This window comes from Hydrogenophaga sp. (genome assembly GCF_051858985.1).
In the GTDB taxonomy this organism is placed as follows: Bacteria; Pseudomonadota; Gammaproteobacteria; order Burkholderiales; family Burkholderiaceae_C; genus Hydrogenophaga.
Genome location: NZ_JBHYGM010000004.1, coordinates 274,955 through 332,625, shown reverse-complemented (window position 1 = coordinate 332,625; position 57,671 = coordinate 274,955). Strand labels below are relative to the sequence as shown.

Genomic DNA, 57,671 nt, shown 5'->3' with positions numbered 1-57,671 from the left:
AAACATCGCGCCGAACTATCAGCGTATACGTTGCACCTTGTCAGTTTACCTCTAGAGGGGCTCATGTTGCCTAAGGGAAATCCATTCCACTAACGCGCCTGCGCTTTGCGGCCCACATTCCTGGGTGAGCCCCGGCACCCAGCGAGTCGCCCGTTGTGCTGAAGCAGCTTGGAGAATTGGCTGGCTAGCCGGGTCTTGAATCCATTGTTCTTCGCTGTAAAGCGGAAAACGGCAGTCATGACGTCCTTGCATGCAATCTGATATTTGGCTGCAACACCTGACCGGCTGCAGTCAGTCTGAAGCAGTCTTTCTCGTCCGTTAGATGCTTCGGTCGTTGATCAGATCACCACCAGTGCTCATGGTCAAAGTCAGTCCTGACACCGTGTCCCTCCCCTATACTCCCCGCGTCGTACAACAAAAGTACGACCGGGATTGGCATCCTGAAACGTCAAATCACTGAGATGGCTGAAACGTTCGCGCGTTGCGGCTATCTCCGTCTGTGCCCCCATGCTTTTTTGGTGGCCCGGACGGGGAGCCGCAAGGCTCGCCGGTGTTGATTTGACGTCCGGTATGCCAACCCGTTCGGGCCACCGCCACCCTCACAAAGGGCGGCGGTGGTATCACCCACCTGATAGGGAAGGCACATGCAGCAAAAAAAACATCCACGCGTTCTTTCGTCTCAACGCCGCCTCCTCCAGCACCAGCAAAGCCGCCCGCGCCTGGGCGTGTTAATCGATGCGGAAAACGTCAGCGGCCAGCACGCCGCGCAGCTCATGCAGTTGGTGAACGAACGCGGCCGGCCCACGGTGTGCCGCGCGTATGGCGACTGGACCACCGACTACTTGCTGTCGTGGAAGAAGTGGTTGCATCCGCTGGGCATTCGGCCGGTGCAGCAGTTCCACTACGCGCACGGCAAGAACGCGAGCGACGGCGCGCTGATCATGGACGTGATGGAGGCCTTGCACCGGGGCCAGGTGGAAGGCATCTGCATCGTCTCTTCCGACAGCGATTTCGTGGGCCTGGCGGGCCGCGTGCAGGAGGCGGGGCTCATGGTCCATGGCTTCGGGCAGCAGGGGGCTTCGCCGGCTTTCATGGCGGCTTGTGATGAGTTCGTATTCCTTCTGGGCGCGGGGCAGGGTTTGGAGTCGGTTTGATTCGCGGAAGGTGACGATTCCCTCACGGACGGGTGAGCGGGGCGGGGGCAGAATTCTGGAAGTAACAAAATCTTTCCAGCGATGTCCGTCATTCCCTTTCCGTCGTCACCCCGTTCACGCTCGGCCGACAGCGCTTCTTCTTCTTCCCGCATCCACGCACAGCAGTTCACCCCCGCCCTGGACGCCGAGGCGGTGGACGAGTTGACGCACCAGGACTTCTTTTTGTCCATCCGCGTGGAAACCGAAGGCGGCGCGGCGGTGATTGCGCCGGACGACGAATTCAAGCTGGTGCAGTACCTCGAATTCCACGGCCTTCGCCTGCCCAGCGCGGTGGACGCGGAACAACTGCGCGAGCTGTGCAACACCCTGCGCTGGACCTATGGCCACGCCGTGCGGCTGGCGGTGCGCGACAGCAGCGACCTGGCGCGCAAGTGCCCGGGCCTGAGCGCTGACAAGATCGCCTACGCCTGCGCAGTGGCCAGCCAGCAACCCAGCCAGGCGCGCGAACTCGCACGGCAGGTGTTCAAGGACCGGGCGAGCCTCGTCTTTTTCTACTAGCGAACGCGCCACGAAAACCGTGGCGATCCGGCTCGTGGCGATGCCGGGGGTAGCATAGGCGGCGCACCCGCAACCCGCCACCAGCAGCCAGCCCGCATTGACCTCCACTTCCGCCTCGTTCCGCGATGTCACTTTGGCCCATGCCCTGCGACTGATGGAGGAGGCTGGTGCGCTCGACGATGCGGGCGAAATGACGCTGGCCCATGTGCGGCAGCACAACGATCAGGATCGAATTCTGGAGCGTGCCCGGCTGCTCGCGGGCCGCCTGGGGTTGCTGGATGACTGGGTGCGTCTGAAGACCGGGCTGTGGATCGCCGCCGGTTTGCTGACCCTGCTCGCGTACCTTCTGGCCGGTGGGCTGCTCGGCCGCGTGCTGGGCAGTGGGCAGACGCTGAACGCGGCGTTTGCATTCGTCGCCCTGCTGGGCGTTCCCTCGCTCGCCCTGCTGGTGTGGCTGCTGTGGGTGCTGGGGTCTGCGTTGTCTGGGCAAGCCGCGGCGCCCTGGTCGCTGGGTCAGCTCATGTTGACACTGGCCGCGCGCCTGCCCTGGGTGCGTGGCCCGCACTCGCTCAACCTCGTGCGCGGTGTCCATGCGGTGTTGCGCGAGCACCGGCTGACGGTGTGGGTCTTCGGGGCCATCAGTCACGCGCTGTGGGCGCTGGCCTTTGCGGTCGCGCTGGTCACGTTGCTGGCGCTGTTTGCGTTTCAGGCCTACCAGCTCACCTGGGAAACCACCATCCTGAATCCCGCTTTCTTCGATGGATTTGTGCAAGTCACCGGGTGGCTGCCGCGTGCGCTGGGCTTTGTGGTGCCTGGGCAAGCGGTGTTGCACGCTGCCCCCAACGCGGTGGATTCCGAGGCCATTGCGTGGTGGCTGCTCGCCAGCGCCTTGCTCTATGGCTTGCTGCCCCGGCTGGTGGCGCTGGTGGTCTGCGCCGCCGTGTGGGGAAAGCGCGCCAGCCAACTCGGGCTCGACTTGCGCGACCCGTACTTTCGTCAGATCGCCACCCGCTTTTCTTCCATGGCGGCCGCCCTGGTGGTGGACGCCGAGCACGAAGCCCCGCGCGAGGAGACGCCGATCTTTCGAACCCCCATGGCCGGCATGGCGGCGCCGGTGGTGCTGATCGGGTTCGAGCTGCCCGATGGCCTGGGCTGGCCACCACAGGCCTTGTCCGGGCGAGCTGATCAGGTCCACACCATTCTGGGCAGCATGCCCGAACGGCTGAGCTTGTTGAGCACATTGGCCGCATCCCCCGGCGTGCGCGCCCTGGTGGTCTGCTCCGCTGCCGCCAGCCCCGACCGGGGTACCGAGCGTTTCCTGCGGCAGATCTGCGCCGAGGCGGTCGACTGCGCGCTGCTGCCGCTGGGTGGGGGCTCCGGCTTCGCCGCAGACAAGCCGGAACGCTGGTCCGGCTGGCTGGCCGCGAGCGACCTGAAGGCGCTGACCTTCTGCGCCACCGTGGCCGACGCGCAGCAATGGATGGGGCCGCGCCGTGGTTGAACGCACCGGCGTCGCTGGTCCGATCAACATGGCCGTGGTCGGCCACACCAACGCGGGCAAGACCTCGCTGTTGCGCACCCTCACGCGTCAGGTGCGCTTTGGCCAGGTGTCCGATCAGCCAGGCACCACCCGGCATGTCGAGGGGATCGATCTGGACGTTGGCGGGCAGACGCTGCTGCGCTATTTCGACACCCCGGGTCTGGAGGACTCGGTGGCGCTGCAGTACCACCTCAAACAGATGCCCGAGACGCTTTCGCCGCCCGAGCGCGTGCGCGCCCTGCTCAACGGGCCCGAAGCCCACGCGGCATTCGAGCAGGAGGCCAAGGTCCTGCGGCAGATGCTGGCATCGGATGCCGCCATCTACGTGATCGACTGCCGCGAGCCCTTGCTGCCCAAATACCGCAGCGAGATCGAGGTGCTCAACAGCTGTGCCCGACCGATCATGCCGGTGCTCAACTTCGTGCGCAGCGAGCACAGCCGCGAACCCGAATGGCGCGAAGCGCTGGCTGCCTACGGACTGCACGCCGCGGTGCGGTTCGACGCGGTGGCACCCTTTGTCGGGGCTGAGCGCCAGCTCTACGAAGACCTGAGCGTGCTCATGCGCCAGCACAAGAGCACGCTGCAGGCGGTGCAGGTGGATCTGGACCGGCAGGCCGACGAACGACAGGCTGCCTGCGCGAAGCGGGTCGCCGACACCCTGATTTCTGCCGCCGCCATGCGGCGTGAGATCACACCCGAAGCGCTGTCCGACGCGCGCGCCAGGCAGTCGTTCGTGGATGCCTTCCGCGCGGAACTGGTGGAGGGCGTGCGCGGTGGCGTGCACGACCTTTTGCAGATGCACGGCTTTGAGCGCGACGACGCCAGGCTCGAGGTATTGCCCTGGACCAACGACCGGTGGGCTTCGGACCTGTTCAACCCCGAGACGCTGGCCACGGTCGGGCGGCTGCTGGGAAAAGGGGCTGCGGCGGGTGCGGCCGTGGGATTCACGCTCGACCTCGCGCTGGCCGGCCTGTCGCTGGGGGCCGGCACCGCGCTGGGCGCGGCCATTGGCGGTGCGCTGGGTCAGGGCTTGGGCCACGCGCCGCGAAAGCTGCGCAACCGATTTCTGGGGATCGAGGAACTGACGCTCGACAACGATGTGCTGGTCGTGCTGGCCGACCGCCTGATCCACCTGTGCCAGGTGCTGCAGGCCAGGGGTCATGCGGCACAGGACACCATTGAACTGCGGCTGGCGCCTTCAAGCGCTCACCGCAAGGCATTGATGGAGTTGCTGGACGCCCTGCAACGGGCCCGCGCACACCCGGAGTGGGAGCATCGATCGGGCCACCCCCGGGATCACAGCGCCAGACGGGAAGCGTTGAGCCGGGCACTGGCGCTGAACATCACTTCGCTTCTGGCGAGCGCCGGCAAATAGGTCACGGCTTTTCATCCGCGTGACGGGCTGGTGCGACGGCGTTCGCCAGTGCCGGGCCAATCGCGCGGGTCAGAACCTGGATCCGCGCGGCATCCCTGAGCTCGGGGTGCGTGACCAGCCACATGGGTGTCACCAACTCGGGGATCGCGCTGGTCAAGGGTTGCAGGTCTGGAATGCTCAACTCCACGAAAGACGGCAGCAGCGCAATGCCGATGCCTGCACGCACCATGTTGGCCGCGTGGCTGAAGTTGTCGACGCGCAGCACGACCTGCTCGGCGGCCACGCGGTCGCTCAGCCAGCGATCGAACTTCAGATCATGGGTATCGCGCTCGAAACTGATCCAGCGCCGTTGCCCGAGCAGGGCCTCGACGTCTTGAAGTGGCAGCTTTCCCCGCCCGGTTCGACGCGCGTAGATCTTGAAGTCCAGGTCCGCCAGCCTGCGCCCCACCAGCCAGTCCGGCACCGTATCGGCGATGCGAATCGCGATGTCGGCCTCGCGCCGGCGCAGGTTGACATGCTCGCGCGTGCTGACCAGCTCGATCTGCACATCCGGGAACGACGACCTGAACTGCGCAAGCACCGCAGGCAAGAGGTGATCGATGACGATGGACGACACGCTCACGCGCACTTCGCCACTGGGTCGCAGGTCTGCCCCGCTGGCGCGCATCTCCGCGCCAACGGCCAGTGGCTCGAACTCGCGTGCCGCTCTTTCGATCTCGTGTCCCGCAGCGGTGAGCGTGTAGCGCGGTCGCCCGCGGTTGAACACCTTGGTGCTGAGCCGCGACTCGATCAGGTCGAGTTTGCGCAGCAAGGTCGAATGCGTCATGCCCAGCGGCCCGAACGCTTTCGCCACGCTGCCGTGGCGGGAGACGGCCAGCACGGTCTGAAAGTCGGACCAGTTCAGCCGAAGCCGCAGTTCATCAGCTGGCGTGGTGGCTCGTCGCATGGGTCGATGGTGGCCGGTCTGGATGCCAAATGATCATTTTTGACAATTTCAGTTTTCAAGAATGAGTTTCAGTTTGCATGAATCATAAGTTACGGTGCTGTGATGGAAAAGACTTACGCTGCGACTCGCCGCAAGGGTTCTGCTGCGGTGCAGCGAAACCTGCTGTCGCTGGAATCGGGCACGGTGCCCGAACCGGTTCGCTCTGAATTGAAGCGGCGCCTGCTTGAGATAGAAGCCGGCTACCGCGACGTTGCCCAGAAGATGGGGCAGCTCTATATGTACGCCGACCAGCAAGGACTCGCTTTGCTGAACCGTTACCTTGATCGGCCCATGCGCAACGCTTCCGACAACGAACGCGCGGTGGTGTCTATCCTTGACGAACTCCAGCTGAACGCAGGCCGTCATCCAACTGGAAGCAATTGACATGAAAAAACCGCATCCGAAGACCGTTGCCCGGCCGGGCACAGAGCTCGGGGAGCAGGACATCCACCTGTTTCGCGAGGGTACGCACTCGCGGCTGCATCAGAAACTGGGATGCCACCTCAACCCCAACGGAGCCAGCTTCGCGCTCTGGGCACCGAACGCCCGCGCCGTGTCCGTGATCGGCGACTTCAACGACTGGAATGCCGAAGCCGACCCAGCCCGCGTGCGGGAGGACGGCTCCGGCATCTGGGAACTGGAGGTTCGCGGTGTGGAGGCGGGACACCGGTACAAGTTCGCGGTCTTCACGCACGATGGGGCGCGCCTGGAGAAGGCGGATCCCTTCGCGTTCCGCGCCGAGCCGGCACCGGCCACCGCCTCCATCGCCTGGAATCTCGAGGGTCATGCGTGGGCCGACGGTGCCTGGATGAAGAGCCGGGCCACCGAGCACGGGCTGAATGCGCCGATGTCGGTCTACGAGGTGCACCTCGGATCCTGGCGGCGCTCGGCGCAAGGGGAGATGCTCGACTACCGCGCCATGGCGCAGTTGTTGACCGAGCACGTGACGAAACTGGGGTTTACCCACGTCGAGCTGATGCCGATCACCGAGCACCCGTTCTACGGCTCCTGGGGCTATCAGACCACCGGCTATTTCGCACCGACTTCCCGCTACGGAACGCCGCAGGATTTCAAGTTCCTGGTCGACACACTGCACCAGGCGGGCGTCGGCGTGATCCTGGACTGGGTGCCGTCGCACTTTCCCGCCGATGCCCATGGACTTTCGCAGTTCGACGGCACGCACCTCTTCGAACACGCCGATCCTCGCCAGGGATTCCACCCGGAATGGAACTCGTCGATCTTCAATTACGGGCGCAACGAGGTGCGTTCGTTCCTGCTGTCGAGCGCGATGTTCTGGCTGGACGAGTACCACATCGACGCCCTGCGCGTGGATGCCGTGGCCTCCATGCTCTACCTCGACTACTCGCGCAAGGAAGGCGAATGGATCCCGAACGTGCACGGCGGGCGTGAGAACCTGGAAGCGATCGCCTTCCTGCGCCAGCTCAACGAATCGGCCTACCGCGACCACCCCGGTGTGCAGGTGATTGCCGAGGAGTCCACCGCCTGGCCGATGGTGTCGCGGCCCACCTACATCGGCGGTCTGGGCTTCGGCATGAAATGGAACATGGGCTGGATGCACGACACCCTCAGCTACATGCACGAGGACCCCATCCACCGACGGTGGCACCACGGGGAGTTGACGTTCTCGCTGGCCTACGCCTTCAACGAGAACTTCATGCTGCCGCTCTCGCACGACGAGGTCGTGCATGGCAAGGGCTCGCTGATCGACAAGATGCCGGGCGACGAATGGAAACAGTTCGCCAACCTGCGCCTGCTGTACGGCCACATGTGGGCGCACCCGGGCAAGAAGCTGCTGTTCATGGGCTGCGAGTTTGGCCAGCGGCGGGAATGGAACCACGATAGCGAGCTCGACTGGTGGTTGCTGGATGGCAACGAGGTGCACGGTGGCCTGCAGCGTTGGGTCGGGGATCTCAACCGCCTCTACCGCAACGAGCCCGCACTGCACGCGCTGGACTTCGATGCCGCCGGATTCGAGTGGGTCGATGGTGCCGACGCCGAAGGCAGCGTGTTGAGCTACCTGCGCAAATCGCCCAACGGTGAAGCGGTGCTGGTGGTGGCGAACTTCACGCCGGTGCCGCGCGAGAACTACCTGGTGGGTGTGCCGACGTCTGGACGCTGGCGCGAGATGCTCAACAGCGACGCGTTGCTGTACGGTGGCAGTGGCGTGGGCAATCAGGGCGGCGTTGACAGCGTACCGGTCGCGGCACATGGGCGTTTCCATTCGCTGAATCTGCGACTGCCGCCGCTGGGCGTGTTGATCCTGAAGCACGAAGGAGCCGCATCGTGAGCCTGAACGACGAAGTCCTCCCGATCGCCCTGACGGACGGCCGCGTCCGCGTGGTGATCGAGAACGTCCAGCCTGCGGTGGACGGTGGCCGCTTTCCGATCAAGCGCGTTGCCGGTGATGAGGTGGTGGTCGAGGCCGACTGTTTTGCGGATGGCCACGATGTGGTGGCCTGCATGTTGAAGTGGCGAGCCGCCGGTGCTGTGTGGAAGAGCACCCCGATGCTGCCACTCGTGAACGACCGCTGGCGCGCCAGCTTCGTGGTGGATGCGATCGGCACCTGGGAATACACGGTCTGCGCCTGGGTCGATCCGTTCCAGTCGTGGCGCCACGATTTCGCACGCCGCGTCGACCTGGACGACGTGCGCATTGCAGCCGCGACCGGTGCCAGTCTGATCGACGAGTGCGCCGCACGCTGCGACCGCAAAGCCGATGCGAAATTGCTCCGCGCCTGGGCGCTCGAACTGGCGCAACTCGCTGCCGACAGCACCGCCGACGTCGAGGCCTTGAAGCGCGTGGGTGACGACGATGCGCGTGCTGCCGTGGCCTGCCGCTACCCCGATCTGCGCCATGCGTTCACCCATCCCCAGACCTTCCCGGTGACCGTCGAGCGCGAGCGCGCACGCTTCTCCGCGTGGTACGAGTTTTTTCCGCGATCGGCCTCGGACGACGCCAGCCGCCACGGCAACTTCGCCGATTGCGAGGCGTGGCTGCCTTACGTCAAGCGCATGGGCTTCGACGTGCTGTACTTTCCGCCCATCCATCCGATCGGACGATCGCGCCGCAAGGGGCGAAACAACACGCTCGAAGCCAGGGACAACGATGTCGGCAGCCCATGGGCGATCGGCGCTGCCGAAGGCGGCCACACGGCCATCCTGCCTGAACTCGGCACGGCCGCAGACTTCAGGCGACTGGTGAAGCGGGCAACCGAACTCGACATCGACATCGCGCTGGATATCGCATTTCAGTGCGCGCCGGATCACCCCTGGGTGACCGAGCATCCCGACTGGTTCAAGAAGCGGGCGGACGGCAGCATCCAGTACGCCGAAAACCCGCCCAAGAAGTACCAGGACATCTACCCCTTCGACTTCGAGAGCGCCGACTGGCAGGCGATGTGGCTCGCGCTGGCCGGCGTCTTCGAACACTGGGTCGGCGAAGGGGTGCGGGTGTTCCGCGTCGACAACCCGCACACCAAGGCCTACCCCTTCTGGGAATGGGTGATCGCCCGTGTGCGTGCCCTGCAGCCCGAGGTGGTGTTCCTGTCGGAAGCGTTCACACGCCCGCGCGTGATGCACCGCCTGGCCAAGGTGGGGTTCAGCCAGTCCTACACCTACTACACCTGGCGCAACACCAAGCAGGAGCTCACCGCGTACTTCACCGAACTGAGCCGCGGGCCGGGTCGTGAATACTTCCGCCCCAATGTCTGGCCCAACACGCCGGACATCCTGCCCGCCGCGCTGCAGTATGGCGGCCGCCCGGTCTTCATGGCGCGGGTGGCCATGGCCGCCACGCTGGCCGCCAGCTATGGCATCTACGGGCCTGCCTACGAACTGCTTGAAGGGCAGGCGCTGCGCGCCGGGGGCGAGGAGTATCTCGATTCAGAGAAGTTCGAGCGTCGGGTGTGGGACCGCACGCGTGCCGATTCCCTGTCCGAGTTCATTGCGGTGCTGAACCGTGCACGGCGCACCAACCCGGCGCTTCAGAGCGATGCGGGTCTGCGTTTCCTGAAGATCGACAACGAGCAGATGATCGCCTACGCCAAGACGTCGGCCGACGGGGCGAACACGGTCGTGTGCGTGGTCAACCTCGATCCGCACCACACGCAGAGCGGCTGGGTGGAGCTCGAACAGGACAGCCTCGGCATTCAGCCCGGCCAGGCCTACCAATTGCATGACCTCGTCACAGGATCCCATTTCCTCTGGCACGGCGAGCGCAATTTCGTCAGCCTGGATCCGCAGCGCACGCCTGTGCATGTGATGGAACTTCGATCGCGGCTCAAGCGCGAGAATGATTTCGACTACTTTCTTTGAGAGACGACTTTGATCGACGAACCCACGCGCGCAGACATCAGCGCCATCATCCCTGCCGCGCCCGCGGGCGAACCCGTGCCCGATCCGCTCTGGTACAAGGACGCGGTCGTCTATGAGCTGCACATCAAGGCCTACGCCGACGCCAATGGAGACGGCATCGGCGACTTCCGGGGCCTGACCGAACGCCTGGACCACGTGCAGTCGCTCGGCGTCAACACGATCTGGCTGCTGCCGTTTTACCCATCGCCACAACGGGACGACGGCTACGACGTCGCCGACTACGAGGACGTGCACCCGAGCTACGGCACGCTCGACGACTTCCGGGCCTTCGTGATCGAGGCGCACCGTCGCGGCCTTCGTGTGATCACGGAGCTGGTGGTCAACCACACCTCCGACCAGCACCCCTGGTTCCAGGCCGCGCGCCGCGCCCCCAAAGGTTCTCCCGAGCGCGACTTCTACGTCTGGAGCGACGACAACAAGCTCTATTCGGGCACCCGCATCATCTTCACCGACACCGAGAAGTCGAACTGGACCTGGGACGAGGTCGCGCAGCAGTATTTCTGGCACCGCTTCTTCAGCCACCAGCCCGATCTGAACTTCGACAATCCGCTGGTGCTCGAGGCGGTGCTGAAGACGATGGAGTTCTGGCTTGAGATGGGGGTCGACGGCTTCCGGCTCGATGCGATTCCCTACCTGATCGAACGGGACGGCACCAGCAACGAGAACCTGCGCGAGACCCACACGGTGATCAAGGCGATCCGCGCGCGCATCGAGGCGCACTACCCCGGCCGGCTGCTGCTGGCCGAAGCCAACATGTGGCCCGAGGACGTGCGCGAGTATTTCGGCGACGCCGACGAATGCCAGATGGCCTACCACTTCCCGCTGATGCCGCGCATGTACATGGCCATCGCCCAGGAAGACCGTCACCCGATCGTCGAGATCCTGGCGCAGACGCCCGAGATTCCCGACAGCTGCCAGTGGGCGGTGTTCCTGCGCAACCACGACGAGCTGACGCTGGAGATGGTCACCAGCAAGGAGCGCGACTACATGTACCGCATGTACGCCTCGGACGCGCGAGCGCGCATCAACCTGGGTATCCGCCGCCGGCTCGCGCCGCTGCTGGAGAACGACCGGGCGCGCATCGAGTTGATGAACGGCCTGCTGCTCTCCATGCCTGGCACGCCGGTGCTGTACTACGGCGACGAGATCGGGATGGGCGACAACATCTTTCTGGGTGACCGCGATGGCGTGCGCACGCCGATGCAGTGGACCAGCGACCGCAACGGCGGGTTCTCGCGCGCCGATCCGCAGCGCCTGTACCTCCCCCCTATCCAGGACCCGATCTATGGCTTCGAGGCGCTCAACGTCGAAGCGCAGGCGCGCGAACCGTCTTCGCTGATGAACTGGACCAGGCGCATGCTCGCCATGCGCAGCGGCACCCAGGCCTTCGGCCGCGGTCGTTTCACCATGCTGCATCCGGGCAACCGCAAGGTTCTGGCCTACATCCGCGAGTACGGCGAAGACGTCATCCTGTGCGTGTTCAACGTCAGCCGCGTCGCGCAGCCGGTCGAGCTCTCGCTCGAAGCGCACAAGGGCCGCGTCCCGGTGGAGATGATGGGCCGCAGCCCGTTCCCCCCCATCGGGGACCTCCCCTACATGCTGACGCTGCCGGCCTATGGCTTCTTCTGGTTCCGCCTCGCCACCGATGCGGCGCCGCCGCCGTGGCACGCAGAACGGCTGGCACTCGAGGACCTACCCGTCCTCGTGCTGTTCGACGGCTGGAACAGTTTCTTCCGTGGCAACGTCGTGCCGTGGCGCATGGGCATGGCGGAGAAAACGCGCAACCAGTTCGAACGCGAACTCATGCCCCACTTCATGCAGCGCCAGCGCTGGTACGCGGCCAAGAGCGAACCCCTGGAGCGCGCCACGTTGGTCTCCCACGGCTTGCTCGAAGACGGCAAATCGCAGTGGCTGCTGGCGATGTTCGACACCCATGGGCCCGCCACATCGGAGCGCTATTTCGCCCCCATGGTGATCGCCTTCGACGATGACGACGAAGAGCGCACACGCGCGCTGATGCCGGTGGCGGTGACGAAGGTGCGCCAGCAGGCCACCATGGGGGTATTGGGCGACGCGATGGGCGACGAGCTTTTCTGCCGGGCGGTGGTGAAGGCCATCGGGGCGCGGCGCGAAACCGCGGCCGACGGCGGCGTGGTGCGATTCGTGCCAACCAAGGCCTACCGCGCCATCATCGGCGATGCGCTGGAAGAGGCGACGCCGCTCCAGCGGCTGACCACCAGCAGCAACTCGATCAGTCTGCTGGGCGAGCGGATCTTCCTGAAGGCCTATCGGCGACTGCACGCGGGTGTGAACCCCGAGCTCGAGATGGGCAGCTTCCTGACCGACGTGGCGCGCTTCGAGCATTGCGTGCCCGTGGCCGGCAGCGTCGAGTTCCACGCGAAGGACGGCACCGTCTGGGCGCTGGCGCTGCTGCAGGCGCAAGTCAAGAACCAGGGCGACGCCTGGAACTTCATGGTCGACCAGCTGGCCCGCCTGCTCGAATCGCTGCGCAACGTCGACACCGATCTGCAGGCCGGCCTGGATGCCATGGCGCAACGGGTGGAAGTCCTGGCGCGACGCGTAGGGGAGCTGCACGTCGCACTGGCACAGGCGCACGGTCTGGCGGCCTTCGATCCCGAACCGATCCGTGCCACCGACCTCACCAACTGGTCGACCTCGGTGCGCGGCGAACTCGATCGCACGCTCAGGATGTTGAGCACGCGCCAGGGCGCGCTGAGCGAACCGCTGGCCATGTTGTCCACGCGGGTCAGGTCCGCCCGCGCCGCGCTCGAACACCGGATCGCCCTGGCCGCGTCGGTGTCGCCAGCCGGCGTCAAGACCCGCCTGCACGGCGATCTGCACCTGCAACAGGTGCTGATCGCGGAGGACGACTTCCTGATCATCGATTTCGAGGGTGAGCCCCAACGCTCGCTGGAGGAACGGCGCGCCCGACACAGCGCCTTGCGCGATGTGGCCGGCATGCTCCGCTCGTTCGACTACGCCCGACACACGGCGCTGCACCAGACGGCGCAGGGCAGCGTCGAACTGGAGCGCCTGACGCCGGGTGCGAGACGCTGGGAGCGCGCGATGCGGGAGGCGTTCCTGCGCGCCTACCGCCAGGTCGCGGTGGCCGGTGGGCTCTATGCGAACGAGGCGGCGTTCGACGACGCCACCGCGCTGCTCGATCTGTTCGAGCTCGAGAAGGCGCTGTATGAACTGCGCTACGAGCTTGACAACCGGCCCGACTGGGTGGGCGTCCCGCTGGCCGGGATTGCCGCACTCGCCGGCGTTGAGAACTAGACACAGGAGTAGAGATGGAAAACATCGACGTGATGCTGGTCCCGCTGCGCGGGCTCCTGCTTGAGATTGGAAACTTCCTGCCGCGCCTTGGCGTGGCGCTGGCTGTGATCGTGGTCGGCTGGCTGCTGGCCAAGGGCCTGCGCATCGGCATCGTGAAGGCCCTGAGGGCGCTCAACTTTCACATCCTCACCGAGCGCGCCGGCATCGACGGCTTCCTGAAACAGGGCGGCTCGGAGAAGGACACGGCGGAGTGGTTCGGAGCGATCGGGTATGTGCTGGTCCTGATCGCCTCGCTGATCGTGGCCTTCAACACGCTGGGCCTCACCCAGGTGACCGATTTGCTGGGCAGGATCCTGCTGTTCGTCCCGCGCCTGCTCGTAGCCCTGCTGGTGGTGGTCTTCGGCAGCTACTTCTCACGCTTCGTCGCCAACGCGGTGCAGCGCTACTTCAAGGCGGCAGGCATCAGCGACGCGGAGATCCTGAGCCGGATCGTGCGGTACGCGGTCATGGCCTTCGTGCTCCTGCTTGCCATCGACCACCTGGACATCGGCGGCGGGCTGATCCAGCACACCTTCCTGATCCTGCTGAGCGGCGTGGTCTTCGCGCTGGCACTGGCGTTCGGCCTTGGCGCGCGCGAGCGTGCCGCCCAGATGATCGAGCGCTGGTTTCCGCGCGACACCCACGGACCCCTCTGATGGCATCCAGCAACGTGATCGATGCGCTCTGGCCCGGCAAGCCGTACCCCAGAGGCGCCACCTGGGACGGCATGGGCGTCAATTTCGCTCTCTTTTCCGAGTCGGCCGAGCGGGTTGAACTGTGCCTGTTCGATGCCAGCGGGCGCAACGAGATCGCTCGTCTGGCCCTGCGCGAGCAGACCGATCAGGTGTTCCACGGATACTTGCCGCAAGCCCGTCCCGGCGTGCTGTATGGCTACCGCGTCTATGGGCCTTACCGGCCGCAGGACGGTCACCGCTTCAACGGACACAAGCTGCTGCTGGATCCCTACGCGCGCAATATCGTCGGCTCCATCCGCTGGCACGACGCATTGTTTGGCTACAAGGTGGGCAGCGCCCAGGCCGATCTGTCGTTCGACCGCCGCGACAGTGCGCCCTACCTGCCGCGCTGCAAGGTCATCGAGTCGGCCTTCACCTGGGGCGATGACCGCCCGCCTAATGTGCCCTGGCACGAGACGGTGATCTACGAGCTTCACGTGGGGGGTTTCACCCGCCTGCACCCTGACGTTCCGCCTGAGTTGAGAGGCACTTACGCCGGCCTGGCGTGCGCGCCGGTGATCGACCATCTCAAGCGCCTGGGTGTGACGACGGTGGAACTGATGCCGGTGCACTCGTTCCTGGACGACCGCCACCTGGTCGAGAAGGGCCTGCGCAACTACTGGGGCTACAACACGATCGGCTACTTCGCGCCGGAACACCGGTACAGCGCGAGCGGGAAGATCGGCGAGTTCAAGACCATGGTGCGCACACTGCACGAGGCCGGCATCGAGGTGATTCTCGACGTGGTCTACAACCACACGGCCGAAGGCAACGAACTCGGCCCGACGCTGGCGTTTCGCGGTGTCGACAACGCCGCCTACTACCGCCTCGCGCACGACAACCCGCGCCACTACCAGGATTTCACGGGCTGCGGCAACACGCTGAACATGCAGCATCCTCGCGTGCTGCAGTTGCTGATGGACTCGTTGCGCTACTGGGTCACGGAAATGCATGTCGACGGCTTCCGCTTCGATCTCGCGTCGGCGCTCGCGCGCGAACTGCACGCCGTCGACCGGCTGAGCGCGTTCTTCGACATCCTGCGCCAGGACCCGGTGCTGTCGCGCGTCAAGCTGATCGCCGAGCCCTGGGACCTGGGCTCGGGCGGTTATCAGGTCGGCAACTTCCCGGTCGGCTGGGCCGAATGGAACGACAAATACCGCGACACCATGCGCGCCTACTGGAAGGGTGAGGGCGGCCTGATCGGGGAATTCGCCCAGCGCCTCACCGGATCCAGCGACCTGTACAACCGCAGCAGCCGCAAACCCTACGCGAGCATCAACTTCATTGCCGCGCACGACGGTTTCACCATTGCCGATGTGGTGTCCTACAACGACAAGCACAACGAGGCCAACGGCGAAGACAACCGGGATGGCCACGGCCACAACCTGTCGTGGAACTCGGGTGCCGAAGGGCCGACGGACGACGCTGGCGTGCTGGCCCTGCGCGCACGCCAGCAGCGCAACTTCATCACCACGCTGCTGCTGTCGCAGGGCGTGCCCATGCTGCTGGCAGGCGACGAGATGGGGCGCACGCAGCGCGGCAACAACAACGCCTACTGCCAGGACAACGAGATCAGCTGGCTCGACTGGACCCTCGACGAAGACCAGCGCTCGCTGCTGGCCTTCACGCAGCGCGTGATGGCTTTGCGCGCGGACCATCCGGTGTTCCGGCGTCGCGACTTCTTCCAGGGCCGGCCGTTGCGCGGCAGCGCCGTGCGCGACATCGTCTGGCTGCAACCCCACGGGGGCGAGATGGGCGAGCAGGAGTGGGGGCAGGACCATGCCCGCGCGCTGGCCGTCTTTCTTTCGGGAGAAGGCCTCAACGAGGTCGACGGGCGTGGACGCGCCGTGCGGGACGACAGCTTTCTGCTGATGTTCAACGCCGATTCGAACGAGGTGCAGTTCGTGGTGCCGCCCGGCCTGGTGCCGGCCGCAGGCGAATTGCTGATCGACACCTCGAACAGCGCCGACCGGCCCGAAGCCCCCTTCGATCCGGCGCAGCCCTACGTGCTGGCGGCACGTTCGCTCGCGCTGGTGCGCTTCAAGCGAAACCCCGCGCCATGAAGCGCCACCACGACATGCCGTTCGGGGCCCAGCCCACCGAACAGGGCGACACGCGCTTTCGTCTGTGGGCACCCGCGGCAACCCACGTCGAACTGGTGCTCAGCGGCGACGCACCCGACGCGGGCAGCCTGCCGATGCGCGCCCTGGCGGACGGCTGGTTCGAGCTCGAGCTGCCATCGGCTCCCGGCCGGCCCGACTACGCGTTCCGCATCGACGCGGGCGCGACGATCCCCGATCCGGCCTCGCGCAGCAACCGCGACGGCGTGCATGGGCCGAGCACCGTGGTCGATGCGCGCAGCTTCGACTGGCCCGACGAGCCGTGGCGCGGCCGGCCCTGGCACGAAGCGGTGATCTACGAGCTCCACGTCGGCTGCTTCACCGCCGAAGGCACGTTTGCGTCGGCCATCGCGCGGCTGGACGCCCTGGTAGCGCTCGGCGTCACCGCCATCGAGCTGATGCCGGTGGCGGAGTTCGCGGGCGGGCGGGGCTGGGGTTATGACGGCGTGCTGCTGTACGCCCCCAAGGCCGCCTACGGTTCGCCCGACGACCTGCGCAGGCTGGTCTGCGCGGCCCACGAGCGCGGGCTGATGGTGCTGCTGGACGTGGTCTACAACCACTTCGGCCCGGACGGCAACTATCTCAACGCCTACGCGCCCGGTTTCTTCAATCCCGCGGTGGCCACACCCTGGGGTGCGGCGATCAACCTCGACGGCGAGGGCAGCCGGACCGTGCGCGACTTCTTCATCCACAACGCGCTCTACTGGATCGAGGAGTTCCATCTCGACGGCCTGCGCATCGACGCGGTGCACGCCATGCACGACACCGGCTCGCCGCACTTCATCGACGAACTCCTCGCCGCCGTGCGCGCTGGTCCCGGAAGCCAGCGGCACGTGCATCTGGTGCTGGAGAACGACCTCAACGACGCGACGCGTCTGAGCCGCGACCTGGCCGGTGGCCCGCTGCTGGCGGACGCGCAGTGGAACGACGACGTGCACCACGCCGTCCACGTCCTGGCCACTGGCGAGACGGACGGTTATTACATCGACTACGCCGCCGAAACGGTGCGGCTCCTCGGCCGCGCACTGGCCGAAGGTTTTGCCTTCCAGGGCGATCCGTCTCCCTATCGCGACGGCGAGGTGCGGGGAACCCCCTCGACCCATCTGCCGCCGCTGGCTTTCGTGAACTCTCTGCAGACGCACGACCAGGTGGGCAACCGCGCGTTCGGCGAGCGCATCGCCACGCTTGCTGCGGCGGCAGACCGCACCGATGCGCTGCGCGCGTTGTTGGCGTGTGTGCTGCTGGCGCCGTCGCCGCCGATGCTGTTCATGGGCGAAGAGTGGATGGCCAGCGCACCCTTCCTGTATTTCTGCGACTACGAGGGTGAGCTCGCCCAGGCCGTGACCAACGGTCGACGTGCCGAGTTCGGGCGCTTCGCCCGCTTCAACGATCCTGGCGTGCGTGAGACCATTCCCGATCCCAATGCCGAAAGCACGTTCGCCCGCAGCCTGCTCGACTGGACAGAGCGCGAACGGGCGCCCCACGCCGAATGGCTCAGGCTGTACACCGAGCTGTTGCAGCTTCGTCATGAGCACCTCATCCCCTGGCTGCAGGGCTCGCGCAGCGGCGCCATGTCGCTCGCAGCGCCTGAGACGCTTCGCATCACGTGGCCGCTGGGGTCGGGCCGCCGTTGGCACCTGCAGGCGCAACTGGCTGCACACGAGGGCCCCGCAGGCCTGACCGAACTGCCGGGCACCGCGGTGTACCGCAGCCATCCGGAAGCTGCGCGGCTGGCGCCCTGGTCGGTGCAGTTCAACCTGGAAACGCCATGACGGCCCACGCCCCGCCGCGGCAGGCGATCGTGCCGCGCGCCACCTACCGCGTTCAGCTGCACAACGCGTTTCGCTTCAACGACGCGCTCGCCCTCGTGCCGTATCTGGCCGATCTGGGCATCAGTCACCTCTACATTTCTCCGCCGCTTCGAGCGCGGGCTGGCAGCCAGCATGGTTACGACCTGGTCGACCACGGCATGCTCAATCCGGAGCTGGGCACGCGGGCCGAATTCGATCAACTGGTCGCCGGCCTGCACGCTGCGGGAATGGGATTGCTGGTGGACATCGTGCCCAACCACATGGGCGTGCTCAGTGGCGACAACGCCTGGTGGCTGGATGTGCTGGAGAACGGGGCTGCATCGGCGCACGCCGACCACTTCGACATCGAATGGCGCAACGCCGATCCGGTGCTGGCCAACCAGGTGCTGTTGCCGATCCTGGGCGACCAGTATGGGGCCGTCCTCGAGCGAGGTGAAATCCGCCTGGTCTTCGATGCGGCGGGCGGCGGCTTCGCATTGACGTATTTCGAACACCGGCTTCCGCTCGATCCAAAAGCGTACGGCGCGTTGCTCCGGCTGGCGCAGCGCCATCTGCCCACCAGAGAAATGTCGAGTGCCCGGTTCAATGCGCTGTCGAGCCTGGCCGCACAGTTCGACCGGCTCCCGCCACACGACGAGGCCGACGCTTCGGCCCGGCAACGCCGCCAGCGCGACAAGACTTTGCTGAAACTGGCGCTGGCGAAGCAGGTGCGCGAACTCCCGGCGCTGGAGGCGGCGATCGCTCAGGTGCTTGCCGGGATGAACGGCCGCCCCGGCGAGCGCAGCAGCTTCGACGCGCTCGACATCCTCATCGGCGCGCAGGCTTACCGCCTCGCCCATTGGCGCATCGCGGCCGACGAGATCAACTACCGCCGTTTTTTCGACATCAACGAGCTGGCCGCACTGCGCATGGAGCGCGCGGACGTGTTCGAGGCGACGCACCGTCTGTTGCTCGAACTGGCGGCCAGTGGCGCCATCGATGGGTTGCGCGTTGACCACCCCGACGGCATGGCCGATCCTGCCGGGTATTTCGAACGCCTGCAATTGCGTTACGCCGACATGGCGGGTCTGCCTGCACCTGCGGTGCAGCCTGACGGCAGACTGGCCAATCTACCGCTGTACGTCGTCATCGAGAAGATCGTGGCGCCGCACGAAGCGGTGCCACCCGACTGGGCAGTGCACGGCACCACCGGCTACCGGTTCGCCAACGTGATCAATGGTTTGCTGATCGACAGCGCTGCAAAGGCCCGGCTGGATCGGGCATGGCGATCGTTCGTTGGGGAAGAAGCCGAGGATTTCGACACGCTGGCCTGGCAGTGCCGCCATGTCGTCATGGATGGGACGCTGGCCGCCGAACTCACGGTGCTCAGCGCATCGCTCCTGCGGCTGGCCCGCGAGGACCGTCGCACGCGCGATTTCACGCTGAACTCGCTGCGGCAGGCGCTGGCCGAGGTCGTGGCTTCGTTCCCGGTCTACCGCACCTACATGCTTGAAAAACCCAGCGCTCAGGACCGCAAGTTCATCGACTGGGCCATCGGTCGCGCCCGCCGTCGCAGCCTGGCTGCGGATGTCGGGGTGTTCGACTTCCTGCGTCGCGTGCTCATCGGGCGACCCCTGAGCGGCTCACCAGCGGGCCTGGGCGAACGCTACCGGGTGTTCGCTCGCCGACTGCAGCAGTACACGGCGCCGGTGGCAGCCAAGGGCATCGAGGACACCGCGCTGTACCGCCACCACCGGCTGGTGTCGGTGAACGACGTGGGTGGAGAACCCGATGCGTTCGGTATGTCGGTGGAGGCGTTCCACCAGGCCAGCCTCGACCGCTCCATCCACTGGCCGGACACGATGCTGGCGACATCCACCCACGATGCCAAACGATCGGAAGACGTGCGGCTGCGCATCGACGTCATCAGCGAGATGCCGGCTCTCTGGCGCCTGACCTCGCGGCGCTGGAGCCGACTGAACCGCAGTCACAAGCGCACCGTGGATGGCAAGCGCGCACCCACCCGCAACGACGAGTACCTGCTCTATCAACTGCTGGTGGGCAGCTTGCCCCGGGAGATGCACGACGAAGCAGAGCTGGGCGCCTATGCATTGCGGATCGAGCAGGCGATGCTCAAATCGGCGCGCGAGTCCAAGTCGGTGACCAGCTGGATGAACCCCAACGCGGCGTACGAGGGCGCACTCTCCTCGTTCGTGCATGCGTTGCTCGGTCACCGTGATCGCAACCTGTTTCTCGAGGACTTGCAGAGCACGGCGGCAGTGGCCGCCTGGCACGGTGCGCTCAATGGCCTGACGATGGCCGTGGTCAAGACCTTGTCGCCGGGCGTGCCGGATTTCTACCAGGGGCACGAGGCGATCCAGCTGTCACTGGTCGACCCCGACAACCGGCGCGCCATCGATTTTGACGAGCGCCGCGCCATGCTGGCCGAGGCTCGGGTCGTGGCGGCCTTGCCCGACCGGTCTGCCGCACTGAAGGCGGTGCTGGCGCAAGCGCCCGATGGTCGGGCCAAATTCTGGGTCACATGGCAGGCCCTGCAACTTCGGCAGCGCCATGCAGACATGCTGCGTGAAGCGGCGTATGTGCCGCTGGAGGTTCGCGGCGAACGTCGCGCCCATGTGATTGCTTTCGCCCGCCGTCACGGCCAGGCATGGGTGGTGGTGGTCGGCACGCGCCTCAGCGCCGCATTCGGGCTCCCGGTGGGCGTTGCACCGGTGGGCGACGTCTGGGGCGACACCGAGATCCTCTGGCCCCAAGGCGCGGCGCCGGATACGGCAGATCGGTGGCTCGTCGATGCCGTGAGCGGTCGGCGCCACGGGCCGCTGGGGGCGACGCTGCCACTGGCCGAAGTGCTGCGAGAATTTCCAGTCGCGGCGCTCTTCAGTGCCGACACCGGAACCCATGACCCACGAGCCTGAAGCGTCCACTCCTGCGCTGATTGAAGCCTGCACCCAGGCCGCGCTGAAACTGCTGCAAGACAACCTGACGCCCCACGGCATTCTGGCCGCCAGCCGCACGGAAGCCGCCGAGGCACGCCGCTACACCCGCATCTTCGGGCGCGATGCGGCGATCTGCGTCATGGCCATGTGTGGCAGCGGCATCGAGGCCCTGGAGGACGGGGCGGTGGCCAGCATCGAGGCGCTGGTGGCGCAACAGGCGCCGACCGGGCAGATTCCCAAGTACGTTGACCCGGACGGTCAGGATGCCGACTTCTGGTACCTCGGCTGCATCGATGCCACGCTGTGGTGGCTGATCGCGGTGGACCACGTGCGCCGTGCGGGGCGCGTCGCGCCCGATCGCTGGCAGGCTGGGGTGGACCGAGCGATCGCCTGGCTGCTGGCGCAGGAGCACCAGCGTTTCAGACTGCTCCAGCAGAACGAGGCCAGCGATTGGGCCGACATCATGCCGAGATCGGGCTATGTGCTGTACACCAACGCGCTGTGGTACGACGTGAAGCGGCGTTTCGAACTGGCCGACGCCAGCGCGACGCACCACCACTTCAACCACCTGTTCGATCCCTTCCAGCGCGACCTGCCCGAGTACCACAGGGCACGCCTGCTGCGCCACTACGCACGGCGCGGCCGCTCCGATCCGGGTCTCTACCTGAGTTTTGTCAATCTCGCAGTTTCAGGCCACGAGGGTGACGTGTTCGGCAACCTGATGGCCGTACTGAACGGACTGGCCGACACCTCGAAGAGCCTCCAGATCGTTCGTACCATCGACAAGGCACATGCTGCAGAGCCTTTCCCCGTGCGGGTCGTGCTGCACCCTTTGTCGCGCCAGCATGAGCTGTGGCGGCCGTACATGGCGCGGCATCAGCAGAACAGCGTCCATCAGTACCACAACGGGGGCATCTGGCCCTTCGTGGGGGGCTACTGGGTGATGGCCCTCGCGCAGGTCGGTATGCGGGAGCAGGCAGCGGGTGCGCTGGCGCGACTTGCCCATGTCAATGCGCTCGACAACTGGCGCTTCACCGAATGGTTTCATGGGCGCACGTTGAAACCCATGGGCATGGCAGGGCAAAGCTGGAATGCGGCCACCTTCCTGCTCGCCCGTCGTGCCATTGACCACGAGGTGTGATCTGCGGCGTTCTCCTTCGCCATTGGCAGTTGCGCTCCATGTAGCGCCTTGCCATTGCAGCCTCAGACGTCGATGTTCCCCGCTCGCAGCGCGTTCGTCTCGATGAAGTCACGGCGCGGTTCCACTTCGTCGCCCATCAGCATGGTGAACACGCGGTCGGCTTCGATGGCGTCGTCGATCTGCACGCGCAGCAGGCGGCGCACGTTCGGGTCCATGGTGGTTTCCCACAGCTGCTCGGGGTTCATCTCGCCCAGGCCTTTGTAGCGCTGGCGGCTGGTGGTGCGCTCGGCTTCGCTGATGAGCCAGCGCATGGCGATGCGGAAGTCGGCCACCTTTTCCTCGCGCTGCTTGTCGCCTTCGCCCCGCATGACCTTGGCGCCTTCGCCGAGCAGTCCGCGGAAGGTGTCGGCGGCGGTGGCCAGCGCCGCGTAGTCGGCGCCGTGCACGAAGTCCTGCGTGAGCACGCTGCTCTTGATGTTGCCGTGGTGGCGACGGCTGATGCGCAGGATGGGCTTGTCGGTGCGCACGTCGAACTCGGAGGCCACTTCGGCCGGCACGCCGGTGGTGGTGAGTTCGCGCAGCTTGGCCTGCAGCGCCACCGCGCTGGCTTCGGCCTGTTCCACGCTGTCGAGGTTGAGCGACACGCCATCGGCGATCGCGCGCAGCGCTTCGGCGTCCATGAAGCTGGAGAGCCGTGCGATCACGCTTTCGGCGATCTGGTGCTTGCGCGCGAGCTCACCCAGGGTGTCGCCGTTCAGCGTGGTCTGCGTGGCGCCGCCGGTGAACACGGATGCGTCCTTCAAGGCAATGCGCAGCAGGAAACCGTCGAGCGCCGAAGCGTCCTTCAGGTACAGCTCTTCCTTGCCGGCCTTCACCTTGTACAGCGGCGGCTGCGCAATGTAGATGTGGCCGCGCTCCACGAGCTCGGGCATCTGGCGGTAGAAGAAGGTCAGCAGCAGGGTGCGGATGTGGGCGCCGTCGACGTCGGCGTCGGTCATGATGATGATGCGGTGGTAGCGCAGCTTGGCGACGTTGAAGTCGTCCACGCCGGCCGTGCCGCCCGCGCCCGTGGCCTTGCCGATGCCGGTGCCCAGGGCGGTGATGAGCGTGAGGATCTCGTTGCTGGTCAGCAGCTTTTCATAGCGGGCTTTTTCCACGTTCAGGATCTTGCCGCGCAGCGGCAGGATCGCCTGGAACTTGCGGTCGCGGCCCTGCTTGGCGGAGCCACCGGCGGAGTCGCCCTCCACGATGTAGATCTCGCACAAGGCGGGGTCTTTCTCCTGGCAATCGGCCAGCTTGCCGGGCAGGCCCATGCCGTCGAGCACGCCCTTGCGGCGGGTCATTTCGCGCGCCTTGCGCGCGGCTTCGCGGGCACGCGCGGCCTCCACGATCTTGCCGCAGATGATCTTGGCGTCGTTCGGGCGCTCCTGCAGGTAGTCGGTGAGCAGGCGGCTCACGATGTCTTCGACCGGGCCGCGCACTTCGCTGGAGACCAGCTTGTCCTTGGTCTGGCTGCTGAACTTGGGTTCGGGCACCTTCACGCTGAGCACGCAGCACAGGCCTTCGCGCATGTCATCGCCGGTGACTTCCACCTTGGCCTTCTTGGCCAGCTCGGTCTCTTCGATGTATTTGTTGATGACGCGCGTCATGGCCGCGCGCAGGCCCGTGAGGTGGGTGCCGCCGTCGCGCTGCGGGATGTTGTTGGTGAAGCACAGCACCTGCTCGTTGTAGCCGCTGTTCCACTGCATCGCCACTTCCACACCGATGTTGGTGCCCTGGTCGCTCTGGCGGTCGCCGAGCGCGTGGAACACGTTGGGGTGCAGGACGGTCTTGCCCTTGTTGATGAAATCCACGAAGCCCTTGACGCCGCCGGCGCCGGAGAAGTCGTCTTCCTTGCCGCTGCGCTCGTCCTTCAGGCGGATGCGCACGCCGTTGTTCAGGAAGCTCAGCTCGCGCAGGCGCTTGGACAGGATCTCGTAGTGGAAGTCCGCGTTCTCGCGGAAGATCTCGTAGTCGGGCAGGAAGTGCACTTCGGTGCCGCGCTTCTCGGTGGCGCCGGTCACGCGCATGGGCGAGAGTTCCACGCCGGTGGGCGTGCTTTCGACGATGCGGTTCTGCACGAAGCCGCGCGCGAACTCGAGCTGGTGCACATGGCCTTCGCGGCGCACCGTCAGGCGCAGCCACTGGCTGAGCGCGTTCACGCAGCTCACACCCACGCCGTGCAGGCCGCCCGAGACCTTGTAGCTGTTCTGGTTGAACTTGCCGCCAGCGTGCAATTCAGTGAGCGCGATCTCGGCCGCCGAGCGCTTGGGCTCGTGCTTGTCGTCCATCTTCACGCCGGTCGGAATGCCACGCCCGTTGTCCACCACGCTGATGGAGTTGTCGGTGTGGATGGTGACCACGATGTCGTCGCAGTGGCCGGCCAGGGCTTCGTCGATGGAGTTGTCGACCACCTCGAAAACCAGGTGGTGCAGGCCCGTGCCATCCGACGTGTCGCCGATGTACATGCCCGGGCGTTTGCGCACCGCCTCCAGGCCTTCCAGGATCTGGATCGAGCCCTCGCCATAACCTTCGCTGGCGCCGGCCTGGTGGGCATCGATGATCGGCTGGAAATTGGAACTATCGGCTTGGGCCGCGCCGGTGTTGACGGAATCGGCGGGCTTGTTGGCGTCGGACATGGTGCAGTTTCTCGATCTCAGTAAACGCCAAACCCGCGGTGTTCGCGGGTTTGGAAGGCGGTATCAACCAGGGGGCTGGCTTCAGATCCGCATGGGCATGACAACGTATTTGAAGGCGTTGTCATCGGGGTTGGTGACCAGCGCGGAGCTGTTGCCATCGGAGAGTTCGACGCGCACCATCTCCTGCGACATGTTCTGCAACGCGTCGATCAGGTAGGTGACGTTGAAGCCGATCTCGATGGTGTCGCCGCTGTAGTCGATGTCGAGTTCGTCCACGGCTTCTTCCTGCTCGGCGTTGCTCGATGCGACGCGAAGCGAACCGGGCTCCACATTCAGGCGCACGCCCTTGAACTTCTCGCTCGTCATGATGGCCGTGCGCTGGAGAGAAGCCAGCAGCGGCGCGCGGCCCAGCGTGACGATGTTCTTGTGGTTCTTGGGGATCACGCGGTTGTAGTCGGGGAACTTGCCCTCGACCAGCTTGGTGACGAACTCCATGCCGTCGAAACTGAACTTGGCCTGGTTGGCGGCGAACTGCATCTCGATCGCGCCTTCCTTGTCCGACAGCAGGCGCTGCAGTTCCAGCACGGTCTTGCGCGGCAGGATCACCTCCTGCTTGGGCACTTCCACGTCCAGCGTGCTGGAGGCAAACGCCAGGCGGTGGCCGTCGGTGGCCACCAGGCTGAGCTGCTTTCCTTCGGCCACGAACAGGATGCCGTTGAGGTAGTAGCGGATGTCGTGCACCGCCATCGCAAACGAGACCTGGCCCAGCAGGCTCTTCAGGGTCTTCTGCGGCACCGAGAACACCGGCCCGAAGCTGGCCGACTCCTGCACCAGGGGAAAGTCTTCGGCTGGCATGCTCTGCAGCGTGAAGCGGCTCTTGCCGCCTTTGAGGGTCAGCTTGCCCCCGGTGGATTCGAGGCTCACGGTCTGGTCACCCGGCATGGTGCGCAGGATGTCGATGAGCTTGCGCGCGCCCAGGGTGGTGGCGAAGTTGCCGTCGTCGCCATCGAGCGCGGCGGTGGTGCGGATCTGGATCTCGAGGTCGCTGGTGGTCAGTTGCACCTGCGAGCCGGTCTTGCGCAGCAACACGTTGGCCAGGATCGGCAGGGTGTGGCGCCGCTCCACAATGCCGGCCACCGATTGCAGCGCGGCCAAAACCTTGTCCTGGGTCGATTTCAAAACGATCATGTCAGACTCTTTCGTCTCTGGTTGCTTGTGGGCCGGAGCATCCCTCCCCGGTGGGCCCTGGATCTGGCGGGGCCAAATCCCCGCTATTTTCGCCTTTTTGCGGCCTCATCCCTTGAGGGTCTGTTCCAGCACATGAAGCTGCTGGTTCAGCTCGGTGTTCTGCAGCCGCTCGGCGCCAATCTTGCGCACCGCATGGAGCACCGTGGTGTGGTCGCGCCCCCCGAACAACTCGCCGATTTCGGGCAGGCTTTTCTGGGTCAGCTCCTTGGCGATGAACATGGCGATCTGGCGCGGGCGTGCAATGCTGGCCGGGCGCTTCTTGCTGTACATGTCCGCCACCTTGATCTTGTAGAAGTCGGCCACGGTCTTCTGGATGTTCTCCACGCTGATCTGCCGGTTCTGGATCGACAGCAGGTCTTTCAGCGCCTCGCGCGCCAGCGCAATCGAAATCTCTTTCTGGTTGAAACGCGAATAGGCCAGGATCTTGCGCAGCGCGCCTTCGAGCTCGCGCACGTTGGAACGCACGTTCTTCGCCACGAAGAACGCCACTTCCTCGGGCATCACGGCGTTCTCGACCGCCGCCTTGTTGATCAGGATGGCCACCCGCATCTCCAGTTCGGGCGGCTCGATGGCCACGGTGAGTCCGGAATCGAAGCGCGAGACCAGCCGTTCGTGGATGTCCGCCAGGCCTTTGGGGTACGTGTCGCTGGTCAGCACGATGTGGCTCTTCTTGGCCAGCAGGGCCTCGAACGCATTGAAGAACTCTTCCTGCGTGCGCTCCTTGTTGGCAAAGAACTGCACATCGTCGATCAGCAGCAGGTCCAGCGAGTGGTAGCGCTCCTTGAACTCGTCGAAGGTCTTTCGCTGGTAGGCCTTGACCACATCGGAGACGAACTGCTCGGCGTGGATGTAGAGAACCTTGGCCTGTGGACGATCGGCCAGCAGGTGATTGCCGATGGCATGCACCAGGTGCGTCTTGCCCAGGCCGACGCCGCCATAGATGAAGAGCGGGTTGTAGAGCTGACCCAGGCTGCCGGCCACGTGCATCGCCGCGGCGCGTGCCATGCGGTTGGCCGAGCCTTCCACCAGGGTGGAAAAAGCGAGTGCGGGGTTCAGTCGGGTCTTGGGGCCGCTCGGTGCCACCAGCTCGGCCGGCGCCAGATCGGGCAGCTCGGACAGCACCTGATCCTGCACTGTGCGCGGGGCGGGTGACGTGCGGCTGGGGCCTTCGCGCGGAGCAAGCACCAACTCCAGCACCACCGGCGCGCCTTGCACGGACTCCAGCAAGGCCGAAATGCGGCTCGCGTACTGGGCGCGGATCCAGTCGAGCTTGAAGCGGTTGGCCACCGAGACGACCACGCGAGAACCGTCCGGCACCACGGTCGCGGAAAGGGGCCGGATCCAGGTGTTGAACTGTTGTTCGGGGATGTCCTGGGACAGGAGGTCCATGCAGGTGGACCAGAGCGACCGGGTGTCGGCCACGGAAGCGTCGGGTTGGGTGCCCTCGATCATGCTGGGAAAGTCTCGTTGATTCTGGTTGTGGACAATTGACCCGGGGCCGGCTGGGCATTGTAGGTGGACCGGGTACTTATCCACAAGGCGGTCGATCAAATTCTTCTGTCGCAGGATGGCAAGGCCCTAGTTCAGGTGGTGCGCGGGCTCGCAGGGCCAAGTGCTTGCCGTACTTTGGTTTTCTTTGCGATAATTGCGGGTTTCCCCGATTTGAGCAGACCACCATGAAACGCACCTACCAGCCCTCCAAGATTCGCCGCGCACGCACCCACGGCTTCCTCGTCCGCATGAAGACGCGCGGCGGCCGCGCCGTGATCAACGCCCGCCGCGCCAAGGGCCGCAAGCGCCTGGCCGTCTGAGGCTGCGCATGCTGTGCCGGCGCCGTTTCACCCGGCCGCAACCTTCTGCGGCTCTGGTGGTTCAGCGGTGATCCAGCGGCTGCGGTCCCGGCAACAGTTCCAGGCCGTCATGGCGGGAGCCCCCGTGGCCAAGACCCCCCACTTCGCCCTGCACCGTGCTGCGCTCTCCAGCGCACATGAAGGCCGGGCCCTCTTTCCCGTGGCCGATGCGTGGCTGGGCGTTCTCCTGCCCAAGCGCTGGGCGCGCCGCGCCGTCACGCGCAACGCCATCCGCCGCCAGATCTATGAGGCCGCCCGCCAGCGCACCGATGCCCTGCCGCACGCGGCGCTCGTGGTGCGCCTGCGCAGCGAGTTCAGCCGCCAGCAGTTCTTGAGTGCCACGTCTGAACCCCTCAAGCGCGCGGTGCGGGCGGAACTCGATCAATTGTTGTCGCGCGTGCTGCTTCCGCAGGAGGCGCGCGATGCTGTCTGACTGGCCGCGCCAGGCCCTGGTGGGCCTGGTGAAGGGGTACCGCCTGCTGCTGAGCCCCTGGCTGGGCAACGGCTGCCGCTTCGAGCCTTCCTGTTCCGTTTATGCGATTGGCGCCCTGGAGCGACACGGTGCCTTGAACGGCAGTGCGCTCACGCTCAGGCGCCTCGTTCGTTGCCATCCCTGGTGCGAGGGCGGCCACGACCCGGTCCCTGAATCGACAGGCTTCCTGTTCACCCGCCTGATTTCACCTTCCTGCGAAAAGAAGAACCCGTCATGAATGACATCCGTCGGTCCATCCTGTGGGTGGTTTTTGGTCTCTCCATGGTGTTGATCTGGGACAAGTGGCAAATCCACAATGGCCAGAAACCCACGTTCTTCCCCGGATCGGCACCCGTGAGCGCACCCGCGGCCAACACCGGCGCACCGGCTGCAGCCGACGCCAGCCTGCCGATGGCCACGACACAGGGCACGCCTTCGACCGCCGTTGCCGGTGGCGAGGCGCCAGGCGGCGCGCCCGGTGCGGTGGCTCAGCGCCACGAGGTGAGCACCGATGTGTTCAAGCTCGTGTTCAACAGCGAAGGTGGCTCGCTGATCGGTGCGCAACTGCTCAAGCACGCCGAGGCCACACGCCAGAGCAAGGACCAGACGGAGCAGCCTTTCACGCTGCTCACCCAGGCGGGCGAGCGCATCTACGTCGCACAGACCGGCCTGATCGGCGGCAGTTTCCCGACCCACAAGACGCCGATGACGCTGGTCAGCGGTGACACCACGCTGGCCGAGGGACGCGACGAACTTCAGGTGCGCTTCGAATCGGCCGAGGTCGGCGGCGTCAAGCTGGTCAAGACCTACACGGTGCGCCGCGGCCGTTACGACATCGGCGTGAAGCACGAAGTGCAGAACGTCGGCGGTCAGCCGGTGAGCCCGCAGCTGTACCTGCAGCTCGTGCGCGATGGCAGCAAGCTCAGCAGCGAGACGCCCTTCTATTCCACCTTCACCGGCCCGGCGGTCTACACCACCGAGAAGAAGTACCAGAAGGTCGAGTTCACCGACATCGAGAAGAACAAGACCGAGTTCGTGAAGAACACCAGCGATGGCTACGTGGCCATGGTGCAGCACTACTTCGCTTCCGCATGGGTGCTGGCCGACGGTCTGGCGCGTGAGAACTTCGTGCGCCAGGTCGACAAGAACCTGTTCGCGGTGGGCAGCATCAGCGGCCTGCCCGCCATTGCACCGGGGCAGAGCCAGACCGTGGAATCGCGCCTCTTCGTCGGCCCCCAGGAAGAGAAGGTGCTGGAGACCATTGCGCCGGGCCTCGAGCTGGTGAAGGACTACGGCTGGCTGACCATCCTGGCCAAGCCGCTGTACTGGCTGCTGGAGAAGATCCACGGCTACGTGGGCAACTGGGGCTGGGCCATCGTGTTGCTGGTGGTGCTGATCAAGGCGGCGTTCTACTGGCTCAACGCCAGCGCCTACCGCAGCATGGCCAAGATGAAGAAGATCAATCCCCGCATCATGGAAATGCGCGAGCGCCTCAAGGGCAACCCGCAGGCCATGCAGCAGGAGATGATGAAGATGTACCGCGAGGAAAAGGTCAACCCGCTGGGTGGCTGCTTCCCCATCCTGATCCAGATCCCGGTGTTCATCGCGCTCTACTGGGTGCTGCTCTCCAGCGTGGAGATGCGCAACGCGCCCTGGCAGCTGTGGATCACCGACCTGTCCTCGCCCGATCCGTACTACATCCTGCCGCTGGTCATGGCCGTGACGACCATGATCCAGACCGCGTTGAACCCGCTGCCGCCCGATCCGCTGCAGGCGAAGCTGATGTGGCTGATGCCGCTGATGTTCTCGGTCATGTTCTTCTTCTTCCCGTCCGGCCTGGTGCTGTACTGGATCACGAACAACGTGCTCACCATTGCGCAGCAGGCGGTGATCAACAAGAGCATGGGTGTGCCTCTCAAATTCAGCATGCCCAAATTCACGTGACCCCCCTGCGCCGCTGACGCGGCTTCCCTCCTGGAGGGGGGACGACACCTGGGGCCGGCGGAGCCGGACCCTCGGTGTCTCCGGAAGGGGTGCGCTTCTTCTTTTCTCGGGCCTGCTTTGCGGGCCCTTCTCTTTTATGCTCGCTCGTTATGCTCGCTGCCTCGCGTGATGCCATCGTTGCCATTGCCACGGCGCCCGGTCGGGGTGGAGTGGGGATCGTGCGGGTTTCCGGGCGGGGGCTGGGGCCTTTTGTCGAGGCCTTGCTGGGTCGCGCCTTGCGCTCGCGGGAGGCCACCTACCTGCCGTTTCAGGACGCGTCCGGGCAGGCGATCGACCAGGGTCTGGCCCTGTGGTTCCCGGGCCCGCATTCCTATACCGGGGAAGACGTCCTCGAACTGCAGGGGCACGGCGGGCCGGTGGTGTTGCAGTTGTTGCTGGCGCGATGCCTGGAGCTGGGGCGTGAGGTGCTGCCGGGCTTGCGGGTGGCGCGGGCGGGGGAATTCACCGAGCGTGCGTTCCTGAACGACAAGCTCGACCTGGCGCAAGCCGAGGCGGTGGCCGACCTGATCGATGCCAGCACAGAGGCGGCAGCGCGCAGTGCCTCGCGTTCGCTGGCGGGCTTGTTCTCCAGCCGCGTGCATGCGCTGCGCGACGCCTTGGTGAACCTGCGCATGCTGGTGGAGGCCACGCTGGATTTTCCCGAGGAGGAGATCGATTTCCTGCAGAAGGCCGACGCCAGCGGGCAGCTCGATCGCCTGCAAGCGGCTCTGGCGGGCGTGCAGGCGCAGGCGCGCCAGGGCGCGCTGTTGCGCGATGGCCTGCAGGTGGTGATCGCTGGCCAGCCCAATGCGGGCAAGAGTTCACTGCTGAACGCGCTGGCAGGCGCCGAGCTGGCCATCGTCACACCGGTGGCGGGCACCACGCGCGATGTCGTGCAGCAGACCATCCAGATCGAGGGCGTGCCATTGCACGTCATCGACACCGCCGGCCTGCGCGACAGCCCGGATGTGGACGAGGTCGAGAAGATCGGCATCGAGCGCGCCTGGGACCGCATCCAGCGTGCCGATGCGGTGCTGTTCGTGCACGACCTGGGCCGCCAGGCGGATGCCGCCTACCGCACGGCCGATGCCGCCATCGAAGCGCAACTGCCCGCGGGCGTGCCGGTGCTGCAGGTGTGGAACAAGCAGGACCAGTGCGATGCCCTGGCGCTCAAGGCCGTGCTGGCGCAGACGGTCGACGCGCTGGTCATCTCGGCCAAACACGGCGCGGGGCTCGAGGCTCTGCGAGGCCGCCTGCTGGAGATCGCAGGCTGGGAGCAATCCGGCGATGGCCTCTTCATGGCGCGCGAGCGGCACCTGCAGGCCCTTCGCCGCGTGGACGAACACCTTCAGGCCGCCGCCACGCTGCTGGCGGCGCGCGGCGAGCATCTGGACTTGCTGGCCGAGGAACTTCGCCTGGCGCAGCAGGCGCTGGGCGAGATCACCGGCGAGTTCACCGCTGACGACCTGCTGGGCGAGATTTTTTCGCGTTTTTGCATCGGCAAGTGAGCCCGGCGCACCGTTCACGGTGGCTCTCGCACCGCCCGGAGTGCAACTGTAAGCAGGGGTAAGGACGTGCTTGCGCGCGGGTGCACAGCGCGGTTAACGTGACCCCATGAACGCCCAGCTTCCCGCCTCCGTGCGCTTTGACATTCAAGGCCTGGCCAACTCCATGCGGCTGTCCAGCGCGCTGGATGCCGTGCCCCTGAATCTCAACGACAGCCAGTGGCCGATGCTCGCCAACTACCTGCAGCCCGTGGCCTTGCAACAGGGCCAGGTGCTCATTGAGCAGGGCGTGAAGGACCGCACCGTGTACTTCGTGGAGAGCGGCACGCTCACCGTGCACTACGAGGATTCGCGCGAGAGGGTGCGCATCGCCGTGGTCGGCTCGGGCTCGCTGTTGGGCGAGGGCGCGTTCTACAGCCACCTGCCCCGCAGCGCCACGGTGCATGCCGGCAGCGATTGCCGGCTCTGGTGCCTGACACCGCTGCGTTTTCGCGAACTGTCCTCGCGCCACCCCGAAATCGCCCTGGAACTCGCGGTGGCCATGTCGGCGGTGCTGGCGCGGCGCATGTACAACCGGCCCAAGCGGGTCGCGGTGACCTGATTCCTGCATGCCCTCCGATCAACCTTTTCTGCGCTTCTCCCCTGCGCAAACGCTGTCCATGTCCTTGACGAGTTGGTGGCAAGCCCGGAAATCTTCATTGACCGGCAAGGGGGGCTTCACACGCGCCCGCAACAAGTTCAGCCAGACGACATTGCCGCTGATCTCGCCGCGCCGGGGTCGCCGCATCCTTCGCCGCGAGCAGTTGTTTTCGGTGGTGCGCGAATCGCTCATCCGCGCGGGTGTGCTCTCCACCAGCTACGAGTTCAAGGTGCTCACGCTCGACGCCACGGGTGACACCTTCCTGGTGCTGATCGACCTCGCCCTGCCGGCACAGGCCATGCCCGACGAGTACCTGCTGGAGATCGAGCGCTGGATCCAGCAGAGCGCGAAGACGCGGCACGAAATGGACATCCGCTCGGTGTACTGGCGCCGCAAGGCCTCGCACGACCAGGTGGGCATGGCGCTGAAGGCCGCCGTGTCCGCACAGACGCGCCGCGAAACGGTGTTGATGACGCCGGGCGCGGTGCCGCCTTCTCCGTCACGTCCCATGCCGATTCCCAGCCCGACGGCGATTCCGAGACCGGAGATCACGCCGCCTTCGCGCGAGCCCGCGCAGGTGGTGGGCGACGACGAAGTGGCGGCGTTTCGCCGTGCGTTGCAAAGCGTCACCACGCCGCCCTACCGGACAGCGCCCGATGCGCCGCTGCCGGTGCCCGAGTCGCACAGCGACTTTGCGGCGCTGAGCGAAACGCAGCACGGCAAGCTCTGACGGGTGCCACCGGAGAAGCGCATCCAGGCAAAGCGCGGCGGGGGTGCGTCCTAGTGCCCGGCGAAATCCACCAGGGTGAACAGCTGCAGGCCTGAGGCGCGCAGCTTCTCCGAACCACCGAGTTCGGGCAGGTCCACGATGGCCGCGCCTTCGATGACCTCGGCGCCCAGTTTTTCCAGCAGTCGGCGCCCCGCCATCATGGTGCCACCGGTGGCAATCAGGTCATCGATCAGCACGACCCGATCGCCAGACCGCACGGCGTCGGTGTGCAGTTCCACCGTGGCACTGCCGTACTCCAGCTCATAGGTTTCTTCCACCGTGGTGAAGGGCAGCTTGCCCTTTTTGCGGATGGGCACGAAGCCCACACCCAGCTGGTAGGCCACGACCGAACCGATGATGAAGCCCCGCGCATCGAGCCCCGCCACCACGGTGGGCCGCAGCGCTGCGGCCTGGTAGCGGTGGACAAAGGTGTCGATGAGCTTGCGGAACACCGCGGGATCCTGCAGCAGGGGTGTGATGTCGCGAAACTGCACGCCCGGCGCTGGCCAGTCGGGCACGGTGCGGATGTGTTCCTTGAAATACGTGGCATGGTCCATGGGAGGTGTTTCCGTGAAGCAGGGGCCATTATGGGCGCCGCCTTCGCACCAAAAAAAACCCCGGCGCGAAGGCCGGGGCGGGAGACCATGGCGACCCTGTTCAGGCCATGGGTTTGAACTGGTAGCCGTTGCCGGTCGCTTCCATCGTGCCGAACGCGGGGAACGGGAAGTGGAAGCCACCGGCCACCGTTTTCTCCTTCACCAGCATGTCGAACACCCGCCGCCGCGTCTGCCGTGCCATTTCGGCGTCCATGTCGAACGCCACTGCCCAGTCAGGGCTGCGGGCAAACAGCGACGGCACGTTGGTCACGTCGGCCACATACATGAAAGATTGTCCTTCCGAGCGGATCGTGAACACGCTCATTCCCGGCGTGTGGCCGAATGCAGCCGACGAAGTGATGCCCGGCGCCAGCTCGGCGCCCGGTTCGAAGCGCACCAGCTGGTCCGCCGGCAGGCCACCCAGCACCCGGCGCACCGCCTGGAAGCCTCCCTGCATCGCAGGGGGTGCGGCGTTCATGCGCGCGTCGTCCATCCAGAACGCATGTTCCGGCGCGGGCACGTGCACTTTCGCGCGCGGAAACACCAGCGAACCGTCCTTGGCGCGCAGGCCGTTGATGTGGTCGCCGTGGTAGTGGCTCAGGATGACGTGGTTGATGTCCTCGGGCTTGTAGCCGGCCGCCGCAAGGTTGGCGCGCAGCCGTCCCGTGGTGGGCGGGCCGTTGTCGGCAAAACCGGTGTCGATCAGGAAGCGGTTCTCTCCGCTGACCACCAGGAAAGCCGTGAAGGGGATGTCCACGTAGTCGGTGGGCAGGCTCTGCGAGGCCAGCATGGCCTTGACCTGCTCCAGCGGCGCGTTCCGCACGAACTCCTCGCCGAGAGGACGGCGCAGTGCGCCGTCGTTCAGGGCAATGATCTCCATGGCGCCCAGCTTCATCTTCCTGAAACCGGGCGTGGGCAGGACCGGCGCACCCAGATTGGGCGTGGTCTGCGAAAAGACCGAAGAGAAGGTGAGCGCGGAAGCGCCGGCGAAACCGGCCCCGAGAAACAGTCGGCGATCCATCATGTCTGGGCTCCTGAGCGGTTGAAAACCGCCGAGCATACAGACTGATCGGTATTCAAACGAACTTAAAGTTCTGAATATCCCCTGCTGCGTGCAGGACTTGGGGCGAGCGCGTCAGCGCGACAGCAGCTTTTCTTCTGCCAGGGCAAGGGCCGGCGCCTTGCCGCTGATGACGATGGTGTCGCCGCCTTCGAGGGACACGTCATCCGTGACGGCCTGCGCCCGCCCGCTCGCGCGGCGCAGGCTCACCACCCGCACGCCCATGGCATGGAGCGCCAGCGAATCCAGCGTCTTGCCCACGTTGCGGCCCCCGGCCGGGATGGCCACCGTGTTGAGGCGCTCATGGTCGATCTCGTCCGCGCCGTCGTCGTCGGCACCGTGGAAGTAGCCGCGCAGCAGGTTGTAGCGCGCATCGCGCTGGTCCTGCACCACGCGGATCACGCGCCGCATCGGCACGCCCACCAGCGCCAGGGCATGGCTGGCCAGCATCAGGCTGGCTTCTATTGCCTCGGGCACCACTTCGGTGGCGCCTGCTGCGCGCAGTTTTTCCAGGTCGACGTCGTCCACGGTGCGCACCACCACGGGCACGTGGGCGGCCTGTTCGTGGGTGTGGCGCAGCACCTTCATGGCGCTGGCGGTGTCCAGGTAGCTCACCACCAGGGCGCTGGCGCGGTGCAGTCCGGCGGCCATCAGGGCCTGCAGGCGTGCGGCGTCGCCAAACACCACGGAATGCCCGGCGGCTGCGGCCTGGCGCACGCGGTCGGGGTCGAGGTCGAGTGCCATGTAGGGGATGCCTTCGGCCTCCAGCAGCCGGGCCAGGTTCTGTCCGCAACGGCCGTAGCCGCAGATGATCACGTGCTTGTCGGCGTTGATGGCCTTGCGCGCGATGCTGGTCATCTGCACCGACTGCATCAGCCAGTCGCTGCCCACCAGCCGGATCACGATGGCGTTGGCGTACAGGATGGCGAAGGGCGTGAGCAGCATGGAGATGACCATGCTCGCCAGGATGGGGTTGAAGAGCTGCGGCGGCACCAGGTTGTTCTTGCCCGCCAGGGTGAGCAGCACCAGACCGAATTCGCCCGCCTGCGCCAGGTACAGCCCGGTGCGCAACGCGACGCCGGTGGGCGCACCCAGGGCCCGCGTGAGGCCGGTGATCAGCAGCAGCTTGAAGCCCACCGACACCGAGAACAGCAGCAGCACCAGTGGCCAGCGGTCCAGCACGAGGCGCCAGTCCAGCATCATGCCGATGGTGATGAAGAACAGGCCGAGCAGCACGTCGTGAAACGGCCGGATGTCGGTCTCCACCTGGTGCTTGAACTCGGTTTCGGAAATCAGCATGCCGGCCACGAAGGCGCCCAGCGCCAGCGAAAGCCCGGCGTGCTCGGTGAGCCAGGCCAGCCCCAGCGTGATGAGCAGCAGGTTGAGCATGAAGAGTTCGTCGCTCTTGCGCCGCGCCACCAGCGTGAGCCACCAGCGCATCAGCTTCTGTCCGCCCGTGAGCAGCAGGCCCAGCAGCAGCACGGCCTTCAAGGTGGCCCAGGCGAGCGCCATCAGCAGGTCGTCGGGATCGGCCGCCAGCGCGGGAATCAGCACCAGCAGCGGCACCACGGCCAGATCCTGGAACAGCAGAATGCCCAGCACCCGCTTGCCATGCTCGGACTCCAGTTCCAGCCGCTCCGCCACCATCTTGATCACGATGGCGGTGCTGCTCATGGCCATCACCCCACCCAGCGCCAGTGCGGTCTGCCAGCTGATGTCCCACCAGCGGGGCAGCAACAGCGTGAGCGCCAGCGAGGCCAGGGTGGTCAGCAGGACGGTCAGCACCACCTGCGAGAAGCCCAGTCCGAACACATGGCGACGCATCGCGCGCAGCTTGGGGAGGCTGAACTCGAGTCCGATCACGAACATCAGGAACACCACGCCGAATTCGGCCAGGTAGCGCACGCCCCCGGAGTCCTGCGCCAGCGCCAAGGCGTTGGGCCCGATCAGCACGCCCACGAGCAGGTAGCCCAGCATTGGCGGCAGTCGCAGCATGCGGCACCCCACCACCCCGAGCACGGCGGCCAGGAGGTACAGGAGGGCGATGTCCAGCGAATTCATCTGGCCGCGATGTTACTTGGCGCATCCGCACTGCGCCGCAGGGCGGCGGCGATAATCGTCGGCATGTCCCTGCCGCCCACCTTCGACCCTGTCCGCGCACTGGCCCTGGGCCGGGAAACCCTCGAAATCGAAGCGCAGGCAGTGAGCGCCCTGGCGCTTCGGACCGACCAGTCTTTTGTGCATGCGGTCCAACGCATGCTCGCCGTCACGGGCCGCGTGGTGGTGATGGGCATGGGCAAGAGCGGTCACATCGGGCGCAAGATCGCCGCCACGCTGGCTTCCACCGGCACGCCTGCCCTGTTCGTTCACCCCGCCGAAGCCAGCCACGGCGACCTGGGCATGATCACCGGCGTCGATCTGGTGCTGGGCATCAGCAACAGCGGCGAGAGCGAGGAGCTCACCGCCATCCTGCCGCTCATCAAGCGCATGGGCGTGCCATTGGTGGCACTCACCGGCCGAGCCGATTCCACGCTGGGCCGCCATGCCGACGTGGTGCTCGACACCTCGGTGGAAAAGGAAGCCTGCCCGCACAACCTGGCGCCCACCGCCAGCACCACCGCGCAGCTCGCACTGGGCGACGCGCTGGCCGTGGCGCTGTTGGACGCACGTGGCTTCAAGGCCGACGATTTCGCCCGCTCGCATCCCGGCGGCTCGCTGGGACGCAAGCTGCTCACGCACGTGAGCGATGTCATGCGCAGCGGAACGGAGTCACCCCAGGTCGGCCTGGACACCAGCCTCATGGAGCTGATGCGCGAGATCAGCGCCAAGGGTCTCGGGCTGTGCGCCGTGGTCGACGCAGACGGGCGCCTGCAGGGCGTGTTCACCGACGGCGACCTGCGTCGCCTGATCGAGAAGACCGGCAACAGCGTCGACCTGCGGGCCCTGCGGGCAAAGGACGTGATGCACACCCATCCCCGCACCGTGCGCGCCGATGCACTGGCGGTGGAGGCCGCAGGCCTGATGGAGACCAGCCGCATCACCAGCGTGCTCGTGGTCGACGAGGCGGGCCGGTTGCTCGGCGCGCTCAACAGCAACGACCTCATGCGCGCCAAGGTCATATGACACCCCTGCGCCCGGTGCTCGAGTTCCCTCCGACCCTGCTGTTGCGGGCTCAGCCGGTGCGCGTCGTGTTCTTCGACGTGGACGGCGTGCTGACCGACGGGGGCCTCTACATCAGCGAAGCGGGCGAGACCCTCAAGCGCTTCCACACGCTCGACGGCCACGGCATCAAGCTGCTGCAGCGCGCCGGCATCACACCAGCGGTCATCAGTGGTCGCGATTCCGCCGCCCTGCGCCTGCGCCTGGGTGCCCTCGGCGTGCAGCACCTGCGCCTGGGCACCGAAGACAAGGCACCGGCGGGCGAGGCGATCCTGGCCGAACTGGGCCTGGACTGGAGCGCCGCCGCCGCCATGGGAGACGACTGGCCCGACCTGCCCCTGATGCGCCGCGCCGCGCTTGCCTGCGCGCCCGCCACCGCGCACGCCGAGGTGCTGGCCATCGCGCACTTCGTTCCGGCACGCGCGCCGGGCGCGGGTGCGGTGCGTGATGTCTGCGACCTGCTGCTCGTGGCCAGCGGCGCCTACGCCAGCGAGCTGGAGGCGGCTTCGCGGTGAGCACCTCCGATCCCCTGGATTTCTTCGAAGGCGTCGACACCACGGCCACCGTGCCGCGCGCGCCCCGGCGCAAGCGCAAGTGGCTCGACAGCCTGTCTATCTACCTGCCCGTGCTGCTCATGGGCCTGCTGGCGCTCGCGTCCTACTGGCTGCTGCGTGCCACACCCGTGGCGGATGTGCCCGAAGCCGAACGACCGGTCAGCACCGAACCGGACTACTTCATGCGCCGTTTTTCGGTGAAGGTGTTCGATGTCGCCGGCGTCCTCAAGACCGAGCTTCATGGCATCGAGGCACGCCACTACCCGGCCACGGACACGGTGCAGATCGACAACGGCCGCATCCGTCACATCGGGCTCAACGGCCTGCCCACCCTGGCCAGTGCGCGCCTGATCACCACCAATGGCGACAACACCGAATTCGTGCTCGAAGGCAACGCGGTGGTCGTGCGCGAAGCCGGCGTGAACGCGAACGGCGAAGCCGTGCCGAGGCTGGAGTTCCGCGGCGAGTTCCTGCACATCTACACCGCGCCCGAGCGGGTGGTGTCCGATCAGCCGGTCACGCTGTTCCGCGGCACCGACCAGCTGCAGGCCGACAACCTGGACTACGTCGGTGACGAGCGGGTGGCCAATTTCAAGGGTCGAGTCAAGGTCCGGATGGAGCCCCGATGAACGCAGGTGAATCTCCTCATGCCGCACAGCCGCTGGTGTTCATCACCGGCGCTTCCAGCGGCATCGGCCAGGCGCTGGCCGCCCGGTTCGCGCGCGCCGGCTACCGGCTGGCCCTCGTGGCCCGACGCGTTCCCGAGATGCAGACGTGGGCAGATGGCCAGGGTTTCGATGCGGTGCAGTGCCGTGTCTACGGCGCCGATGTGGCCGATACCGACAGCATCGTGGCTGCCGGCCAGGCCTGCATCGCCACACAGGGCGTGCCCGATGTGGTGATCGCCAACGCCGGCGTGAGCATCGGCATGGACACGGCCGTGAGGGAGGACATCGACGTGATGTCGCGGCTTCTCGCCACCAACAACGTGGGTCTCGCCGCCACCTTCCACCCGTTCGTCACGGGCATGTCGGCTCGCGGCAGCGGCGCGCTGGTGGGCATTGCCAGCGTGGCCGCCATTCGGGGCCTGCCCGGGCATGCCGCCTACTGTGCGAGCAAGGCGGCGGTGGTCGCCTACTGCGAAAGCCTGCGCGGCGAGTTGCGCGGCAGCGGCGTCGCGGTGGTGACCTTGCTGCCAGGGTATGTGGACACGCCGCTCACTCAGCAGAACCGCTACTCGATGCCCTTCCTGCTCAGCGCGGAAGCCTTTGCGGATCGCGCGTTCGCCGCCATCGAGGCGCGCACGAGCTACCGCGTGATTCCCTGGCAGATGGGGGTGGTGGCCAAGCTGCTGCGCCTGCTGCCCAACGCACTCTTCGATCGCCTGCTGGCAGGGCGTCCGCGCAAGCACCGACAGACAGGGGCATGAAAAAAGCCCTGTGGCAGGGCCACAGGGCTTTGTCTGTCTGCTGTGGAACCCGCGCAGGGCGCGGGCTCAGGCCGACGGGTGTGGGCGATCAGTAACCGCCGCGGCCACCACCACCGCCACCACCTTCACGACGGCCACCGCCGCCGTAGGGGCTGCGGAAACCGCCTTCGCCGCCGCCGCCACCACCGAAGCCGCCGCCACCGCTGCGGCCGCCACCGCCGCCGAAGCCGCCGCCACCGCTGCGCGGGGGACGGGCTTCCATCGGACGGGCTTCGTTCACCACGAGGCTGCGGCCGCCCAGGGACTGGCCGTTCATGCCTTCAATGGCGGACTGAGCTTCGGCATCGCTGCCCATTTCCACGAAACCAAAGCCCTTGGAGCGGCCGGTATCGCGTTCCATCATGACCTTGGCGCTGTTGACAGAGCCATAGGCGCTGAAAGCTTGCTGGAGGTCTTCGTCGCGCACGGTGTAGGGCAGATTGCCCACGTACAGTTTGTTGCCCATGGATGGGACTCCTAATAACACTGATGAAAATAGCGATGGAGCCCCGTTAGCACACAAAAACCTGTAGCACGCGAAACCGACCGATCACTTGTCAAAGCGAGTGTTTCGGGCACTCGCCAGACAATTATGCGCTGAATGCGGCGGAAACAGTAACTATTTTTCAGGATGTGCAAACGCACCAGGGCGTCGATGCGTGCTTACAACATGGCCCCAAACTGGTGCTGACGCCCGGGAGGTGCCGCTTGAACTTATACTCCGCCCTCAGCGCCGATTTGATCCGAATTGCGGGCGCTTTAGAAATGCCGCTAAAGGGGAGATTCCCGGTCTCGCTCTTGGCGGCACCGGGATTTTTATTGGGCGCTCGCGCCCGGTCTGGACGCTGCCTTGATCGCCACACCCCAAACGTTCCGATTCACCGAACCGCTGAAGCTGCGCAGCGGTGCCATGCTGCCGGCCTACGAGCTGGTGGTCGAGACCTACGGCACGCTCAACGCCGACCGGTCCAACGCCGTGCTGATCTGCCACGCGCTCAATGCCTCGCACCATGTGGCCGGCTGGCATGCCGGTCCTGATGGCCAGCCGCTGGCGCGCAGCGAGGGCTGGTGGAACAACATGATCGGCCCGGGCAAGCCTGTCGACACCGATCGCTGGTTTGTCATCGGCGTCAACAACCTGGGCTCGTGCTTCGGTTCCACCGGCCCCACCCACACCAATCCCGCCACGGGCTCGCCATGGGGCGCGGACTTTCCGGTGGTGACCGTGGAAGACTGGGTCGATGCCCAGGCGCGGCTGCTGGACACCATGGGCATCGAGACGCTTGCGGCCGTGATGGGGGGCAGTCTGGGCGGCATGCAGACGCTCTCCTGGACGCTGCAGTACCCGGAGCGGGTGCGCCACGCGGTGGTGGTGGCCAGCGCGCCCAACCTGACGGCAGAGAACATCGCCTTCAACGAGGTGGCGCGTCGGGCCATCGTGACCGACCCGGACTTCCACGACGGCCACTACCTCCGCCACGAGACGCTGCCCAGACGAGGCCTGCGCATCGCCCGCATGATCGGCCACATCACGTACCTGAGCGACGACGTGATGAACGAGAAGTTCGGGCGGAACCTGGCCCCCACGCTCCCCGCAGCGCGTGGTTTGCTGCCTCCCGAGGGGGCTGATCCGGCTTGGGGCGGCCCGGCGCCGGATCGCGCTGCTCTCCTCGACGCCTACCGATACAGCACGCAGGACGTCGAGTTCCAGATCGAGAGCTACCTGCGTTACCAGGGCGACAAGTTCAGCGAATACTTCGACGCCAACACCTACCTGCTGATCACGCGCGCGCTGGACTATTTCGACCCCGCGCGCGACTTCGATGGCAACCTCACCGCTGCCCTGGCTCGTGCGCAGGCCCGGTTCTTCCTGGTCAGTTTCACCACCGACTGGCGCTTCTCGCCGGCGCGCAGCCGCGAGATCGTCAAGGCCCTGCTCGACAACCGCCGTGAGGTGAGCTATGCCGAGATCGACGCGCCGCACGGGCACGACGCCTTCCTGCTCGACGATCCGCGGTACCTCGGCGCCGTGCGTGCCTACTTCGACCAGGCAGTGGCCGGCACGCTGAAGGGAGTGGCCGCATGAGCGAGCTGACCATCCTCAACTCCATCGCGCGCCTGGTGCCGCCGGGCTCGCGCGTGCTCGACCTGGGTTGCGGCGATGGCGCGCTGCTCGCGTTGCTGCAGTCCACGCGCGCCTGCACCGGCTATGGCGTGGAGATCGACGATGCCAAGGTGCTGGCCTGCATGCGGCGCGGCGTGAATGTGCTGCAGCTCAACCTGGAAGACGGCCTCACCATGTTCGGTGACGACGCCTTCGATGTGGTGCTGCAGATCGACACGCTGCAGCACCTGCGTAACGCCGAGACCATGCTGCGCGAGACCGCGCGCGTGGGGCGCCTGGGCGTGGTGGCCTTCCCCAACTTCGCGCACTGGGCCAACCGCCTGCACGTGCTGCGCGGACGCATGCCGGTGACCAAGCGGCTGCCTTATGAGTGGTACGACACGCCCAACATCCGGGTGGGCACGCATGCCGACTTCGAGGTGCTGGCCAGACGCAACGGCCTCACCATCGAGGACAGCTTCGGCCTGCACGAAGGCCGGGAGATCCGCACCTGGCCCAACCTGCTGGCCAGCACCGCCGTGTTCCGCTTCTCAAGCTGATCGCGCGGCTTCGCGCGCCGCATCGGCCGCGAAGTCGCCCTCGGCCACGGCGTCGGCGGTGGGCATGCCCGGATAGATGTGCCGGAAGCTCTCGCACAGCTCGGCCAGCGGCAGGTCGTCGAAGGCCCCGCGTTCGTTCACGTACTCCATGTGCTGGCGGCCCTCGCGGTCGAACGGGTGGTAGAGCGAATCGTGTGAGCCGTCGAACTCCAGCGGCAGCAGACCGAACTTCTCGCACAGCTCGATGTTGAAGGCGGGCGTCGCCTTGCGCCAGGCGCCGTCGAGCCAGATCGATGTGTAGCCATGCCAGACGAACACATCGGTGCCCATGGTGTTGCGCAGGCGCTCAGTGGAGAGGTGGTTGCGCACGTCGGCGAAACCCAGCCGCGCCGGGATTCCGTCGGCCCGGCAGACCGCGGCCATCAGCACCGCCTTGGGCACGCACCAGCCGTGTCCGAGCGCCAGGGCCTGGCTGGCCGACATGCCCTGCGGCGAGAGATCGATGCGATAGGGGTCGTAGCGCACGCGGTCCCGGACCGCCAGGTACAGCGAGGCAGCGCGCTCGCGTGGCGTGCCGCCCTGCGCGTGCTCACGGGCAAACGCCTGGACCGCCGCGTGGTCGTGGTCGACGAAAGGGGTGGCGGCCAGGTGTTGCGGGCCGGGCAGGGCGGAGTCGGTCATGCGCACAACTTAACAGAGCCGGCCACAACAAAAGTCGCCTGGATGACCTTGTCCCCGCTCGCGCATTGAAGGTGTGTACTTTGGTACTGGCGCGTGCGCGCCCGGCGGCCGATTGGCAAAGATTTGTCTGGTTTTTTCGGACTTCAGCCCTGCGCTGCCTGGCCGATATTCCAAGGACCAACCCGAATACCGAGGACCGATTCCATGGACATGCACCGCGAAGCCCACCCCAATGCCCGCCAGGACAGCGCCCGCGCTGCCGCCGCCTTGAAGGCCAGTGCCGAATTCCTGACCTTCCGCCTCGGCGGCGAGGAATACGGCATCGACATCCTTCGCGTGCAGGAAATCCGTTCTTATGAAGAGCCCACGCGCATTGCCAACGCGCCTTCGTTCATCAAGGGTGTGGTGAACCTGCGCGGCGTGATCGTGCCGGTCGTGGACCTGCGCATCAAGCTCGGTTGCGACAAGGTGGAATACAACGGCTTCACCGTGGTCATCGTGCTCAACGTGCGTGGTCGTGTGGTGGGTGCGGTGGTGGACTCGGTCTCGGACGTGCTCGAACTGGCGGGCGAACTCATCAAGCCCGCACCCGACATGAACACCAACGTGGACACCAGCTTCATCACCGGCATTGCCAGCGTGGGCGAACGCATGCTGATCCTCATGGACATCGAGGCGCTCATGTCGAGCCAGGACATGGGGCTGATGGACGCCACGCAAGTGCTGCAGTGAGATCGCGACCCTTCACCGGAGACCTGTACCGATGACCACACCCTCTCTTTCCACCGCATCCGTCGCACGCCGGGTCTCCCTGTTGTCCGTGGCCATGCTTGCGGGCGTGCTGGTGCTCATCAGCGGCGTGATGGCCGTCGTGGCCGAAAGCCGTTCGCGCGATCGCCTGGTCGAATGGGCCGGCGACAAGGCCGCTTCGGTGGCCAATTCCGTCGACGCTTTCGACGCCACCGCGCGCATGATGACCGACCGGGCGTACCGCCCGTTCCGCCAGAAGTTCGCAGAAAAATTCGAGCTCGACGCCACCTCCGGCATGCTCAAGAGCTGGGGCATGCTGCTCAATGGCGACTTTTCGGAGGTGGACACGTTCAACCGCACCAACGGCGGTGTGGCCACCATCTTCATGCGCAAGGGCGATGACTTCGAGCGCGTGAGCACGTCGCTGAAAAAGGAAAACGGCGAGCGCGCCATGGGCACCCTGCTCGCGCGCAACCACCCCGCCTACCCGCTCATGCTGGATGGCAAGGCCTACACCGGTCGCGCGGTGCTGTTCGGCAAGCCCTACATGACGCACTACGAAGCACTGCGCGACGAAGCGGGCAAGGTGGTCGGCATCCTTTTCATCGGCTTTGACATCGCCGACTTCCAGGCGTCGCTGGACAAGCTGGTGGGTGAGGCCCGATTCTTCGAGAGCGGCGGCACGTACATCATCGATCCCCGCTCGAGCAATGCCGATGCGGTCTTTGTCTCGCACCCCAGCGCTGCAGGCAAGAAGGTACTCGAGGTCAACCCGGGCGCCGATGCCATGCTGACCGCCCTGCGCGAGTCTCCCCAGGTCTTCGTGCGCGAGGCCGCACCGCTGTTCAATGCCGAGATCCGCGACCCCTGGGTCAGCAAGCGCGAGTCCTCAGCGGGCGGCTGGTGGATCGTGGCCGAGGTGTCCGACACGGAAGCCATGGCTTCCCACTGGAGCAGCATGTACGCGCTGTGGGCCATGCTGGTGCTGACCACCATCCTGCTGGGTGGCGGCCTCTACCTGCTGGTGCGCCGCAACGTGAGCCAGCCGCTGGGTGAACTCACGCAGGCCGTGACCACGGTGGCGCAAGGTGACCTGAGCCATGCCTTCACGAGCCAGCGCCAGGACGAGATCGGTCGCCTGGTGCGCGAGGTGGAAAGCATGCGCATGCGCTTCCTGGGCATGATGCGCGACCTTCGCAGCGCGACCGAAAGCATCAACACGGCGTCGGTGGAGATTGCCTCGGGCAACCAGGACCTGAGCGCCCGCACCGAGCAGGCTGCCAGCAGCCTGGAGGAGACCGCAGCGAGCATGGAAGAGCTCACCAGCACGGTGCGCCAGAGCGCCGATGCGGCACGCCAGGCCAACCAGCTCGCCGCCAGCGCGGCCGAGATCGCCGTGCGCGGGGGCCAGGTGGTGGGCCAGGTGGTCACCACCATGGACGAGATCAACCACAGCAGCAAGAAGATCAGCGACATCATCGGCGTGATCGACGGCATCGCGTTCCAGACCAACATCCTTGCGCTGAACGCGGCGGTGGAAGCTGCCCGCGCGGGCGAGCAGGGCCGGGGCTTTGCGGTGGTGGCGGGTGAAGTGCGCAACCTGGCGCAACGCAGCGCGCAGGCGGCCAAGGAGATCAAGGGCCTGATCGGGGCGAGCGTGGACAAGGTGGAAACCGGTTCAAGGCTGGTGGCCGATGCTGGCCAGACCATGAGCGAGATCGTGGGCTCGGTGCAGCGCGTCTCCGACATCATTGGCGAGATCACGGCGGCTGCGGGCGAGCAGAGCGATGGCATCGGCCAGGTCAACGTGGCGGTCACGCAGCTGGACCAGATGACGCAGCAGAACGCCGCGCTGGTCGAGCAGAGCGCGGCCGCGGCCGAGAGCCTGAAAGACCAGGCCGCCCGGCTCGACCAGATCGTGCGCGTGTTCCGCACCGGCGATGCGACCACGGCGGTGGCCGCGCCGGTCGTTCGTGCGACGCCAGCACCTGCACCAGCTCCCGCCGGCGCGCCACGCGCTGCCGTGTCCAGGCCTGCCGAGCGCAAGCCTTCTGCCCCGGCGCCTCAGCGCGCCGCGGAGCCGCCCAGCCGCCCCGAAGCCGCCAAGGCGCCCGCCAGCGCCGAAGGCGACTGGGAAAGTTTCTGAATTTTTTTGACGGACATCCGTTCTCTGGAGATCACTCGTGCGCATTCAACAACTGAAAATGGGCCAGCGGCTGGCATTGGGATTTGCCAGCGTGCTCGCGCTGCTGCTGATCGTGACGGCTCTCGCCTGGAACGGGCTCAACAAGGCTCAGGCCGCCACGGAACGCGTGGTGGAGCTGGAGAGCCGCGCGGCGGCCACCGCCGAATGGGCGGCCAGCACGCGCCTGAACATCAACCGCGTGCTGGCGGTGGCGAAGTCCCGTGCCGACCCGGAGGTGGACGCGTACTTCAAGCCCATGATCGCGGACACCACCAAACGCATCAACGAACTGCAGAAGACGCTGGAGTCCGAGATCAGCAGCGCCGAAGGCAAGGCGCTGCTGGCCAGGATTTCCGAACTTCGCACGGCCTACATCGATGTGCGCAAGACCTACTTCGACACCCTCAAGGCCGGTGACCTGCAGGCCGCCAACCGCCAGTTGACCGACGGCTTGATGCCCGCGGCCGATCGCTACGGCAGTGCGCAAAGCGAGCTGCTGGCTTTCCAGCTGGGCCTGGTCGACAAGGCGGTGGACACATCGCGCGCCACCATGCGCACGGTGGAATGGGCGCTGGGGCTGCTCGCGGCGGTTGCCGTGCTGGTGGCCACGCTGGTGGCCTGGCGCATCACGCGCTCGGTGACGGTGCCGCTGAATGAAGCCGTGGCGATTGCCACGTCCGTGGCCGCCGGCGATCTCACGCGCAACGTGCAGACCGACCGCCAGGACGAACTCGGCGACCTGCTCAATGCGCTGGGCGCGATGAAGACCTCGCTGATCCGCACCGTGGGCCAGGTGCGCAGCGCGACCGACAGCATCAACACGGCGTCGGTGGAGATTGCCTCGGGCAACCAGGACCTGAGCGCGCGCACCGAGCAGGCGGCCAGCAGCCTGGAAGAGACGGCAGCCAGCATGGAAGAGCTCACCAGCACGGTGCGCCAGAGCGCCGATGCGGCGCGCCAGGCCAACCAGCTCGCCGCCAGCGCGGCCGAGATCGCCGTGCGCGGGGGCCAGGTGGTGGGCCAGGTGGTCACCACCATGGACGAGATCAACCACAGCAGCAAGAAGATCAGCGACATCATCGGCGTGATCGACGGCATCGCGTTCCAGACCAACATCCTTGCGCTGAACGCGGCGGTGGAAGCTGCCCGCGCGGGCGAGCAGGGCCGGGGCTTTGCGGTGGTGGCGGGTGAAGTGCGCAACCTGGCGCAACGCAGCGCGCAGGCGGCCAAGGAGATCAAGGGCCTGATCGGGGCGAGCGTGGACAAGGTGGAAACCGGTTCAAGGCTGGTGGCCGATGCTGGCCAGACCATGAGCGAGATCGTGGGCTCGGTGCAGCGCGTCTCCGACATCATTGGCGAGATCACGGCGGCTGCGGGCGAGCAGAGCGATGGCATCGGCCAGGTCAACGTGGCGGTCACGCAGCTGGACCAGATGACGCAGCAGAACGCCGCGCTGGTCGAGCAGAGCGCGGCCGCGGCCGAGAGCCTGAAAGACCAGGCCGCCCGGCTGGGTCAGGTGGTCCAGGTGTTCCGTCTGTAACCGGCGCCACTTTTCGAACCCGACAACGAGTCCTGGACCATGCAAGACCTGATGCGTCAGTTTTCCATCCGTACCCGCATGATGGGCGCCATCGGCGTCGTGCTGATGCTGCTCCTGCTGGTGGGCGGCGCGGGGCTCTGGGGCATGGGCCGCCTGCATGCCCTGAGCAGCGAATTCATGAACCATGCGTTCAAGGAAACCGTGACCCTCTCGCAGCTCCAGGAGTCGCTGGGCGACCTCGGGCGCTATGAGAAGGACATGATCATTGGCTACGAAAAGCCTGAAGCCGTGGCCAAGGCCAAGGCAGAGTGGCTGAGGGCACGCGACAGCGCCCTGCAGCAGATCGACCAGATGCTGGTGGGTGAAGAGGACGAGGACAACGCGCTGGTGCGCGAGATGAAGGGCCAGTTGACGAACTACGTGGCCTTCGTGGAGCCGGTGAGCGCGCAACTCGCCAGCGGCGGATACGACACGGCCACCGTCGCCAACCGCGTGCTGGGCCGTGCGCACGAACAGTACGACGGATTGATCCAGAACCTGGCGAAGGTGGAGGCGGTGCTGATCGCCGAGGCCGCCCATCTCGAGCAGGAAGGCGCCACCACCCGCACACAGACCCTGACGCTCTTCGGCATTGCCGTGGCGCTGGCCGCCCTGGTGGTGGTGCCCAGCACCTTGCTGAACATGCAGAGCATCTGCCGCCCGGTGGAAGACGCCCAGCGACTGGCCGGAGCCATCGCGAGCGGCGATCTCACGCAGGCGGTGAAAGGGCAAGGGCGGGATGAACTGGCCACCCTCATGAAGGCGCTGGGCGAGATGCAGACCTCGCTGGCGCACATCGTGGGCCAGGTCCGCAGTTCCACCGACAGCATCGGTACCGCCAGTTCGCAGATCGCCAGCGGCAACCAGGACCTCTCGAGCCGCACCGAGCAGGCGGCCAGCAACCTGCAGCAGACGGCCGCCAGCATGGAAGAACTCACGAGCACGGTGCGCCAGAGCGCCGATGCGGCGCGTCAGGCCACGCAGATGGCGGCGGCGAACGCCGAAGTGGCGGCGCGCGGCGGACAGGTGGTGGGCCAGGTGGTGACCACCATGGAAGAGATCAACCAGAGCAGCCAGAAGATCGGCGACATCATCGGCGTGATCGACGGCATCGCGTTCCAGACCAACATCCTCGCGCTCAATGCGGCCGTGGAAGCCGCGCGCGCCGGCGAACAGGGGCGCGGCTTTGCGGTGGTGGCGGCCGAGGTGCGCAGCCTGGCGCAGCGCAGCGCGCAGGCGGCCAAGGAAATCAAGAGCCTGATCGAGGTCAGCGTGGGCAAGGTGGAGAACGGCACCCGCCTGGTGGCGCAGGCCGGCAGCACCATTGGCGAGATCGTGGCCAATGCGGAGAAGGTGTCGGCCTTCATCGGCGACATCACCACGGCGGCCACCGAGCAGTCGCAAGGGATTGGCCAGGTCAACACGGCCGTGAACCAGCTTGACCAGATGACGCAGCAGAACGCGGCCCTGGTGGAAGAGAGTGCGGCTGCGGCCGACAGCCTGCGTGACCAGGCCAGCCGGCTGGCCGAGGTGGTCCGGGTCTTCCGCCTGGCTTGACGCCGGCACCGCACGGCGTCCCCAAAGTGGGCGCGGCTGCCTATACTTGTTTCCCTGGCCACCGCGGCGGGTGAAATGTCTCCCGCGGGTGGCGGCCCCCCACGCCCCCCCGGAGACCACCGCCATGAATGCCCGCCTGCCCCGAACCGCGCTCGACCCGGCCGCCTTGCAGGCCCACGTGGAGGCCAGCTGGTCCAGCACCATCGTCCCCGAGCTGGTGCGCTACATCGAAGTGCCCGCCAAGTCGCCTGCGTTCGACACCGACTGGGCCAGCCATGGCCTGCTCGACCGCGTGCTGCACAGCGCTGCAGACTGGGTGCGCGCCCAGCAGGTCGAGGGCCTCTCGCTGGAGATCGTCCAGCTCGACGACGCGCACGGCAAGCCGCGCACCCCGGTGCTGTTCTTCGAGGTGCCCGCCAGTGCCGGGCGCGATGGCACGCCGGCGCCTGCATCCGGCCAGACCGTGCTGATGTACGGCCACCTCGACAAGCAACCGGAATTCACCGGCTGGCGCAGCGACCTCGGGCCCTGGACGCCGAAAATCGACGACGGCAAGCTGTACGGCCGCGGCGGCGCCGATGACGGGTACGCCGTGTACGCCAGCATTGCCGCGTTGCAGGCGCTCAAGGCCCAGGGCGTGGCGCACCCGCGCATCGTCGGCCTGATCGAGACCTGCGAGGAAAGCGGCTCGGGCGACCTGTTGCCTTATGTCGACGCACTGCGCACGCGCCTGGGCGACGTCGGTCTCGTGATCTGCCTGGACAGCGGCGCGGGCAACTACGACCAGTTGTGGCTCACCACCAGCCTGCGCGGCATGGCCAGCGGTGTGCTCAAGGTCGAGATCCTCACCGAGGGCATTCATTCGGGCGACGCCTCGGGCCTGGTGCCGTCGAGCTTTCGCATCATGCGCCAGGTGCTGGACCGCCTCGAGGACAGCGCCACGGGCCGGTTGCTGCCGGCCAGCTTCCATTGCGAGGTGCCCGCCGAACGCGTGACGCAGGCGAAAGCGACCGCGGCGATCCTGGGCGAAGAGCTCTACAAGCGATTTCCGTGGGCGCACTACGACTGCGGCGGCGCCACCGTGTTCGCCTTGCCCACCACCACCGACCCGGTCGAAGCGCTCCTCAACCGCACCTGGCGGCCCACGCTGTCGGTTACCGGGGCCGAAGGTTTTCCGGAGTTGCGCAACGCTGGCAACGTGCTGCGTCCCTACACCGCGTTCAAGCTCAGCCTGCGCCTGCCGCCACTGGTGGACGCCCCGGCGGCGGTGCAGGAGCTCAAGGCCCTGCTGGAGGACAACGCACCCTACCAGGCCCGCGTGACCTTCGAGGGCGAGGGCGCGGCCAGCGGCTGGAACGCGCCGAGCACCGCGCCCTGGTTCGAGGAGGCCTTGCAGTCCGCGTCGCAGGCTCACTTCGGTGCGGGTTGCGGCACCATCGGCCAGGGCGGCACCATCCCGCTCATGAACATGCTCAGCAAGGGCTTCCCCAAGGCCCAGATGATGGTCTGCGGTGTGCTCGGCCCCAGGAGCAACGCGCACGGCCCCAATGAGTTCCTGCACCTGGAGTACGCACGCCGCCTCACGGCCACGGTGGCGCAGGTGATGGCCCGCATGCCCTGAACCAGCGGGCAACGCCGTGTCCGAAACCACCCAGGCACCCTTCACCCTGCGCGATGGGTTGAACCTGGCGCTGTACGACTGGCCGCTGCCCATGCGCTGGCGTCCGCGCGCGGTGGTTCTCATCGTGCATGGCCTGGGTGAGCACGCCTGGCGCTACGACCCGGTGGCCCACCGCCTCAACGAATGGGGTTTCTGCGTGCGGTCTTACGACCAGCGCGGCCATGGTGAGTCGGGCGGTGCGCGCGGCGTGCTTCCTGACGATGACGCCTTGCTCGACGACCTGGCCGAAGTGCTCGAAGACACCCGGCGCCACATCGCCGAGCCCTGGTCATGCCCGTTGATCCTCATGGGCCACAGCATGGGCGGCCTGGTGGCGGCCACGTTCGTGCAGCGCCGCATGGGGCAGGTCGACGGCCTGGTGCTCTCATCGCCGGCGTTCGACGCCGGCATTGGCTGGCTGCAGAAGAAGCTGATCGGCCTGCTCTACCGCCATGCGCCCAACTTCGCTTTGTCCAACGGGCTGGACGCCAGCAAGATCTCGCACAACCCGGCCACGGTGGAGGCGTACCGGAAAGACCCGCTGGTGCACGACCGCATCAGCGCGCGGTTGGCGAAGTTCATCGACGACAACGGGCCGCGCGTGGTGGACCACGCGCCGCGCTGGGCCGTTCCGACCCTGCTCATGTTCGCTGGAGACGATCGCCTCGTGCGGCCGGCCGGCAGTCGCGCGTTTGCAGCGGCTGCGCCTGCCGGCAGGGTGCACACCCAGGCCTTCGAAGGGCTCTACCACGAGATCTTCAACGAGGCCGATCCCTCGGCCGTGTTCGGCACGCTCAAGGCGTGGCTGGACGTCCAGGCGCCAGCGGGCTAGGCGCTTCGGCCGGCCTGGCGGCGCGACCATGCCAGCCAGATCAGTGCCAGGCCGGTCAGGGCCACCGGCACCAGCGATCCCACGTTGAGCCACTGCCAACCCTGCGTGGTCACCAGCGCGCCGGAGGCGAACGAGGTGAATGCCATGGTGGCGAACACACAGAAATTGATGGCCGCCTGCGCGCGGTCCTTTTCCTCGGGCCGGTAGGCCTGCAAGGAGAGCGTCGTGCTGCCGGTGAACAGGAAGTTCCAGCCCACGCCAAGCAGGAACAGCGCGATGAGGAACTGGTGCAGGTCCACGCCCGAGAGGGCAATGGCAATGCATGCCGCATTGAGCACCACGCCCACACCCATGATGGTGAGCACGCCGAAGCGCTTGATCAGGTGGCCGGTGATGAAGCCCGGCGCGAACATGCCGATCACATGCCATTCCAGCACCAGGGCGGCGTCTTCAAACGGAAAACCGCACACCTGCATGGCCAATGGCGTGGCGGCCATCAACAGGTTCATCACGCCGTAGCCCAGGGCCGCGCCGGCGGTGGCCACGATGAAGATCGGTTGCCGCATGATCTCGCGCAGCGGACGGCCCTGGTCGGCCTTGGCGGTCGGCGGAGGCACCGGTGGGAAACGCATCAGCCCGATCACGGCCATGGAGAGCACGGCCACGATGGCAAGCGACACATAGGCGCCCGCGAACGGCACGCCCAGCCAGTCCTTGGTGCGCGTGGCCAGGTTGGGGCCGAGCACTGCGCCGGCCAGCCCACCGGCGAGCACGAGGGACACCGCCTTGTCGCGAAAGGCCAGCGTGCTCAGTTCCGCGGCCGCGAAGCGGTAGAGCTGGCCATTGGCGCTGTAGTAGCCCGCGACTACGGTGGCTGCCACCAGCAACCAGAAGTTGCGATCCATCACCGCCCAGGCGCTCAGCAGCGCCGACGCCAGCGCGACCAGCAGCCCGATCTGGAACGACGCCTTTCGGCCAAGGGCGCTCTGGGTGCGTGCCACCAGCGGCGTGGACAGCGCACCGCCCACCACGTAGCCCATCACCGGCAGGGTGGCCATCCAGCCCAGCGGCGCGAGCGACAGCCCCACCAGGCCGTTGATGGCGATGAACACCACGTTGTTGGTCAGGAACAGCCCTTGCGCGCCCGCCAGCAGCCAGAGGTTTTTGTTCATGAAGCCAGCGAGACCACCAGCGCGGCCAACGCAGCCGTTTCCGCGCGCAGCACCCGCGGGCCCAGCGTCACGGGCACGAAACCCGCGGCCAGCGCCAGGGATTCTTCATGGGGATTGAGCCCACCTTCCGGACCGCTGAGGAAGCGGACCGGCGAAGCTGAGGAGGCACTTTGCAGCCAGCTGGCCAGTGGGCTCGTGCCCTGAGCCAGTGAAAGCAGGCAGCGCAACTCGGGCGCGGCGGCGTCCACCGGTGCCAGCGCCTTGAGCCATGCGGCCAGGTCGGCCACCTCGTGCACGTCGGGCACGCGGTTGCCGCCGCACTGCTCGCAGGCCGCCACCGCCACCGACTGCCAGTGCGCCTGCTTCCTGGTGGCGCGTTCCCCCGTCAGGCGCAGCACGCTGTGGGCCGTGTGCAGGGGTTGCAGGCTGGCCGTGCCGAGTTCGGCGGCTTTCTCCACCAGCCAGTCCATGCGCTCGTTGGCCGGCATGCCCAGGGCAAGGTGGACGGCTCGTGCCGGTTCGCGCTCGGTGGCGTGGTGCTTGAGCACGCTCACCGCCACATCGCTGCGGCCCATGCGCGTGATGGTGGCATCCCACTCGCCGCCCAGGCCGTTGAAGAGCACGATGCTGTGCCCCGGCTGCAGGCGCAGGACCTGCACATGCCGCGCCGTGGCCGGCGGCAGCGACAAGGCCTGCCCCTCGACCAGGCGCACGGGGCAGTGAAAGCGCGGCATGTTCAGACGCGGCCGAAGGCGTAGCCCGAAGCCGCCTGCAGGCCTTCGACCTCGTCGATCAGCTTGAGCAGAGGGCCGAGCGCGCGGTAGCGGTGTGCGGTGTGGCGGATGTAAGCGATGAAACGCGGCGTGTCGGCGAGGTACTTGGGCTTGCCGTCTCGCAGCGTGAGCCGCGCAAAGATGCCGGCCACTTTCAGGTGACGCTGCAGGCCCATCCACTCCACACCCCGGTAGAAAGCACCGAAGTCGCTGTGCCAGTCCTCGAAGTCCATCAGGCCGGCGGCGCGCGCCTTCTCCCAGTAACGCACGGTCACATCGATCACGAAGTCTTCGTCCCAGCTCAGGAAGGCGTCCCGCATCAGGCTGGCGATGTCGTAGGTGATGGGGCCGTGCACCGCGTCCTGGAAGTCGAGCACGCCCAGTTGCCTGGCCGGCGTGTCGCCCGGTTGGACGGGCAACATCAGGTTGCGCGGCATGAAGTCTCGGTGCACGTACACCTGCGGCGAAGCCAGGTTGTGAGCGACGATGGCGTCGAAGGCTTTGTGCAGCGTCTGCGACTGCGCATCGGTCAGCGTCAGGCCCTTGTGCTTCTGCAGGTACCAGTCGGGAAAGAGCTGCACCTCGCGTCGGAGCAGGGCGTCGTCGTAGGGTGGCAGTACGCCGGGCCGCGACGCCAGTTGCCAGGCCAGCAAGGCGTCAAGCGCCTGCATGTATCGGGCGTGGTTGGCCTGCGCGTGGCCAAGGTCCATGCCCTCCAGCATGGTGTGCCGCCCCAGGTCGTTCAGCAGCATGAAGCCCTGCGGCTCGTCCCAGGCCAGCACTTCTGGCACCAGCAGCCCCGCTTCGCGCATCAGTCCAGCCACGCGCACGAAGGGTTCGCAGTTCTCGTGTGCGGGCGGCGCGTCCATCACGATCAGGCTGTGCCCCGCCTGTGTGTCGATGCGCAGGTAGCGTCGAAAACTGGCGTCGGCCGAGGCCGGCCGAAGGGTGGCCGGCAACACGCCCAGGCTGCTCACCAGCGGCTCCAGCCAGGCCTGAAAAGCGGCTTGCCGGCCGGCGTCGGACCACGCAACAGCGGATGGGGGCAGGGTCATGGTGTTACAGGCTTCGGCTCAGCGGTCGTTCGTTCTGAGCACGTGACGGGCAGTGGATAATGCCTGCTGATTCTACAAACCCCCTGCTGGGCAGGCTGCCGGCTCGCGTGCGTGTCCAGGCAACCGGGCCAACGAAGTCTTTCTCCTTGAACCGTCGCACCGACCCGCAGCGCCCAGGGCTTGCTCACCACAGCAGGCGCGCTCCCCCACCCGTGGCTGCGCCCGTTGCGCGCGGCGTTCACGTCCTGCTCGCCTTGATCGCGCTGTCCGCCTCTGGCGCCGTGGGCGCGCAGTCGGGCGATGGCGACGAAGCGCCTGTGGCGCCCGTGACGCCTGCCCTCGGGCTCAAGCCCAGCACCATCCTGCAGGAGACCCTGCCCGAAGGCGCACGGCAGGCGGCGCCGACCTTCATTTCAGGCGACCGCATCGAAGGCCAGACGGAAGGGGTGACCGCGGTGGAGGGATCGGCCGAACTGCGCCGCCACGACATCCTCATCCGCGCCGACCGCCTGCAGATCAACCAGAGCAACAACGAGTCCCGCGCGACCGGCAACGTGTTCATCAACCGCGACGGCAACCGTTTCCGCGGGCCCGACCTGCAGCTCAACGTGGACACCTTCAAGGGCACGTTCACCCAGCCCACCTTCGATCTGCTCGAGAACGAAGGCAAGGGCGACGCCAGCCGCGTCGATTTCCTCGACAAGGACCATGCCGACGCTTTTGACGCGCGTTATTCCACCTGCCCGCGCACGCCCGGCGCGGAGTGGATGCCCGACTGGATGGTGCGCGCTTCGCGCATCGAATTCGACAACGTGGAGGAAATCGGCAAGGCCACCAACGGCGTGCTGGAGTTCCAGGGCGTGCCCATCCTCGGCGCGCCCTACTTCACCTTTCCGCTGACCGATGCGCGCAAGTCGGGCCTGCTACCCCCGACGCTGAACATCGACAACATCAGCGGACTGGAATTCACGCAGCCCTACTACCTCAACCTCGCGCCCAATTTCGACGCCACGCTGTACCCCACGTACATGAGCAAGCGCGGCGTCGACCTTGGCGCAGAATTCCGTTACCTGCAGCCTGGCTATTACGGCCAGGTGCGTGGGGCCTACATGCCCCAGGACCAGTTGCGCGATGCCGATCGCTGGGGTTACTCGCTGCAGCACCAGCAGAACCTGACGAACTTCAGCAACCAGCTGGGCGCCTATGGGACCGCGGGCCTGTACCTGAACCTCAATCGCGTGAGCGACGACGACTACTGGCGCGACTTTCCCCGCGCCACCACGTCGCTGACCACCCGCCTGCTGGCCAGCGACGCCGTGGTGAACTGGGGACGCGGACCCTGGGCCGTGAGTGCGGGCACCTACCGCTGGCAGACGCTCCAGGACATCGACGCGCCCATCACACCGCCCTACGACCGCCTGCCGTCGATTGCAGCCCGCTACGGCCAGGGCGACGCCCGCATCGCCGGGCTGGGCGGCTGGGACTGGTCCGTGCTCACCGAGTTCACGCGTTTCGAATCGAATCCGCTGCTCACGCGCCAGACCAACGGTTCGCGCACGCTCTCGGTGGCCGAGATCAGCCGCCGCTGGCTGGCTCCGGGCTGGTTCATCAAGCCGCGTGCGCAGCTGCATGCCACCCACTACAACTTCGACAACCCGCTGCTCAACGGGTCGCGCAGCGCCACGCGCGTGGTGCCCACCGCGAGCCTGGACAGCGGGCTCGTCTTCGAGCGCGATGCGAGCTACTTTGGGCGTTCCTTTGTCCAGACGCTGGAACCCCGGGCCTTCTTCACCTGGACGCCATTTCGCGACCAGAGCCTGCTGCCGAACTACGACTCCGCGACGATCGACTTCAACCTGGCGTCCATCTTTTCGGAGAACGTGTTCGGCGGCAACGACCGCATCTCCGACACCCGCGCCCTCACGCTGGGTGTGAGCTCGCGGCTGCTGGACCCCGACACGGGCGCTGAGATGGTGCGGGTGGGTGTGGCCCAGCGCTACCTTTTCCAGGACCAGAACGTCTTCCTGCCCAACGCCAGCGGCCTGCCCGGCGGCGATCCCGTGACCGAGCGGCTGAGCGACATCCTGGTGGCCACGCGGGTGCAGTGGAGTCCCCGCTGGTCGATCGACACCAACGTGCAGTTCAACCCGAGCAGTCGCGAGTCCGTGCGCACCACGCTGGGCGGGCGCTACACACCAGGCAACTACCGGGTGTTCAGTGCCGCCTACCGCCTGCAACGAGGCACCAGCGAACAGTTCGACATCGGCTGGCAGTGGCCATTGAACGATTTGTGGAGCACGCCCTCCTACGAAAAGGTGCCAGGCAGGGGCCTCGGCCCTGGCCAGTGGTACAGCGTGGGACGCGTCAACTACAGCGTGCCCGACAAGAAGGTGGTCGATCTGGTGGCTGGCTTTGAGTACGATGCCGGCTGCTGGGTCGGGCGCGTCGTGCTCGAGCGCCTCCAGCGAAGCGGTGCCACAGCCAACCAGCGTATCCTGTTCCAGCTGGAGTTCACCGGGTTCTCGCGCATTGGCTCCAATCCGCTGAGAACGCTCAAGGAAAATGTGCCGCGCTACCAGTACCTGCGCGAAGAAATCAACCCGCCCAGCCGGTTCCAACAATATGACTGACCGCTTCCCCCTCCACATCCGCCCGTCCATCTGGCTGGCATGTGCCACGCTGCTGTGGTCCCT

At 66.4% G+C, this 57,671-nt stretch carries 46 protein-coding genes (1 of these 46 cut by a window edge); 34 read left to right on the top strand and 12 right to left on the bottom strand.

Annotation, left to right across the window (positions count from 1 at the left end):
• Positions 1 to 644 precede the first annotated feature (644 nt).
• The 4 genes from ACTIEY_RS18520 (at position 645) to ACTIEY_RS18505 (ending at position 4,627) form a co-directional block, all read left to right on the top strand.
• Positions 645 to 1,154 carry an NYN domain-containing protein gene (locus ACTIEY_RS18520; RefSeq protein ID WP_439520620.1) on the top strand — a complete coding sequence of 170 codons (510 nt, stop codon included), beginning with the start codon at positions 645 to 647 and terminating at the stop codon, positions 1,152 to 1,154.
• Between the two features lie 81 nt (positions 1,155 to 1,235).
• Positions 1,236 to 1,712, top strand: a complete 477-nt coding sequence (locus tag ACTIEY_RS18515) for a hypothetical protein (protein ID WP_439520619.1) — start codon at positions 1,236 to 1,238, stop codon at positions 1,710 to 1,712.
• A 97-nt stretch (positions 1,713 to 1,809) separates the two neighbouring features.
• Positions 1,810 to 3,213, top strand: a complete 1,404-nt coding sequence (locus ACTIEY_RS18510; RefSeq protein ID WP_439520618.1) for a DUF2868 domain-containing protein — start codon at positions 1,810 to 1,812, stop codon at positions 3,211 to 3,213.
• The gene (locus tag ACTIEY_RS18505; protein WP_439520617.1) at positions 3,206 to 4,627 is read left to right on the top strand and encodes a GTPase/DUF3482 domain-containing protein; all 1,422 of its coding nucleotides are present in this window, start codon (positions 3,206 to 3,208) and stop codon (positions 4,625 to 4,627) included. The genes ACTIEY_RS18510 and ACTIEY_RS18505 overlap by 8 nt, the downstream gene beginning before the upstream one ends.
• Position 4,628: 1 nt before the next feature.
• On the opposite strand, the gene ACTIEY_RS18500 is transcribed toward ACTIEY_RS18505, so the two are convergent.
• Complete coding sequence (locus tag ACTIEY_RS18500) at positions 4,629 to 5,573, bottom strand: LysR family transcriptional regulator (protein WP_439520616.1); 945 nt, start codon at positions 5,571 to 5,573, stop codon at positions 4,629 to 4,631.
• Positions 5,574 to 5,675: 102 nt separating this feature from the next.
• On the opposite strand from ACTIEY_RS18500, the gene ACTIEY_RS18495 reads away from it, so the two are divergent.
• The 9 genes from ACTIEY_RS18495 to ACTIEY_RS18455 are packed head-to-tail and all read left to right on the top strand — an operon-like array spanning position 5,676 to position 22,088.
• Complete coding sequence (locus ACTIEY_RS18495) at positions 5,676 to 5,996, top strand: hypothetical protein (RefSeq protein ID WP_439520615.1); 321 nt, start codon at positions 5,676 to 5,678, stop codon at positions 5,994 to 5,996.
• Position 5,997: 1 nt separating this feature from the next.
• Positions 5,998 to 7,920, top strand: coding sequence for a 1,4-alpha-glucan branching protein GlgB (glgB, locus tag ACTIEY_RS18490; protein WP_439520614.1), 1,923 nt, complete (start codon positions 5,998 to 6,000; stop codon positions 7,918 to 7,920).
• On the top strand, positions 7,917 to 9,947 hold the full coding sequence (locus ACTIEY_RS18485; protein ID WP_439520613.1) for an alpha-1,4-glucan--maltose-1-phosphate maltosyltransferase: 2,031 nt from the start codon (positions 7,917 to 7,919) through the stop codon (positions 9,945 to 9,947). Before glgB ends, ACTIEY_RS18485 begins: the two co-directional genes overlap by 4 nt.
• A 36-nt stretch (positions 9,948 to 9,983) precedes the next feature.
• Positions 9,984 to 13,307 (top strand): maltose alpha-D-glucosyltransferase, encoded by a 3,324-nt coding sequence (gene treS, locus ACTIEY_RS18480; protein ID WP_439520804.1) that lies wholly within the window; start codon positions 9,984 to 9,986, stop codon positions 13,305 to 13,307.
• Positions 13,308 to 13,321: 14 nt separating this feature from the next.
• Positions 13,322 to 14,002: a mechanosensitive ion channel family protein gene (locus ACTIEY_RS18475; protein ID WP_439520612.1), complete on the top strand. Its 681-nt coding sequence runs from the start codon at positions 13,322 to 13,324 to the stop codon at positions 14,000 to 14,002.
• Positions 14,002 to 16,143 carry a glycogen debranching protein GlgX gene (gene glgX / locus ACTIEY_RS18470; protein WP_439520611.1) on the top strand — a complete coding sequence of 714 codons (2,142 nt, stop codon included), beginning with the start codon at positions 14,002 to 14,004 and terminating at the stop codon, positions 16,141 to 16,143. The genes ACTIEY_RS18475 and glgX overlap by 1 nt, the downstream gene beginning before the upstream one ends.
• The gene (gene treZ / locus ACTIEY_RS18465) at positions 16,140 to 17,972 is read left to right on the top strand and encodes a malto-oligosyltrehalose trehalohydrolase (protein WP_439520610.1); all 1,833 of its coding nucleotides are present in this window, start codon (positions 16,140 to 16,142) and stop codon (positions 17,970 to 17,972) included. The genes glgX and treZ overlap by 4 nt, the downstream gene beginning before the upstream one ends.
• On the top strand, positions 17,969 to 20,926 hold the full coding sequence (gene treY / locus ACTIEY_RS18460) for a malto-oligosyltrehalose synthase (RefSeq protein WP_439520609.1): 2,958 nt from the start codon (positions 17,969 to 17,971) through the stop codon (positions 20,924 to 20,926). Before treZ ends, treY begins: the two co-directional genes overlap by 4 nt.
• On the top strand, positions 20,910 to 22,088 hold the full coding sequence (locus tag ACTIEY_RS18455; RefSeq protein WP_439520608.1) for an amylo-alpha-1,6-glucosidase: 1,179 nt from the start codon (positions 20,910 to 20,912) through the stop codon (positions 22,086 to 22,088). Before treY ends, ACTIEY_RS18455 begins: the two co-directional genes overlap by 17 nt.
• Before the next feature lie 62 nt (positions 22,089 to 22,150).
• Here ACTIEY_RS18455 and gyrB read toward each other — a convergent pair whose 3' ends face one another.
• The 3 genes from gyrB to dnaA form a co-directional block, all read right to left on the bottom strand.
• Positions 22,151 to 24,766 (bottom strand): DNA topoisomerase (ATP-hydrolyzing) subunit B, encoded by a 2,616-nt coding sequence (gyrB, locus tag ACTIEY_RS18450; RefSeq protein ID WP_439520607.1) that lies wholly within the window; start codon positions 24,764 to 24,766, stop codon positions 22,151 to 22,153.
• 81 nt (positions 24,767 to 24,847) lie between these two features.
• Complete coding sequence (gene dnaN / locus ACTIEY_RS18445) at positions 24,848 to 25,954, bottom strand: DNA polymerase III subunit beta (protein ID WP_439520606.1); 1,107 nt, start codon at positions 25,952 to 25,954, stop codon at positions 24,848 to 24,850.
• A gap of 105 nt (positions 25,955 to 26,059) precedes the next feature.
• Positions 26,060 to 27,466: a chromosomal replication initiator protein DnaA gene (gene dnaA / locus ACTIEY_RS18440; protein ID WP_439520605.1), complete on the bottom strand. Its 1,407-nt coding sequence runs from the start codon at positions 27,464 to 27,466 to the stop codon at positions 26,060 to 26,062.
• A 224-nt stretch (positions 27,467 to 27,690) separates the two neighbouring features.
• Here dnaA and rpmH point away from each other — a divergent pair, with 224 nt between their 5' ends.
• The 7 genes from rpmH (at position 27,691) to ACTIEY_RS18405 (ending at position 33,194) form a co-directional block, all read left to right on the top strand.
• Positions 27,691 to 27,825, top strand: coding sequence for a 50S ribosomal protein L34 (gene rpmH / locus ACTIEY_RS18435; protein WP_006299042.1), 135 nt, complete (start codon positions 27,691 to 27,693; stop codon positions 27,823 to 27,825).
• Between the two features lie 70 nt (positions 27,826 to 27,895).
• Positions 27,896 to 28,297 carry a ribonuclease P protein component gene (locus tag ACTIEY_RS18430; protein ID WP_439520803.1) on the top strand — a complete coding sequence of 134 codons (402 nt, stop codon included), beginning with the start codon at positions 27,896 to 27,898 and terminating at the stop codon, positions 28,295 to 28,297.
• Complete coding sequence (gene yidD / locus ACTIEY_RS18425; RefSeq protein ID WP_439520604.1) at positions 28,287 to 28,574, top strand: membrane protein insertion efficiency factor YidD; 288 nt, start codon at positions 28,287 to 28,289, stop codon at positions 28,572 to 28,574. Before ACTIEY_RS18430 ends, yidD begins: the two co-directional genes overlap by 11 nt.
• Positions 28,571 to 30,280 carry a membrane protein insertase YidC gene (gene yidC / locus ACTIEY_RS18420; protein ID WP_439520603.1) on the top strand — a complete coding sequence of 570 codons (1,710 nt, stop codon included), beginning with the start codon at positions 28,571 to 28,573 and terminating at the stop codon, positions 30,278 to 30,280. Before yidD ends, yidC begins: the two co-directional genes overlap by 4 nt.
• Before the next feature lie 149 nt (positions 30,281 to 30,429).
• Complete coding sequence (gene mnmE / locus ACTIEY_RS18415; protein ID WP_439520602.1) at positions 30,430 to 31,827, top strand: tRNA uridine-5-carboxymethylaminomethyl(34) synthesis GTPase MnmE; 1,398 nt, start codon at positions 30,430 to 30,432, stop codon at positions 31,825 to 31,827.
• A gap of 106 nt (positions 31,828 to 31,933) precedes the next feature.
• A complete protein-coding gene (locus tag ACTIEY_RS18410) occupies positions 31,934 to 32,425 on the top strand; it encodes a Crp/Fnr family transcriptional regulator (RefSeq protein ID WP_439520601.1) in 492 nt (163 codons plus the stop codon).
• Between the two features lie 58 nt (positions 32,426 to 32,483).
• Positions 32,484 to 33,194: a hypothetical protein gene (locus ACTIEY_RS18405; RefSeq protein WP_439520600.1), complete on the top strand. Its 711-nt coding sequence runs from the start codon at positions 32,484 to 32,486 to the stop codon at positions 33,192 to 33,194.
• Positions 33,195 to 33,244: 50 nt separating this feature from the next.
• Here the strand turns inward: ACTIEY_RS18405 and ACTIEY_RS18400 are convergent, their stop codons facing one another.
• The 3 genes from ACTIEY_RS18400 to ACTIEY_RS18390 all read right to left on the bottom strand — a co-directional run bounded on the left by ACTIEY_RS18400 (position 33,245) and on the right by ACTIEY_RS18390 (position 36,950).
• Complete coding sequence (locus ACTIEY_RS18400) at positions 33,245 to 33,790, bottom strand: adenine phosphoribosyltransferase (RefSeq protein WP_439520599.1); 546 nt, start codon at positions 33,788 to 33,790, stop codon at positions 33,245 to 33,247.
• Positions 33,791 to 33,890: 100 nt separating this feature from the next.
• Complete coding sequence (locus tag ACTIEY_RS18395; RefSeq protein WP_439520598.1) at positions 33,891 to 34,853, bottom strand: MBL fold metallo-hydrolase; 963 nt, start codon at positions 34,851 to 34,853, stop codon at positions 33,891 to 33,893.
• 111 nt (positions 34,854 to 34,964) lie between these two features.
• On the bottom strand, positions 34,965 to 36,950 hold the full coding sequence (locus ACTIEY_RS18390) for a cation:proton antiporter (RefSeq protein WP_439520597.1): 1,986 nt from the start codon (positions 36,948 to 36,950) through the stop codon (positions 34,965 to 34,967).
• A gap of 63 nt (positions 36,951 to 37,013) precedes the next feature.
• Here ACTIEY_RS18390 and ACTIEY_RS18385 point away from each other — a divergent pair, with 63 nt between their 5' ends.
• From ACTIEY_RS18385 to ACTIEY_RS18370, 4 genes are read left to right on the top strand one after another with little or no spacing between them, the layout of a single operon-like run.
• Complete coding sequence (locus tag ACTIEY_RS18385; RefSeq protein WP_439520596.1) at positions 37,014 to 38,012, top strand: KpsF/GutQ family sugar-phosphate isomerase; 999 nt, start codon at positions 37,014 to 37,016, stop codon at positions 38,010 to 38,012.
• Positions 38,009 to 38,563 carry a KdsC family phosphatase gene (locus ACTIEY_RS18380; protein WP_439520595.1) on the top strand — a complete coding sequence of 185 codons (555 nt, stop codon included), beginning with the start codon at positions 38,009 to 38,011 and terminating at the stop codon, positions 38,561 to 38,563. Before ACTIEY_RS18385 ends, ACTIEY_RS18380 begins: the two co-directional genes overlap by 4 nt.
• A complete protein-coding gene (gene lptC, locus ACTIEY_RS18375; protein ID WP_439520594.1) occupies positions 38,560 to 39,231 on the top strand; it encodes an LPS export ABC transporter periplasmic protein LptC in 672 nt (223 codons plus the stop codon). The genes ACTIEY_RS18380 and lptC overlap by 4 nt, the downstream gene beginning before the upstream one ends.
• On the top strand, positions 39,228 to 40,031 hold the full coding sequence (locus ACTIEY_RS18370; protein ID WP_439520593.1) for an SDR family oxidoreductase: 804 nt from the start codon (positions 39,228 to 39,230) through the stop codon (positions 40,029 to 40,031). Before lptC ends, ACTIEY_RS18370 begins: the two co-directional genes overlap by 4 nt.
• A gap of 88 nt (positions 40,032 to 40,119) precedes the next feature.
• On the opposite strand, the gene ACTIEY_RS18365 is transcribed toward ACTIEY_RS18370, so the two are convergent.
• Positions 40,120 to 40,536 (bottom strand): RNA recognition motif domain-containing protein, encoded by a 417-nt coding sequence (locus ACTIEY_RS18365; RefSeq protein WP_439520592.1) that lies wholly within the window; start codon positions 40,534 to 40,536, stop codon positions 40,120 to 40,122.
• 384 nt (positions 40,537 to 40,920) lie between these two features.
• Here ACTIEY_RS18365 and metX point away from each other — a divergent pair, with 384 nt between their 5' ends.
• Entirely contained in the window at positions 40,921 to 42,156 is a 1,236-nt protein-coding gene (metX, locus tag ACTIEY_RS18360) for a homoserine O-acetyltransferase MetX (protein WP_439520591.1), read from the top strand.
• Entirely contained in the window at positions 42,153 to 42,734 is a 582-nt protein-coding gene (metW, locus tag ACTIEY_RS18355) for a methionine biosynthesis protein MetW (protein WP_439520590.1), read from the top strand. The genes metX and metW overlap by 4 nt, the downstream gene beginning before the upstream one ends.
• On the opposite strand, the gene ACTIEY_RS18350 is transcribed toward metW, so the two are convergent.
• The gene (locus tag ACTIEY_RS18350) at positions 42,726 to 43,415 is read right to left on the bottom strand and encodes a transglutaminase-like domain-containing protein (protein WP_439520589.1); all 690 of its coding nucleotides are present in this window, start codon (positions 43,413 to 43,415) and stop codon (positions 42,726 to 42,728) included. The genes metW and ACTIEY_RS18350 overlap by 9 nt on opposite strands.
• 204 nt (positions 43,416 to 43,619) lie before the next feature.
• On the opposite strand from ACTIEY_RS18350, the gene ACTIEY_RS18345 reads away from it, so the two are divergent.
• The 6 genes from ACTIEY_RS18345 (at position 43,620) to ACTIEY_RS18320 (ending at position 51,978) form a co-directional block, all read left to right on the top strand.
• Positions 43,620 to 44,147, top strand: coding sequence for a chemotaxis protein CheW (locus ACTIEY_RS18345; RefSeq protein ID WP_439520588.1), 528 nt, complete (start codon positions 43,620 to 43,622; stop codon positions 44,145 to 44,147).
• A 31-nt stretch (positions 44,148 to 44,178) separates the two neighbouring features.
• A complete protein-coding gene (locus ACTIEY_RS18340; protein WP_439520587.1) occupies positions 44,179 to 46,311 on the top strand; it encodes a methyl-accepting chemotaxis protein in 2,133 nt (710 codons plus the stop codon).
• A 37-nt stretch (positions 46,312 to 46,348) separates the two neighbouring features.
• On the top strand, positions 46,349 to 47,890 hold the full coding sequence (locus ACTIEY_RS18335; protein ID WP_439520586.1) for a methyl-accepting chemotaxis protein: 1,542 nt from the start codon (positions 46,349 to 46,351) through the stop codon (positions 47,888 to 47,890).
• A gap of 39 nt (positions 47,891 to 47,929) precedes the next feature.
• Complete coding sequence (locus ACTIEY_RS18330; protein ID WP_439520585.1) at positions 47,930 to 49,486, top strand: methyl-accepting chemotaxis protein; 1,557 nt, start codon at positions 47,930 to 47,932, stop codon at positions 49,484 to 49,486.
• 124 nt (positions 49,487 to 49,610) lie between these two features.
• Positions 49,611 to 51,107, top strand: a complete 1,497-nt coding sequence (locus ACTIEY_RS18325) for a M20 family metallopeptidase (RefSeq protein ID WP_439520584.1) — start codon at positions 49,611 to 49,613, stop codon at positions 51,105 to 51,107.
• A gap of 16 nt (positions 51,108 to 51,123) precedes the next feature.
• Complete coding sequence (locus ACTIEY_RS18320; protein ID WP_439520583.1) at positions 51,124 to 51,978, top strand: alpha/beta hydrolase; 855 nt, start codon at positions 51,124 to 51,126, stop codon at positions 51,976 to 51,978.
• Here ACTIEY_RS18320 and ACTIEY_RS18315 read toward each other — a convergent pair.
• The 3 genes from ACTIEY_RS18315 to ACTIEY_RS18305 are packed head-to-tail and all read right to left on the bottom strand — an operon-like array spanning position 51,975 to position 54,978.
• Positions 51,975 to 53,150, bottom strand: coding sequence for an MFS transporter (locus ACTIEY_RS18315; protein WP_439520582.1), 1,176 nt, complete (start codon positions 53,148 to 53,150; stop codon positions 51,975 to 51,977). The genes ACTIEY_RS18320 and ACTIEY_RS18315 overlap by 4 nt on opposite strands.
• Positions 53,147 to 53,884, bottom strand: coding sequence for a 16S rRNA (uracil(1498)-N(3))-methyltransferase (locus ACTIEY_RS18310; protein WP_439520581.1), 738 nt, complete (start codon positions 53,882 to 53,884; stop codon positions 53,147 to 53,149). The genes ACTIEY_RS18315 and ACTIEY_RS18310 overlap by 4 nt, the downstream gene beginning before the upstream one ends.
• 2 nt (positions 53,885 to 53,886) lie before the next feature.
• Positions 53,887 to 54,978: an aminoglycoside phosphotransferase family protein gene (locus ACTIEY_RS18305; protein WP_439520580.1), complete on the bottom strand. Its 1,092-nt coding sequence runs from the start codon at positions 54,976 to 54,978 to the stop codon at positions 53,887 to 53,889.
• A gap of 146 nt (positions 54,979 to 55,124) precedes the next feature.
• Between ACTIEY_RS18305 and ACTIEY_RS18300 the strand changes: the two genes are divergently transcribed.
• Positions 55,125 to 57,608, top strand: coding sequence for an LPS-assembly protein LptD (locus ACTIEY_RS18300; RefSeq protein ID WP_439520579.1), 2,484 nt, complete (start codon positions 55,125 to 55,127; stop codon positions 57,606 to 57,608).
• On the top strand, positions 57,601 to 57,671 hold the 5' end (the start) of the coding sequence (locus ACTIEY_RS18295) for a peptidylprolyl isomerase (protein ID WP_439520578.1). 1,321 nt of this gene lie beyond the right edge of the window; 71 of the gene's 1,392 nt are visible here — the first part of the coding sequence; it begins with the start codon at positions 57,601 to 57,603; the stop codon falls past the right edge of the window. Before ACTIEY_RS18300 ends, ACTIEY_RS18295 begins: the two co-directional genes overlap by 8 nt.

Excerpts from the sequence above, each read along its gene's own strand:
- ACTIEY_RS18400 (WP_439520599.1), bottom strand. The coding sequence starts at position 33,790 with ATGGACCATGCCACGTATTTCAAGGAACACATCCGCACCGTGCCCGAC.
- dnaA (WP_439520605.1), bottom strand. The coding sequence starts at position 27,466 with ATGATCGAGGGCACCCAACCCGACGCTTCCGTGGCCGACACCCGGTCG.
- ACTIEY_RS18365 (WP_439520592.1), bottom strand. The coding sequence starts at position 40,536 with ATGGGCAACAAACTGTACGTGGGCAATCTGCCCTACACCGTGCGCGAC.
- ACTIEY_RS18390 (WP_439520597.1), bottom strand. The coding sequence starts at position 36,950 with ATGAATTCGCTGGACATCGCCCTCCTGTACCTCCTGGCCGCCGTGCTC.
- ACTIEY_RS18310 (WP_439520581.1), bottom strand. The coding sequence starts at position 53,884 with ATGCCGCGCTTTCACTGCCCCGTGCGCCTGGTCGAGGGGCAGGCCTTG.
- ACTIEY_RS18315 (WP_439520582.1), bottom strand. The coding sequence starts at position 53,150 with ATGAACAAAAACCTCTGGCTGCTGGCGGGCGCGCAAGGGCTGTTCCTG.
- ACTIEY_RS18325 (WP_439520584.1), top strand. The coding sequence starts at position 49,611 with ATGAATGCCCGCCTGCCCCGAACCGCGCTCGACCCGGCCGCCTTGCAG.
- metW (WP_439520590.1), top strand. The coding sequence starts at position 42,153 with ATGAGCGAGCTGACCATCCTCAACTCCATCGCGCGCCTGGTGCCGCCG.
- ACTIEY_RS18405 (WP_439520600.1), top strand. The coding sequence starts at position 32,484 with ATGTCCTTGACGAGTTGGTGGCAAGCCCGGAAATCTTCATTGACCGGC.
- ACTIEY_RS18345 (WP_439520588.1), top strand. The coding sequence starts at position 43,620 with ATGGACATGCACCGCGAAGCCCACCCCAATGCCCGCCAGGACAGCGCC.
- ACTIEY_RS18515 (WP_439520619.1), top strand. The coding sequence starts at position 1,236 with ATGTCCGTCATTCCCTTTCCGTCGTCACCCCGTTCACGCTCGGCCGAC.
- ACTIEY_RS18395 (WP_439520598.1), bottom strand. The coding sequence starts at position 34,853 with ATGATGGATCGCCGACTGTTTCTCGGGGCCGGTTTCGCCGGCGCTTCC.
- yidC (WP_439520603.1), top strand. The coding sequence starts at position 28,571 with ATGAATGACATCCGTCGGTCCATCCTGTGGGTGGTTTTTGGTCTCTCC.
- yidD (WP_439520604.1), top strand. The coding sequence starts at position 28,287 with ATGCTGTCTGACTGGCCGCGCCAGGCCCTGGTGGGCCTGGTGAAGGGG.
- glgX (WP_439520611.1), top strand. The coding sequence starts at position 14,002 with ATGGCATCCAGCAACGTGATCGATGCGCTCTGGCCCGGCAAGCCGTAC.
- ACTIEY_RS18305 (WP_439520580.1), bottom strand. The coding sequence starts at position 54,978 with ATGACCCTGCCCCCATCCGCTGTTGCGTGGTCCGACGCCGGCCGGCAA.
- treZ (WP_439520610.1), top strand. The coding sequence starts at position 16,140 with ATGAAGCGCCACCACGACATGCCGTTCGGGGCCCAGCCCACCGAACAG.
- ACTIEY_RS18350 (WP_439520589.1), bottom strand. The coding sequence starts at position 43,415 with ATGACCGACTCCGCCCTGCCCGGCCCGCAACACCTGGCCGCCACCCCT.
- ACTIEY_RS18330 (WP_439520585.1), top strand. The coding sequence starts at position 47,930 with ATGCAAGACCTGATGCGTCAGTTTTCCATCCGTACCCGCATGATGGGC.
- ACTIEY_RS18370 (WP_439520593.1), top strand. The coding sequence starts at position 39,228 with ATGAACGCAGGTGAATCTCCTCATGCCGCACAGCCGCTGGTGTTCATC.
- glgB (WP_439520614.1), top strand. The coding sequence starts at position 5,998 with ATGAAAAAACCGCATCCGAAGACCGTTGCCCGGCCGGGCACAGAGCTC.
- ACTIEY_RS18380 (WP_439520595.1), top strand. The coding sequence starts at position 38,009 with ATGACACCCCTGCGCCCGGTGCTCGAGTTCCCTCCGACCCTGCTGTTG.
- ACTIEY_RS18475 (WP_439520612.1), top strand. The coding sequence starts at position 13,322 with ATGGAAAACATCGACGTGATGCTGGTCCCGCTGCGCGGGCTCCTGCTT.
- ACTIEY_RS18340 (WP_439520587.1), top strand. The coding sequence starts at position 44,179 with ATGACCACACCCTCTCTTTCCACCGCATCCGTCGCACGCCGGGTCTCC.
- gyrB (WP_439520607.1), bottom strand. The coding sequence starts at position 24,766 with ATGTCCGACGCCAACAAGCCCGCCGATTCCGTCAACACCGGCGCGGCC.
- treY (WP_439520609.1), top strand. The coding sequence starts at position 17,969 with ATGACGGCCCACGCCCCGCCGCGGCAGGCGATCGTGCCGCGCGCCACC.
- ACTIEY_RS18385 (WP_439520596.1), top strand. The coding sequence starts at position 37,014 with ATGTCCCTGCCGCCCACCTTCGACCCTGTCCGCGCACTGGCCCTGGGC.
- ACTIEY_RS18410 (WP_439520601.1), top strand. The coding sequence starts at position 31,934 with ATGAACGCCCAGCTTCCCGCCTCCGTGCGCTTTGACATTCAAGGCCTG.
- ACTIEY_RS18520 (WP_439520620.1), top strand. The coding sequence starts at position 645 with ATGCAGCAAAAAAAACATCCACGCGTTCTTTCGTCTCAACGCCGCCTC.
- rpmH (WP_006299042.1), top strand. The coding sequence starts at position 27,691 with ATGAAACGCACCTACCAGCCCTCCAAGATTCGCCGCGCACGCACCCAC.
- ACTIEY_RS18495 (WP_439520615.1), top strand. The coding sequence starts at position 5,676 with ATGGAAAAGACTTACGCTGCGACTCGCCGCAAGGGTTCTGCTGCGGTG.
- ACTIEY_RS18455 (WP_439520608.1), top strand. The coding sequence starts at position 20,910 with ATGACCCACGAGCCTGAAGCGTCCACTCCTGCGCTGATTGAAGCCTGC.
- dnaN (WP_439520606.1), bottom strand. The coding sequence starts at position 25,954 with ATGATCGTTTTGAAATCGACCCAGGACAAGGTTTTGGCCGCGCTGCAA.
- mnmE (WP_439520602.1), top strand. The coding sequence starts at position 30,430 with ATGCTCGCTGCCTCGCGTGATGCCATCGTTGCCATTGCCACGGCGCCC.
- ACTIEY_RS18500 (WP_439520616.1), bottom strand. The coding sequence starts at position 5,573 with ATGCGACGAGCCACCACGCCAGCTGATGAACTGCGGCTTCGGCTGAAC.